The organism is Caulobacter sp. GW821-FHT09H08, assembly GCF_059415885.1.
Genome location: NZ_JBWKOC010000002.1, coordinates 280,552 through 334,228 on the forward strand (window position 1 = coordinate 280,552; position 53,677 = coordinate 334,228).

At 67.2% G+C, this 53,677-nt stretch carries 57 protein-coding genes and 1 tRNA gene (1 of these 58 cut by a window edge); 41 read left to right on the forward strand and 17 right to left on the reverse strand.

The genetic code is table 11. From position 1 onward, the window contains the following. Both AC07NN_RS06545 and AC07NN_RS06550 read left to right on the forward strand, forming a co-directional pair. A protein-coding gene (locus AC07NN_RS06545; protein ID WP_494638729.1) for a 4-(cytidine 5'-diphospho)-2-C-methyl-D-erythritol kinase crosses the window boundary here: on the forward strand, positions 1-742 show its 3' portion. Its footprint begins 131 nt before the window's first position; the window shows 742 of its 873 coding nt (coding positions 132-873); its start codon lies off the left edge, out of view; its stop codon occupies positions 740-742. A 22-nt stretch (positions 743-764) separates the two neighbouring features. Beyond that, a complete protein-coding gene (locus tag AC07NN_RS06550) occupies positions 765-1,400 on the forward strand; it encodes a peptidylprolyl isomerase (protein ID WP_494638734.1) in 636 nt (211 codons plus the stop codon). Here the strand turns inward: AC07NN_RS06550 and AC07NN_RS06555 are convergent. The 3 genes from AC07NN_RS06555 to AC07NN_RS06565 form a co-directional block, all read right to left on the reverse strand. Continuing rightward, positions 1,397-2,200, reverse strand: coding sequence for a lipid II flippase Amj family protein (locus AC07NN_RS06555; RefSeq protein WP_494638739.1), 804 nt, complete (start codon positions 2,198-2,200; stop codon positions 1,397-1,399). The two genes, AC07NN_RS06550 and AC07NN_RS06555, sit on opposite strands and share 4 nt — an antisense overlap. Before the next feature lie 136 nt (positions 2,201-2,336). After that, the gene (locus tag AC07NN_RS06560) at positions 2,337-3,878 is read right to left on the reverse strand and encodes an ammonium transporter (protein ID WP_494638744.1); all 1,542 of its coding nucleotides are present in this window, start codon (positions 3,876-3,878) and stop codon (positions 2,337-2,339) included. A gap of 25 nt (positions 3,879-3,903) precedes the next feature. Next, positions 3,904-4,242 (reverse strand): P-II family nitrogen regulator, encoded by a 339-nt coding sequence (locus tag AC07NN_RS06565; protein WP_492859493.1) that lies wholly within the window; start codon positions 4,240-4,242, stop codon positions 3,904-3,906. Between the two features lie 323 nt (positions 4,243-4,565). Here AC07NN_RS06565 and AC07NN_RS06570 point away from each other — a divergent pair, with 323 nt between their 5' ends. The 4 genes from AC07NN_RS06570 to glyS all read left to right on the forward strand — a co-directional run bounded on the left by AC07NN_RS06570 (position 4,566) and on the right by glyS (position 8,902). Next, complete coding sequence (locus AC07NN_RS06570) at positions 4,566-4,916, forward strand: DMT family protein (RefSeq protein WP_494638747.1); 351 nt, start codon at positions 4,566-4,568, stop codon at positions 4,914-4,916. 85 nt (positions 4,917-5,001) lie between these two features. Then, positions 5,002-5,916 (forward strand): fasciclin domain-containing protein, encoded by a 915-nt coding sequence (locus tag AC07NN_RS06575; RefSeq protein WP_494638749.1) that lies wholly within the window; start codon positions 5,002-5,004, stop codon positions 5,914-5,916. An 85-nt stretch (positions 5,917-6,001) separates the two neighbouring features. After that, positions 6,002-6,901, forward strand: coding sequence for a glycine--tRNA ligase subunit alpha (locus AC07NN_RS06580; protein WP_494638751.1), 900 nt, complete (start codon positions 6,002-6,004; stop codon positions 6,899-6,901). A gap of 6 nt (positions 6,902-6,907) precedes the next feature. Continuing rightward, positions 6,908-8,902: a glycine--tRNA ligase subunit beta gene (glyS, locus tag AC07NN_RS06585; protein ID WP_494638753.1), complete on the forward strand. Its 1,995-nt coding sequence runs from the start codon at positions 6,908-6,910 to the stop codon at positions 8,900-8,902. 70 nt (positions 8,903-8,972) lie between these two features. Here the strand turns inward: glyS and AC07NN_RS06590 are convergent, their stop codons facing one another. Together AC07NN_RS06590 and AC07NN_RS06595 are read right to left on the reverse strand one after the other, a co-directional pair. Beyond that, positions 8,973-9,950: a c-type cytochrome gene (locus AC07NN_RS06590; RefSeq protein ID WP_494638755.1), complete on the reverse strand. Its 978-nt coding sequence runs from the start codon at positions 9,948-9,950 to the stop codon at positions 8,973-8,975. Positions 9,951-10,031: 81 nt separating this feature from the next. Then, complete coding sequence (locus AC07NN_RS06595) at positions 10,032-10,886, reverse strand: metal-dependent hydrolase (protein ID WP_494638757.1); 855 nt, start codon at positions 10,884-10,886, stop codon at positions 10,032-10,034. Between the two features lie 55 nt (positions 10,887-10,941). Here AC07NN_RS06595 and AC07NN_RS06600 point away from each other — a divergent pair, with 55 nt between their 5' ends. Both AC07NN_RS06600 and AC07NN_RS06605 read left to right on the forward strand, forming a co-directional pair. Then, positions 10,942-11,562 carry a TetR/AcrR family transcriptional regulator gene (locus AC07NN_RS06600; RefSeq protein WP_494638759.1) on the forward strand — a complete coding sequence of 207 codons (621 nt, stop codon included), beginning with the start codon at positions 10,942-10,944 and terminating at the stop codon, positions 11,560-11,562. 72 nt (positions 11,563-11,634) lie between these two features. After that, positions 11,635-12,651, forward strand: coding sequence for a proline iminopeptidase-family hydrolase (locus AC07NN_RS06605; RefSeq protein WP_494638761.1), 1,017 nt, complete (start codon positions 11,635-11,637; stop codon positions 12,649-12,651). On the opposite strand, the gene AC07NN_RS06610 is transcribed toward AC07NN_RS06605, so the two are convergent. The 5 genes from AC07NN_RS06610 to AC07NN_RS06630 all read right to left on the reverse strand — a co-directional run bounded on the left by AC07NN_RS06610 (position 12,635) and on the right by AC07NN_RS06630 (position 16,680). Then, the gene (locus AC07NN_RS06610) at positions 12,635-13,033 is read right to left on the reverse strand and encodes an NUDIX hydrolase (RefSeq protein WP_494638763.1); all 399 of its coding nucleotides are present in this window, start codon (positions 13,031-13,033) and stop codon (positions 12,635-12,637) included. The two genes, AC07NN_RS06605 and AC07NN_RS06610, sit on opposite strands and share 17 nt — an antisense overlap. 117 nt (positions 13,034-13,150) lie before the next feature. Continuing rightward, the gene (locus AC07NN_RS06615) at positions 13,151-14,239 is read right to left on the reverse strand and encodes a serine hydrolase domain-containing protein (RefSeq protein ID WP_494638765.1); all 1,089 of its coding nucleotides are present in this window, start codon (positions 14,237-14,239) and stop codon (positions 13,151-13,153) included. Positions 14,240-14,269: 30 nt separating this feature from the next. Then, the gene (locus tag AC07NN_RS06620) at positions 14,270-15,133 is read right to left on the reverse strand and encodes a helix-turn-helix transcriptional regulator (protein WP_494638767.1); all 864 of its coding nucleotides are present in this window, start codon (positions 15,131-15,133) and stop codon (positions 14,270-14,272) included. A 1-nt stretch (position 15,134) separates the two neighbouring features. Then, positions 15,135-16,151: a porphobilinogen synthase gene (gene hemB / locus AC07NN_RS06625; RefSeq protein WP_494638769.1), complete on the reverse strand. Its 1,017-nt coding sequence runs from the start codon at positions 16,149-16,151 to the stop codon at positions 15,135-15,137. 73 nt (positions 16,152-16,224) lie between these two features. After that, entirely contained in the window at positions 16,225-16,680 is a 456-nt protein-coding gene (locus AC07NN_RS06630; RefSeq protein ID WP_494638771.1) for a DUF2147 domain-containing protein, read from the reverse strand. Positions 16,681-16,941: 261 nt separating this feature from the next. Here AC07NN_RS06630 and AC07NN_RS06635 point away from each other — a divergent pair, with 261 nt between their 5' ends. The 8 genes from AC07NN_RS06635 to hemA all read left to right on the forward strand — a co-directional run bounded on the left by AC07NN_RS06635 (position 16,942) and on the right by hemA (position 24,086). Continuing rightward, the gene (locus AC07NN_RS06635; protein WP_494638773.1) at positions 16,942-18,087 is read left to right on the forward strand and encodes an isobutyryl-CoA dehydrogenase; all 1,146 of its coding nucleotides are present in this window, start codon (positions 16,942-16,944) and stop codon (positions 18,085-18,087) included. Next, the gene (locus AC07NN_RS06640; RefSeq protein WP_494638775.1) at positions 18,084-18,446 is read left to right on the forward strand and encodes a DUF6968 family protein; all 363 of its coding nucleotides are present in this window, start codon (positions 18,084-18,086) and stop codon (positions 18,444-18,446) included. The genes AC07NN_RS06635 and AC07NN_RS06640 overlap by 4 nt, the downstream gene beginning before the upstream one ends. Then, positions 18,443-19,042 (forward strand): histidine phosphatase family protein, encoded by a 600-nt coding sequence (locus tag AC07NN_RS06645; protein ID WP_494638777.1) that lies wholly within the window; start codon positions 18,443-18,445, stop codon positions 19,040-19,042. The genes AC07NN_RS06640 and AC07NN_RS06645 overlap by 4 nt, the downstream gene beginning before the upstream one ends. A gap of 7 nt (positions 19,043-19,049) precedes the next feature. After that, entirely contained in the window at positions 19,050-20,102 is a 1,053-nt protein-coding gene (locus tag AC07NN_RS06650; RefSeq protein WP_494638779.1) for an enoyl-CoA hydratase/isomerase family protein, read from the forward strand. A 57-nt stretch (positions 20,103-20,159) separates the two neighbouring features. Next, entirely contained in the window at positions 20,160-20,960 is an 801-nt protein-coding gene (locus AC07NN_RS06655; protein WP_494638781.1) for a class I SAM-dependent methyltransferase, read from the forward strand. A gap of 18 nt (positions 20,961-20,978) precedes the next feature. Then, a complete protein-coding gene (locus AC07NN_RS06660) occupies positions 20,979-21,734 on the forward strand; it encodes a class I SAM-dependent methyltransferase (protein WP_494638783.1) in 756 nt (251 codons plus the stop codon). Positions 21,735-21,788: 54 nt separating this feature from the next. Further along, positions 21,789-22,682, forward strand: a complete 894-nt coding sequence (gene mmsB, locus AC07NN_RS06665; protein WP_494638785.1) for a 3-hydroxyisobutyrate dehydrogenase — start codon at positions 21,789-21,791, stop codon at positions 22,680-22,682. A gap of 177 nt (positions 22,683-22,859) precedes the next feature. After that, on the forward strand, positions 22,860-24,086 hold the full coding sequence (gene hemA, locus AC07NN_RS06670) for a 5-aminolevulinate synthase (RefSeq protein ID WP_494638787.1): 1,227 nt from the start codon (positions 22,860-22,862) through the stop codon (positions 24,084-24,086). A 117-nt stretch (positions 24,087-24,203) separates the two neighbouring features. Here the strand turns inward: hemA and AC07NN_RS06675 are convergent, their stop codons facing one another. Further along, positions 24,204-24,650, reverse strand: coding sequence for a Ros/MucR family transcriptional regulator (locus AC07NN_RS06675; RefSeq protein WP_494638789.1), 447 nt, complete (start codon positions 24,648-24,650; stop codon positions 24,204-24,206). Positions 24,651-24,814: 164 nt separating this feature from the next. Between AC07NN_RS06675 and glyA the strand changes: the two genes are divergently transcribed. From glyA to AC07NN_RS06710, 7 genes are all read left to right on the forward strand, one after another. Beyond that, entirely contained in the window at positions 24,815-26,101 is a 1,287-nt protein-coding gene (glyA, locus tag AC07NN_RS06680) for a serine hydroxymethyltransferase (RefSeq protein ID WP_494638791.1), read from the forward strand. Between the two features lie 32 nt (positions 26,102-26,133). Beyond that, complete coding sequence (gene nrdR / locus AC07NN_RS06685) at positions 26,134-26,607, forward strand: transcriptional regulator NrdR (RefSeq protein ID WP_492081372.1); 474 nt, start codon at positions 26,134-26,136, stop codon at positions 26,605-26,607. Between the two features lie 64 nt (positions 26,608-26,671). Further along, positions 26,672-27,136, forward strand: a complete 465-nt coding sequence (gene ribH, locus AC07NN_RS06690) for a 6,7-dimethyl-8-ribityllumazine synthase (protein ID WP_494638794.1) — start codon at positions 26,672-26,674, stop codon at positions 27,134-27,136. Continuing rightward, positions 27,133-27,582, forward strand: a complete 450-nt coding sequence (nusB, locus tag AC07NN_RS06695; RefSeq protein ID WP_494638796.1) for a transcription antitermination factor NusB — start codon at positions 27,133-27,135, stop codon at positions 27,580-27,582. The genes ribH and nusB overlap by 4 nt, the downstream gene beginning before the upstream one ends. Beyond that, positions 27,569-28,600 carry a thiamine-phosphate kinase gene (gene thiL / locus AC07NN_RS06700; RefSeq protein WP_494638798.1) on the forward strand — a complete coding sequence of 344 codons (1,032 nt, stop codon included), beginning with the start codon at positions 27,569-27,571 and terminating at the stop codon, positions 28,598-28,600. Before nusB ends, thiL begins: the two co-directional genes overlap by 14 nt. A gap of 57 nt (positions 28,601-28,657) precedes the next feature. Beyond that, positions 28,658-29,149, forward strand: a complete 492-nt coding sequence (locus tag AC07NN_RS06705) for a hypothetical protein (RefSeq protein WP_494638800.1) — start codon at positions 28,658-28,660, stop codon at positions 29,147-29,149. A 245-nt stretch (positions 29,150-29,394) separates the two neighbouring features. Next, a complete protein-coding gene (locus AC07NN_RS06710; protein ID WP_494638802.1) occupies positions 29,395-31,530 on the forward strand; it encodes a sodium-translocating pyrophosphatase in 2,136 nt (711 codons plus the stop codon). Positions 31,531-31,617: 87 nt separating this feature from the next. Here the strand turns inward: AC07NN_RS06710 and AC07NN_RS06715 are convergent, their stop codons facing one another. Continuing rightward, positions 31,618-32,160, reverse strand: coding sequence for a response regulator (locus AC07NN_RS06715; protein WP_494638804.1), 543 nt, complete (start codon positions 32,158-32,160; stop codon positions 31,618-31,620). Positions 32,161-32,427: 267 nt separating this feature from the next. Further along, the gene (locus AC07NN_RS06720) at positions 32,428-32,913 is read right to left on the reverse strand and encodes an outer membrane protein assembly factor BamE (RefSeq protein WP_494638806.1); all 486 of its coding nucleotides are present in this window, start codon (positions 32,911-32,913) and stop codon (positions 32,428-32,430) included. A 120-nt stretch (positions 32,914-33,033) separates the two neighbouring features. On the opposite strand from AC07NN_RS06720, the gene AC07NN_RS06725 reads away from it, so the two are divergent. From AC07NN_RS06725 to AC07NN_RS06755, 7 genes are all read left to right on the forward strand, one after another. Further along, entirely contained in the window at positions 33,034-33,564 is a 531-nt protein-coding gene (locus tag AC07NN_RS06725; RefSeq protein WP_494638808.1) for a ubiquinol-cytochrome C chaperone family protein, read from the forward strand. Next, entirely contained in the window at positions 33,549-34,091 is a 543-nt protein-coding gene (locus AC07NN_RS06730) for a YceD family protein (protein ID WP_494638810.1), read from the forward strand. The genes AC07NN_RS06725 and AC07NN_RS06730 overlap by 16 nt, the downstream gene beginning before the upstream one ends. Positions 34,092-34,186: 95 nt before the next feature. Beyond that, positions 34,187-35,269 carry a phosphate acyltransferase PlsX gene (gene plsX, locus AC07NN_RS06735; protein ID WP_494638812.1) on the forward strand — a complete coding sequence of 361 codons (1,083 nt, stop codon included), beginning with the start codon at positions 34,187-34,189 and terminating at the stop codon, positions 35,267-35,269. Further along, entirely contained in the window at positions 35,266-36,243 is a 978-nt protein-coding gene (locus AC07NN_RS06740; protein ID WP_494638814.1) for a beta-ketoacyl-ACP synthase III, read from the forward strand. Before plsX ends, AC07NN_RS06740 begins: the two co-directional genes overlap by 4 nt. Before the next feature lie 256 nt (positions 36,244-36,499). After that, positions 36,500-36,802 (forward strand): integration host factor subunit alpha, encoded by a 303-nt coding sequence (locus AC07NN_RS06745; protein WP_099578878.1) that lies wholly within the window; start codon positions 36,500-36,502, stop codon positions 36,800-36,802. A gap of 11 nt (positions 36,803-36,813) precedes the next feature. Beyond that, complete coding sequence (locus tag AC07NN_RS06750) at positions 36,814-37,239, forward strand: MerR family transcriptional regulator (RefSeq protein WP_494638816.1); 426 nt, start codon at positions 36,814-36,816, stop codon at positions 37,237-37,239. 77 nt (positions 37,240-37,316) lie between these two features. Further along, positions 37,317-37,393, forward strand: a tRNA-Pro gene (locus tag AC07NN_RS06755). 59 nt (positions 37,394-37,452) lie between these two features. Here AC07NN_RS06755 and AC07NN_RS06760 read toward each other — a convergent pair. Together AC07NN_RS06760 and AC07NN_RS06765 are read right to left on the reverse strand one after the other, a co-directional pair. Then, complete coding sequence (locus tag AC07NN_RS06760; RefSeq protein ID WP_494638819.1) at positions 37,453-37,689, reverse strand: DUF2842 domain-containing protein; 237 nt, start codon at positions 37,687-37,689, stop codon at positions 37,453-37,455. Further along, the gene (locus AC07NN_RS06765) at positions 37,686-37,937 is read right to left on the reverse strand and encodes a GlsB/YeaQ/YmgE family stress response membrane protein (protein WP_494638821.1); all 252 of its coding nucleotides are present in this window, start codon (positions 37,935-37,937) and stop codon (positions 37,686-37,688) included. Before AC07NN_RS06765 ends, AC07NN_RS06760 begins: the two co-directional genes overlap by 4 nt. A gap of 146 nt (positions 37,938-38,083) precedes the next feature. Here AC07NN_RS06765 and AC07NN_RS06770 point away from each other — a divergent pair, with 146 nt between their 5' ends. The 5 genes from AC07NN_RS06770 to argC all read left to right on the forward strand — a co-directional run bounded on the left by AC07NN_RS06770 (position 38,084) and on the right by argC (position 43,704). Further along, entirely contained in the window at positions 38,084-39,115 is a 1,032-nt protein-coding gene (locus AC07NN_RS06770; RefSeq protein WP_494638823.1) for a COX15/CtaA family protein, read from the forward strand. 99 nt (positions 39,116-39,214) lie between these two features. Further along, positions 39,215-40,747: an alkaline phosphatase gene (locus tag AC07NN_RS06775; protein ID WP_494638825.1), complete on the forward strand. Its 1,533-nt coding sequence runs from the start codon at positions 39,215-39,217 to the stop codon at positions 40,745-40,747. Positions 40,748-41,708: 961 nt separating this feature from the next. Next, a complete protein-coding gene (rplM, locus tag AC07NN_RS06780) occupies positions 41,709-42,182 on the forward strand; it encodes a 50S ribosomal protein L13 (RefSeq protein ID WP_494638827.1) in 474 nt (157 codons plus the stop codon). Positions 42,183-42,185: 3 nt separating this feature from the next. Next, a complete protein-coding gene (rpsI, locus tag AC07NN_RS06785) occupies positions 42,186-42,659 on the forward strand; it encodes a 30S ribosomal protein S9 (protein WP_494638829.1) in 474 nt (157 codons plus the stop codon). A 91-nt stretch (positions 42,660-42,750) separates the two neighbouring features. After that, positions 42,751-43,704, forward strand: a complete 954-nt coding sequence (gene argC, locus AC07NN_RS06790; RefSeq protein ID WP_494638831.1) for an N-acetyl-gamma-glutamyl-phosphate reductase — start codon at positions 42,751-42,753, stop codon at positions 43,702-43,704. A gap of 10 nt (positions 43,705-43,714) precedes the next feature. Here the strand turns inward: argC and AC07NN_RS06795 are convergent, their stop codons facing one another. Together AC07NN_RS06795 and AC07NN_RS06800 are read right to left on the reverse strand one after the other, a co-directional pair. Continuing rightward, complete coding sequence (locus tag AC07NN_RS06795; protein ID WP_494638833.1) at positions 43,715-44,347, reverse strand: DUF1287 domain-containing protein; 633 nt, start codon at positions 44,345-44,347, stop codon at positions 43,715-43,717. A 70-nt stretch (positions 44,348-44,417) separates the two neighbouring features. Next, entirely contained in the window at positions 44,418-46,424 is a 2,007-nt protein-coding gene (locus AC07NN_RS06800) for a class I poly(R)-hydroxyalkanoic acid synthase (protein ID WP_494638835.1), read from the reverse strand. 125 nt (positions 46,425-46,549) lie between these two features. Between AC07NN_RS06800 and AC07NN_RS06805 the strand changes: the two genes are divergently transcribed. The 6 genes from AC07NN_RS06805 (at position 46,550) to recJ (ending at position 53,578) form a co-directional block, all read left to right on the forward strand. Then, on the forward strand, positions 46,550-46,957 hold the full coding sequence (locus tag AC07NN_RS06805) for a hypothetical protein (protein WP_494638837.1): 408 nt from the start codon (positions 46,550-46,552) through the stop codon (positions 46,955-46,957). A gap of 109 nt (positions 46,958-47,066) precedes the next feature. Continuing rightward, positions 47,067-48,287, forward strand: a complete 1,221-nt coding sequence (locus AC07NN_RS06810; protein WP_494638839.1) for an LL-diaminopimelate aminotransferase — start codon at positions 47,067-47,069, stop codon at positions 48,285-48,287. Positions 48,288-48,322: 35 nt separating this feature from the next. Then, positions 48,323-49,612 (forward strand): homoserine dehydrogenase, encoded by a 1,290-nt coding sequence (locus AC07NN_RS06815; RefSeq protein ID WP_494638841.1) that lies wholly within the window; start codon positions 48,323-48,325, stop codon positions 49,610-49,612. Between the two features lie 75 nt (positions 49,613-49,687). Continuing rightward, positions 49,688-50,641, forward strand: coding sequence for a class II fructose-bisphosphatase (gene glpX, locus AC07NN_RS06820; RefSeq protein WP_494638844.1), 954 nt, complete (start codon positions 49,688-49,690; stop codon positions 50,639-50,641). Between the two features lie 61 nt (positions 50,642-50,702). Beyond that, a complete protein-coding gene (locus AC07NN_RS06825; protein ID WP_494638846.1) occupies positions 50,703-51,680 on the forward strand; it encodes a class 1 fructose-bisphosphatase in 978 nt (325 codons plus the stop codon). A gap of 77 nt (positions 51,681-51,757) precedes the next feature. Beyond that, positions 51,758-53,578: a single-stranded-DNA-specific exonuclease RecJ gene (gene recJ / locus AC07NN_RS06830; RefSeq protein WP_494640033.1), complete on the forward strand. Its 1,821-nt coding sequence runs from the start codon at positions 51,758-51,760 to the stop codon at positions 53,576-53,578. Positions 53,579-53,677: the final 99 nt, after the last annotated feature.

Genomic DNA, 53,677 nt, shown 5'->3' on the forward strand with positions numbered 1-53,677 from the left:
GGCCAGCGATGCGCCGGCCTTCGAGACCTCGGGTCCGTTCGGCGGCGCGATCCCGGCCGATGGCGACAACCTGGTGGTCCGCGCGGCGAGAGCCTTCCACGCCAGGCTGGGCGGACCGGTTCCGCCCTATCGCTTGATCCTGGAGAAGCGCCTGCCGATCGCGGCGGGCCTGGGCGGCGGTTCGAGCGATGCGGGCGCGGCGCTGAAGCTGCTGCGCGATGCGCTGGCGCCCGACCTGACCGACGACGCGCTCGAACCGCTGGCCGCCAGCCTTGGCGCGGACGGCGCGGCCTGCCTGCGGGCCACGGCGCTGATGGCCGAGGGGCGAGGGGAGGTGCTGTCGCCCGCGCCGATCTTGCCGGAACTCCACGCCGTGCTGGTCAATCCGGGCGCGCCGTCGCCGACCGGGGCGGTCTATCGCGCCTACGACGCCGCCGTGCATTCGGACGGCGCCGAGCGGCCGTTCATGCCGTCCGACTTCGAGAGCGCCGAGGAGGTCGCCGCCTGGCTGGCTGTCGCGACCCGCAACGATCTGGAGGCGCCGGCCGTCGCGCTGGAGCCCCTGATCGGCGAAGTGCTGGACGTCCTGCGCGACGAGCCCGAAAGTCTGCTGGCACGGATGTCCGGCTCGGGGGCGACCTGCTTCGCCCTCTGCGCCGGCGATATCGAGGCCGAGGGGCTGGTCGAGCGCCTGGAAGCGATGCGGCCCGATTGGTGGGTGCGGCGTTGCCGCCTCGCCTAGGAAGAAGAGCTAGGAGTTGGACATGAAGCGTCGTGACGTCCTGACCGGATTGGGCGGCCTGGCCGCGGCGCCGAGCCTGGCTTCCGCCCAGATCCTGAACCTGGGCCCGTCGCCAATCGTGCCCGGACCGGGCGATATCGTGATCGGGCTGGAGACCAGCCTGGGCCTCATCGTCATCGCCCTGAAGGCCAAGCAGGCGCCGCTGACCGTCGCCAATTTCCTGAAGTATCTCGACGACAAGCGCTATGACGGCGCTAGCTTCTGGCGGGCGGCCAAGGCGCCGAGTTCGGTCGACTACGGCCTGATCGAGGGCGGTCTGCAGGGCGATCCCCGCAAGCTGTTCCCGCCCGTCGCCCACGAGTCGACGACCCAGACGGGCCTACGCCACGTCGACGGCACGCTGTCCCTGGCCCGCATGGCGCCGGGCACGGGCGACTCCGACTTCTTCATCTGTGTGGGCGAGGCGCCGTATCTGGACGCCAATCCGGCCGCCGAGGGCGACAACCAGGGCTTCGCCGCCTTCGGCCAGGTGCTCAAGGGCATGGAGATCGTCCGCAAGATCCTGAACCTGCCCACGCCCGGCAAGTCGGTGAACCCGGTGATGGCGGGCCAGATCCTGGACCCGGTCGTTCCGATCGTCAGCGCGCGCCGCCTTTAGATCAGTCGCGCCAGCATCACGACGCCGCTGGCCGCCGGGACCAGCAGCAACTGGGCCAGCACCGTGCCGGCCACGCGGCTGGCGGCGAACCAGACGACCGCGCGGCGGAACGCCGCCTCGCTGACGCGGCCGTCCATCACGTCGTCGGTCATGATCGACAGCGCCGGATCGATCAGCACGAACAGCAGGATCGTCGCGACGCCGTTGATCACCGACGACAGGCTGACGGCGGTGACGCGGAACTGCGGGTCCAGATAGCCGGCGTAGAGCGAGGCGAACACGCCCACCGTCAGCAGCGCCTGGGCCAGGACGTTCAGAACGATCACCCGCACCGGCACGTCGATCTTCTGTTTCAGCCCCTGCAGGTGGTTGGGCGAGGGCAGGGCGACTGAGTCGCGCACATAGGACAGCCCGCCCTTGGCGAAGGCGTGCATCAGCAGCTTGGGCACCGAGCGGTGGACCTGGAAGTGCGCGACGGCTCGCGTGAACAGGCGCTGGGCGGTGGGGACGGCGAGGGCGCCGATCAGCGCCGCCAGGCTGGCGCTGGCCATCAGCCACTGGAAGTCCGCCAGCAGATGCTGGCCCGAGCCGGCCAGCAGGCTGTTCTCGATCCGCTTGGACAGGAACGGACCCTGGAAGGCGTTCGAGGCGCGCGACAACAGGACCAGCACGTTGAACAGGGCGAACGACAGGGCGATCCGCCGCGTGCGGACGCCGGCGATCCGCACGGCGTAGGCCAGGGCCCCGATCAGGTGGATCACGAAGGTCAGGACGCAGAGCAGGAAGAGTTGGGCGTCCACGATGATCTCCGGGCGGGCCGCGCGAGCTTGGTCGATCGCCAACGAGTCGCAAGGGCAAAGGGAGTCGCAAAGGAAAAGGGCGCGGAGGTTGCCCTCCGCGCCCTTCGCCTTTCGGGGGTGAACCCCTACCGCCAGCTTAGCTGTGGTAGGCGCGTTCGCCGTGTTCCGAGATATCCAGGCCTTCTTCCTCGGCTTCCGGCGAAGCCTTCAGGCCGATGACCAGCTTGATCAGGTAGAAGACGATCAGCGAGGCGACCAGCGACCAGACCACCGTGACGCAGACGCCCTTCAGCTGAGCCATGACCTGGGTGCCCAGGCTGTAGACGGCGTTGTCGCAGGTCGACAGGTCGCCGTCCTTGCCGCAGCTCATGTAGTCGACGATGCCGGCGCCGCCCCAAGCGGGGTTGACCAGCAGGCCGGTGCCGATGGCGCCGACGATGCCGCCCACGCCGTGGATGCCGAAGGCGTCCAGGCTGTCGTCATACTTGAAGGCGTTCTTCACGACCGAGCAGAAGAAGATGCAGATCGGCGAGACGACCAGGCCCAGGATCACCGAGCCCATCGGGCCGGCGAAACCGGCGGCCGGGGTGACGGCGACGAGACCGGCGACGACGCCCGAGGCCAGGCCCAGGGCCGACGGCTTCTTGCGGGTGATCCACTCGACGACGATCCACGACAGGCCGGCGGCGGCGGTGGCGACGAAGGTGTTGATCATGGCCAGCGAGGCGTAGCCGTTGGCTTCCAGGTTCGAACCGGCGTTGAAGCCGAACCAGCCCACCCACAGCAGGCCGGCGCCCACCAGGGTCAGGGTCAGCGAGTGCGGGGGCATCGGCTCCTTGCCGAAGCCTTGGCGCTTGCCGAGGACCAGGGCGCCGACGAGCGCGGCGATACCGGCGTTGATGTGGACGACGGTGCCGCCGGCGAAGTCCAGGGCGCCGAAGCCCCAGATCAGGCCCGACTTGATCGGCGCGGTCGGAGCCGTGGCGATCGCGTCAGGACCCGGCCACCACCAGACCATGTGGGCCATCGGATAGTACGACAGCAGCGGCCACAGGACGGCGAAGGCGACGATGGCGGCGAACTTCATGCGCTCGACCAGCGAACCGACCACCAGGGCGGCGGTGATGGCCGCGAAGGTCGACTGGAACGAGATGAAGGTGAACTCGGGGATCACCACGCCGGTCGAGAACGTCGCGACGTTGCTGGCCGGGGTGACGTCCTTCAGGAACAGGCGACCCATGCCGCCCACGAAGGTGTCCCAGCTGCCGCCGTCGGTGAAGGCGAAGCTGTAGCCCCACAGCACCCAGGCGACGAAGCCGATCAGGGCGACGGTCGAGACCTGCATCATGACCGACAGCATGTTCTTGGCGCGCACCAGGCCGCCGTAGAACAGGGCCAGGCCCGGCAGGATCATCAGCAGGACGAGCAGCGAGGAGGTGAGCATCCACGCGTTGTCGCCCTTGTCGTTCTTGTCGACGATGGCGGGCGCGGCGGCCTCGGCGGGAGCCGGCGTGGCGGCGACCGGAGCCGGCACGGCCTCGGCGGGCGCGGCGGTGGTTGCGGCGGCGGCGGCCGGCGCGGGCGCGGCCTCCTGAGCGAAGGCGGTCGCCCCCAGCGGAGCCCCCGCCAGGGTCGCGGCGAGCATGAGCCCGGCCAGCGGTTTGAAGGTAAGTTTCATCGTCGGTATCCCCTTTCCCGATGCGTTACAGAGCGGCCGAGCCGGTTTCACCGGTGCGGATGCGGACGGCTTCTTCGACGTTGAGGACGAAGACCTTGCCGTCGCCGATCTTCCCGGTCGCCGCGGCGGCCTTGATGGCTTCCACGGCCTTGGCGGCGGACGCGTCATCGACGACCGCTTCGAGCTTCACCTTGGGCACGAAGTTCACTTGGTATTCGGCGCCCCGGTAGATTTCGGTCTGGCCCTTCTGGCGGCCGTAGCCCTTCACTTCCGAAACCGTCAGGCCTTCAACGCCGGCGGCGACGAGCGCTTCGCGCACCTCGTCCAGCTTGAAGGGTTTGACGACCGCTATGATCAGTTTCATCCGCCTTGCTCCGACCCGCCGCGTTGCGGGCTTGTTTGCTTGGTTGTCGGAAGCGAACCCGCCCCCGTTGATCACCGCCGACGCCGCCCTCACGCGCTGCATCGTTTTCCCCGGCGTGGCCACGCTATCGGCGACGGTTCGGTGACGGGCCTCGCGGACAAGGTTTCGGAAAGGAAATAGGCAAGGCGCCCAAAAACTGGGCGGTGAGCGCCTAGGATGCGTCAGAAAATGGCGTTTCTGCCCGACGGGAGGGCGGTGGCGGTCACCCGGCCTCTTGTCCTAGGTTGCGGGAATCCCCACCGCCCAGCTTCGGAGCTCCGGACATGCCGCCCCTCGTCATGAAGATCGCGCCCTGGGTGTTGCTGGTGATGTCCAACGTCTTCATGACCTACGCCTGGTATGGGCACCTGAAGGGCAAGCCGATGGCGCTGCCGGTGGCGATCCTGTCCAGCTGGCTGATTGCTCTTCCCGAATACATGCTGGCCGTGCCCGCCAACCGGATCGGGTACAATGTGTATTCGACAGCTCAGTTGAAGGTCGGGCAGGAGGTCATCACCTTGCTGGTCTTCGTCCTGTTCTCGTATTTCTATCTAGGCGAAGCGATCAAATTATCGACGCTTGCCGGTTTCGCCCTGATCGTCGCGGGCGTGGCCGTCGTGTTCTTCTTCAGGTGAAGCTTTTCCATGATCACGACGCCGTGATCGCGGAACCGAGAGCCTCGTCCGGGCGTACTCCGCTCGAACCGAGAGGAACTCAACCATGTCTTCCAAGCGTCTTCTGACCGCCGCCGCGGCTATCGCCCTGCTGGCCGGCGCCGCCCATGTCCAAGCCGCAAGCGCGGCGCCTGTCGCGCAGGCGCCCGTCGCCCCCGCCCAAGTGGCGCCCAATGGCGATCTGATCGAGACCGCCAAGGCCTCGGGTCAGTTCAACACCTTCCTGAAGGCGGTCTCGGCGGTGAACCTGACCAGCGTCCTGAAGAGCAATCAGAACCTGACCCTGTTCGCCCCGACCGACGCGGCCTTCGCGGCCCTGCCGGCCGGCGAACTGGACAAGCTGATGCTGCCCGAGAACGGGCCGCTGCTGCAGAAGGTGCTGACCTATCACCTGATCAACGCCAAGGTGGACTCCACCAAGATCAAGGGCGCCAAGGGCGAGGTGAAGAGCGTCGAGGGCTCGGCCCTGCTGCTGGACGGCAGCGGCGCGACCCCGATGGTCGACAACGCCAACATCACCCAGACCGACGTGATCGCGACCAACGGCGTGCTGCACGTGGTGGACAAGGTTCTGCTGCCCAAGGACGTCCCGGGCCTGCAGGCGGCGGCCACCGGCTCGACCATGGACGTAGCGGCCAATGAGCAGGTCGCTCCGGCGGCGCCCGCCGACCAGACGGCCCCGGCCACGACCGATGCGCTGAACATGCCGGCTGCGGCTCCGGCTTCGACGACCGACATGGCCGCTGATCCCGCCGCCGCACCCTCGGCGCCGGCCGCCGGCGTCAACACCTCGGGCGTCGTGGCGGTGTCGTCGCAATCGCCGGACGCCCAGGCCACTCTGAAGGCCGGCGACACCAACGTCGTCTCCAACCCGCCCGTCGCCGACACCCGCGCGAACCGCGTCAAGTACGGCGGCCCGCAATCGAACGCCGGCAAGCGCACCGTGCCCAAGGGCAACTAAAGCCCTTACCGTTCCGGACTTCGCTTGAAGCAGCAGTCGGCGGGCCCTATGGTCCGCCGACTTTTTTCTAGGCCTGCTTCGATTGATGTCGCGCGAAAAACCCAAGTCCTTCCAAAGCCTGATCCTGACGCTCCATGACTATTGGAGCCGGCAGGGCTGTATCATCCTGCAGCCGCATGACGTGGAGGTGGGGGCAGGGACCCTGCACCCGGCCACAGTGCTGCGCGCGCTGGGTCCCAAGCCCTGGAACGCGGCCTATGTGCAGCCCTCGCGTCGTCCGGGGGACGGCCGCTATGGCGAGAACCCCAACCGCCTGCAGCACTACTACCAGTACCAGGTGATCCTGAAGCCGAACCCCGAGAACATGCAGGATCTGTATCTGGGTTCGCTGGAAGCGATCGGCCTGGACCTGCGCACCCACGACATCCGCTTCGTCGAGGACGACTGGGAAAACCCGACCGTCGGCGCCTGGGGCCTGGGCTGGGAAGTCTGGTGCGACGGCATGGAAGTGTCGCAGTACACCTACTTCCAGCAGGTGGGCGGCCTGGACGTCTCGCCGGTGGCCGGCGAGCTGACCTACGGCCTGGAACGCCTGGCCATGTACGTGTTCGGCGTCGACAACGTTTACGACCTGCCGTTCAACGACCCTGACTCGCCGCTGGGCGCGACGACCTATGGCGATGTGTTCCTGGAGAACGAGCGCCAGCAGTCGGAAGCCAACTTCCACGGCTTCGACGTCGCCGTGCTGAAGCAGCAGTTCGAGCAGATGGAAGAGCAGGTCCCGCTGATGCTGGCTCGCTCGTACCAGGACAAGGCCCTGGTGCTGCCCGCTTACGACATGGTCCTCAAGGCCAGCCACCTCTTCAACCTGATGAACGCCCGAGGCGCGATCGCCGTCGCCGAGCGCGCCAGCTACATCGGCCGCATCCGCGACCTTTGTAAGATGTGCGCCAGCGCCTGGGTCGATCAGCAGGAAGCCGCGTAAGTTAAGATGCCCCAACTTCTCCTCGAACTGTTCTCGGAAGAGATCCCCGCCCGCATGCAGGCCCAGGCCGCCAAGGACTTGGAGCGCATGGCGCGCGAGCACTTGGCCGCCGCCGGCTTCCTGCCCGAGGCCCTGAAGACCTTCGCCGGCCCGCGCCGCCTGACCCTGGTGGTCGAGGGCCTGCCGCTGGCCCAGGCCGACCGCAAGGAAGAGCTGAAGGGCCCGCGCGTCGGCGCCCCGCCGCAAGCCATGGAAGGCTTCCTGCGCAAGGCCGGCCTGACGCAGGACCAACTGGTCGAGCGCGACGGCGTCTACATGGCCTTCATCGAGAAGAAGGGCTGCCCGACGCCGGAGATCGTCGCCGAGATGGTCGAGGCCATTGTCCGCGGCTTCCCGTGGCCCAAGTCGATGATCTGGGGGACCAAGAAGCTGCGCTGGGTGCGTCCGCTGAAGCGGATCCTCTGCGTGCTGGACCGCGAGGTCGTGCCGTTCTCGATCGAGGGCATCCCGAGCGGCGACGTCACCGAAGGTCACCGCTTCATGGGCGACGCCCAGCCGTTCGTGGCCAAGGACTTCGACGAGTACGCGGCGGGCCTGGAAGCCCACTACGTCGTGCTCGACGTCGAGGAGCGCAAGGAACGCATCCTCGAAGGCTGCAAGACCCTGTGCTTCGCGCGTCATCTCGAATTGGTCGAAGACCAGGGCCTGCTGGAAGAAGTCGCCGGCCTGGCCGAATGGCCGACCCCGGTGCTGGGCGACATGGACCCGGTGTTCCTCAGCCTGCCGCCCGAGGTGATCCGCACCTCGATGCGCACGCACCAGAAGTACTTCGCCGTCCGCAAGGCCGGTGAGACGGGCCTGGCCCCGCACTTCATCACCATCGCCAACATCCAGGCGGCCGACGGCGGCGCGGTGATCGCGGCCGGCAACGCCAAGGTGCTGTCCTCGCGCCTGTCCGACGCCCGCTTCTTCTGGGACGAGGACGTCAAGGTCGGCTTCGAGCCGTGGCTGGAGAAGCTGAACGGCGTCACCTTCCATGCCAAGCTGGGCACCATGGCCCAGCGCGTCGAGCGCATCGTCGCTCTGGCCGGCGAGATCGCCCCGCTGGTCGGCGCCGATGTCGCCAAGACCAAGGAAGCCGCGCGTCTGGCCAAGGCCGATCTGGCCTCGCAGATGGTCGGCGAGTTCCCTGAGCTGCAGGGCGTGATGGGCGGCTACTATGCCCGCCAGTTCGGCCTGGACGCCGAGGTCGCGGCCGCGATCGAAGGCCACTACAAGCCGCAAGGCCCCTCGGACGCCGTGCCGACCGCGCCGGTCAGCATCGCCGTAGCGTTGGCCGACAAGCTCGACACGCTGGTCGGCTTCTTCGCGATCGACGAGAAGCCGACGGGTTCCAAGGACCCCTATGCGCTGCGTCGCGCGGCGCTGGGCGTGATCCGGATCATCCTTGAGAATAACCTGCGCCTGTCGCTGGCCAAGTTCGGCAAGGACGACCTGATCGCCTTCTTCGCCGACCGCCTGAAGGTCACCCTCCGCGATCAAGGCAAGCGTCACGATCTCGTCGACGCCGTCTTCGCCCTGGGTGATGACGACTTGGCGCGCATTGTCGCCCGCGTCGAAGCGCTGGACGGGTTCCTGAAAACCGACGACGGCAAGAACCTGCTGGCTGGCTACAAGCGCGCCTCCAACATCCTCAAGGCCGAGGAGAAGAAGGGCGCTCTGCCGACCGGCGCGCCGGAAGCGCCGACCGCCGACAGCGACGCAGAGGTGGGGCTCTATAACGCCTTGCGCCTGCTGGCCAAGCCGCTGAAGGACGCCCTGGACGCTGAGAACTTCACCGGCGCCATGACCCAGCTGGCCGAGCTGCGCGGCCCGGTCGACGCCTATCTCGACGGCGTCTTCGTCAATGAGCCCGAGCACCGCGACAACCGCCTCAAGACCTTGGCCGCCGTCCGCGACGCCATGGGGCAGGTGGCGGACTTCGGTTTGATCGCCGGCTAGCTGGCGCGCCCTGCTGGATTCGAACTAATCCTCGCCCTCCCAGGCTCGGCTTGGGAGGGCGAAGTGTTTTTCAAGGCTTCAGTGACGCCAGATAGACCGCGATATCGCGGATCTGCCCGTCATCCAGTCCTTGGGCCGGAGCCTGCATCTGGGTCACGGCTGGGCCGCTGCGGGCGCCGGTCTTGATGTCCAGCAACTGCCTAGCGAGGTAGGCGGCCGAGCGGCCGGCCAGGGGCGGGGCGACCGCCGAGCCCTTTAGGCCGACGCCGTGGCAGCTGGAGCAGGCCTGGCCGCCGGGACCGCCGGAGCGGACCAGGGTCTCGCCGGCCGCCCTCGATCCGGTCGGAGCGTAGATGATCACGCCCGAGTTCGGGTCTGCGATATTCATCCGAGCCTCGTCCTCGGCCACTTCTACCACCCGGCCGTTTAGCGGTTGGGCGGGTTGACCAGGAACGATGTCGGTCCAGCCGTAGTGGCTGGGTTTCACGGCCGGAGCCTTGTCGCCCTCGATGACGCGGTAGCGCGGCCTATAGGGCAGGGCGGCGTAGTAGGCGGCGGCGCTGGTCAGGTCCTCGTCGGTGATCTTTTTGGCCACCGCGATCATCTCCTTGGTCGCGGGACGATCAGTCTCCCACGACGTGCGACGGCCTTCGCGGAATTCATGGACCTGCTGGATGATGTAGGTCGCGGGCAGGCCCGCGAGGTTGGGCGTGCCCAGATAGCCGCCACCGCCGATCTGGTGGCACTCCGCGCAGGCCAGGGCGCCGTCGTGACTCTTGGCGACGACGGGCGGAGCAGGCGGATGGTCCTGCGGAAACCAGTCCGGCGGGCCAACGGCGCCCTTGTTCAGGGCCTCGCCGCTGTAGACGACGTCGCTGCCCGCGACGCGGACTTCACCGGTGGGATAGGACGGTAGCGGCGCCTCCGGCGCCTTGGGATAGGCCCAGGCCAACTGCGCGCCGGGCGGCGGCTTGGGCTGGCCGCACGCCATGAGGACGGCCAATCCGCCGCCGAGCATCATCAGGGACGAAAGCGCGCGCAGCCGCATGGTCGAAGCCCCCCGGCCACACCGGGCTGGCGTGTCGACAAGCCGACGCTATGCGGCTTTTGGCGTCGCGCCAAGCGAGGTTCAGGCCACCGCCGCGTCGAACTCCGCCTTCCAACCGGCGAACTCGGCGCGGTCGTCCTGGTCCCACGGGTGGAAGCCGGGACGGTACCAGGCGAAATAGGTCTTCCAGCCCCGGCGGAACAGGCCCGGCTTGCCCCACACGAACGCATTGACCGCCTTCAGCGCCGCCTTCGGCGAGTAACCGTCGGCCTCCAGCAGGCGGGCGGCGTAGCGGCAGATGTTGCGGGTGAACATGATGGTCACGAAGAACATCGCCCGGCAGCGCATGAAGTAGCGACGGCGCGCCGACCAGTCCTTGGTCGCGACCATGAAGACGTCGTAGGCGACCGCCTTGTGCTCGGTCTCCTCCATGGCGTGCCAGCGCCACAGCTTCTCGACCTCGGGATGGGCTTTGTCGAACAGGTCCTGATGGCGCACGTGCATCTCGGCCATCATCGCCGTGAAGTGCTCCAGGGCGATGGTCGACAGCAGCATGGCCATCTTGCCGCGCTCGCGGGCCATCTTCACGCGACCCTTCACCGTCTCCTCGATCTCGGCGACCGGATAGCGCGCGCGGTCGATCAGGCTGTTCAGCTGATGGTGCTCTCGCGAGTGAATGGCTTCCTGGGCGATGAAGTTCTTGGCGTCGTCCAGCAGCTTGCCGGTCAGCAGGTGACGGTAATTGCGCACCGCGTCCATGAACAGGCGCTCGCCGTCCGGGAAAGTCAGGGACAGGGCGTTGAACACCGCCGTGCCGACCGGGTCGCCGCCCAGCCAATGACCCTTCTGCGCCTCGGCCAGATCGAAGCGGATGTCGCGCGGGGTGACGTCCAGGTCGGCGGGCGTGGTCTTGCTCGGAGCTTGGGCGACGGTCATGGGCGTTGTGTCCTGGGCCGATATGGGGCTTGGTCAGCCTGTCTTATGATTAGAATTGGTTATACTGACAAAAATGTCAATAGAGGCCGCAGCTCCGAAAACCCGTGTCCGTCGCACGCCCGAGGCGGCGCGCGAGAACATCCTGGCCGCCGCCGAGGCGATCCTGGTCGAGCAGGGGCCGCAGGCGATCAAGCTGGCCGATGTCGCCAAGGCCTCTGGCGTGGTCCATGCCAATGTCATCCACCACTTCGGCTCGATCGGCGGGGTCGAGACGGCGCTGATGGAGCGGATGATCCGCCGGCTGGCCGACCAGGTCATCGCTGGCTTCGAAGTCGAGGGCGCCGATCCGGGCTCGGGCGCGCTGGCGGTGTTCGACGCCTTCGAGACCAAGGGCGCGGCGCGCCTGGCGGCGTGGCTGGAAATGACAGGCGAGGGCAAGCGCCTGACCCTGGTGCGCCAGGTGGTCGACGAGGTCATCGCCACCCGCGTCAATCGCGATGCGGGCGTGACGGCCGAGACGATCGAGGACCTGATCCTGCTGAACGTGATCCTGGCCGTCGGGGTCGGCCTGTTCGGTCCGACGCTGAGCGAGCTGCTGGGCAAGCCGGCCGGTCACGCCCGCGCCCTGGCCCTGGCCCTGGTCCAGAGCCGGATCGACGCGGCCTCGGCCGGCTGAGCCCAATCCCACGAGGGCTTGTCAAAGCCACCGCACCGGCAGACCGTCCCGCCACATCCTTGGGAGGGGATCATGAGGGCTCTGCTCGCTTGCGTCGCGGCCGCCTTGGCCATGCTCGTCACGCCGGCCTTGGCGCGCCAGGTTCCGCCGGCCAGCTACTATGACAACACCGGCCACCCCGACGCCTGGGCGGGCGGCGTGAAGATGGTCGACATCGACACGCCCAAGGGCAAGTTCCGGGTCTGGACCAAGCGCGTCGGCAACACTCCGAAGCTGAAGCTCCTGCTGCTGCACGGCGGTCCGGGCGCGACGCACGAATATTTCGAGGCGTTCGACAGCTTCCTGCCGCGCGAGGGCGTCGAGTACATCTATTACGACCAGTTGGGCTCGGGAAACAGCGACAAGCCCACCGACACCGACCTGTGGACCACCGAGCGGTTCGTCGAGGAGGTGGAGCAGGTCCGCAAAAGCCTCGGTGCGAGCAAGGACAACTTCTGCCTGCTGGGCCACAGCTGGGGCGGCATCCTGGCGATCGAGTACGCGCTGAAATACCAGGCCAACCTCAAGTGCCTGGTCATCTCGAACATGATGGCCTCGATCCCGGCCTACAATGTCTATGCCGAGAAGGTGCTGATGCCGGCCATGGACCAGAAGCTGCTGGCCGAGGTGAAGGCCCTGGAGGCGGCCGGCAAGACCAGCGATCCCCGCTACATGGAGATCCTGATGCCCATGCACTACGAGAAGCACCTGCTGCGGCGTCCGCAGGCCGAATGGCCCGAGCCCGTGGTCCGCGCCTTCGCCCACCTGAACGGCGAGCTTTACACCCTGATGCAGGGGCCCAGCGAGCTGGGCGCCAGCGGCCGGCTGGAGAAGTGGGACCGGTTCGAGGACCTGTCGAAGATCACCGTCCCAACCCTGGTGGTCGGCGCGACCTACGACACGATGGATCCCGCCTATATGGCGGCCATGGCCAAGAAGCTGCCCAAGGGCCAGTACGCCCTGATGCCCAACGGCACGCACATGGCCCTGTACGACGACCAGGCCAACTACTTCACGGCGCTGATCAAGTTCCTCAAGCCGTTCGACTGAGCAGAGCCGGCAGGACGGCCTCCGTCAGCAGGGGCGCCAGGCGCAGGTCGCCCGGCGCCGCGGGATCGATCCAGGCCAGTTCCTCGATCTCGGCCTGGGCGGCGATCTCGCCCTCGACGGCGGCCAGGTAGGTCGCCGACTGCACCGTGAACCCGGCCTCGTTGGCGGCGGGGGCCGAGAAGCGGCCCAGCAACTCGGCGCTGACCAACCGGCAGCCCAGCTCCTCCTCAAGCTCGCGGGCGAGGGTGGCCAGGTCGTCCTCGCCGCCGTCGCGCTTGCCGCCGGGCTTCATGAAGGTGGTGGTGCCCCGCTTGCGGACCAGCAGCAAGCGGCCGTCTGCGTCGCGGATCACGGCGGTGACGATGTCGAGGACACGGCTCATGACCGGAGCCTAGCCGAGTCGCTCAAGGCATTCTCAGGCGAACGAACTTCCCCGCCCATCCCCGCTTTCGCGGGGATGGGCGGGTTGGGGGAGTTCAAAGCTGAATGTCGATCCGACCTAGCGCTCCACCGCCGCCAGAATGTGCTCGGCCAGCAACTTCTCGGAGATGGCGTGCGGCTGGCGGACACCGAAGTTGGTCGTGGTAATCACCGCCACCAGGTCGAGATCCGGCACGATGGCGACTTTCTGGCCTCCCGAGCCGTTCATCACCCAGGCCTTGTGGCCGGTGAAAGTCTGCAGCCAGATCAGGTAGCCATAGTCGGTGTCCTCGCGCGCATTCGCGTGGGGGGCGACGGCGGCCTTCACGAAATCGGCAGGCAGGACCTGCTTGCCCTCCCACTGGCCGCCATTGGCGTAAAGCTGGCCCAGCTTCAGCAGGTCGCGGCTGCGCAAGCCCAGGCCGCCGCCGCCCATGGCCAGGCCCTTGGGCGACATCTGCCACTTGGGCCCCTTGATGCCGAGCGGCTTGAACAGGGCCTCGTCGGCGAAGGCGGGCAGCGGTTTCCTGACCGCGTTCTGGACCACCTGGCCGAGGACGACGACCCCGGCCGTGCAGTAGCTGAAGCTGCGGCCGTAGGGCGAGGCCTCGGGCTTTGGGACCCACTCGGGGAAGCCACGCACCGGCAGGTCCAGGTAGAAGCCGACCCAGTCCTCGATCAGGTACATTCGCTCCTCGTTGCCGCGCGAGTACTGGTTCTCGTCGTCGCACTCGGCGATGGAGCTCATGGTCAGCAGGTCCTCGACCGTGACCTTGTCCTTGCGCGGGTCGGGATTGGCGACCGGCGGGCGATCCTTGAGATAGGCCTTGATGGGCGCCTGAACGCCGGGCAGGGCGCCACGGGCGATCGCGGCCCCGGCCAGCATTCCGGTGACGGTCTTGGTGGCCGAGCGGGTGTTGCGGCGAGCCTCTGGCCCGCCGTCCGGCTTGCCCTCGTCATAATAGACCTCGAACACCAGCTTGCCGTGGCGGGCGATCAGCACGCTGGTAATCTGCTGGAACTGGCCGGCCTTGATGGCCGCCGACATGGCGTCGAGCTTGGCGACCGAGAGGCCCTCGGCCTGGGGCGCCGCGACGGGCAGGTCGGACGCGGCGGCGGGGGAGACTGGAAGCGCCAGCAGGGCGGCGGCGAACGCGAGGGCTTTCAAGGACGGGAACTCCACTGTGGCGCCCGTGCTCTAGGCCGCGTCGGGGCTCTCGTCTTGGACGCTTGCAACCTCGGGCCGGCGGCCGCAGAGCCGCGCGAATTCGCCGGGCGTGACGCCATAGGCGCGGATGAACTGCCGGTTCAGGTGGCTCTGGTCGCAGAAGCCGGCGGCCAGGGCGATCTCGCCGATCGGATCACGACCGCGCATCAGGAGATCGGCGGCGCGCTCCAGCCGGCGGGTGCGCAACCGATCGCCCGGCGCCGCGCCCAGCCAGCGGCGATAGCCGCGCGCCAGGTGGACGGGGTGCACCCCCGCCACGCGGGCGAGGTCGGCGACGCCGATGGGCTGGTCGAAGCAGTCGGCGAGATAGGTCTCGGCGAGCGCCAGCCAGGAAGGCGGCCGCTCGCCATCGCGCGCCGGGTTCAGGGTCTGGGCCGCCAGCTCCAGGCTGAGCGCCTCCAGCGACAGCGGTTCGGCGTCGCGGGCCAGCAGCGATCGGGTCAGGCGCAGCGCGGCCCGGCGGGCGTCGGCGCCCGAGAGGCGCAGGGCGTCAATGGCGGCCCCGCGCCCCGCGTCGGCCAGGCCTCGCCAATCGCCGGCCTCGAAGCTGACCGCGAGGAAATAGCCCCCGACCTCGACGAAGCGGTCGCGGTGGACGACGCCCGGCGGGTTGAAGACCAGCACCGGACCTTCGGTCTCCGGTCCCGCGGCGGTGGTGATGTAGCGGCCGTGGGTGGCCAGCACGAAGTGGGCGTCGTCGTGGCTGTGCTCATCGACGTGCTCGGCGCGCTTGGTCGCCTCCAGGTGCGCCAGCCGTACGCCGGGAAGCCGACGCTCGACGGTCGGCGCGCCGTAGAACCGGCCTTGGCGGAAGGCGGTCCTCGGTGCGGACATGTCAGCCCAGCTTCTCGGCGGCCCAGGGCGCGAAGTAGGTGATGATCCCCGCCGCGCCGGCCCGCTTGAAGGCCGTCAGGCTTTCGAGGATGGCGCGGTCCTGGTCGATCCAGCCGTTCTGGGCGGCGGCCATGATCATCGCGTACTCGCCCGACACCTGGAAGGCGTAGGTCGGCATGCGGAACTCGTCGACCAGGCGGCGCAGGATGTCGAGATAGGGCATGCCCGGCTTGACCATGACCATGTCGGCGCCCTCGGCGATGTCGAGCGCGACCTCGCGGATGGCTTCCTCGGTGTTGGCCGGGTCCATCTGGTAGGTCTTCTTGTCGCCCGGTCCCTTGCTATTGGGCCCGCCGGCCAACTTGGCCGAGCCGATGGCGTCGCGATAAGGGCCGTAGAACGCCGAGGCGTACTTGGCGGCGTAGGACATGATCATCACGTCCTGGAAGTTCGCGCCTTCCAGCGCCGCGCGAAGCTTGCCGATGCGGCCGTCCATCATGTCGGACGGCGCCAGGATGTCGGCGCCGGCTTCCGCCTGCATCAGGCCCTGTTCGATCAGGCGTTCGATGGTCGGGTCGTTGAGGATCTTGCCGCCTTCGATCACGCCGTCGTGGCCGTGGTCGGTGAAGGGGTCCAGGGCCACGTCGCACATGATGCCGACCTCGGGGGCGGCGTCCTTCATCGCCTTCACGGCGCGCGGGATCACGCCGTCCGGATCGGCGGCGATCGAGCCGGTCGCGTCTTTGCGCGAGCCGTCGATGTGCGGGAAGATGGCGATGGCCGGGATGCCGAGGTCACGGGCGCGGACGGCGGCCTTGGCGGCTTCCTTGACCGACAGGCGCTCGACACCCGGCATGGAAGCCACCGGGATCGTCCCTTCGCCCTCGTGCACCACCATCGACCAGATCAGGTCGGACGGCCGGACCTCGGTCTCGCGGACGAGGCGACGGGTCCAGTCGGCCTGGCGCACGCGGCGCAGGCGGGTGGCGGGATAGGGGGCGAGCGGCGGCGTGGTCATGCGTCCGGTTTCGCGCGGGCGGCCGCGCGAGGCAAGACTTCAACGCCCTTTGGCATGCCCTTAAGGTCGAAGTTTAGGGAGCGGCCCGCGAGGCCAGGACCGACGGACCTTCGAGGCGGGTCCACATCTGCGACTTGCACAGCAGGTTGCCGATCACGCAGCCCTTGGCGCGCATGGTCTTGGAGTCGACGATGTCGGCCGAGCCCACCAGGGTGATCTTCAGGGTCGGGACCCAGACGCGGCCCTTCAGGGTGCCGTTGTCCTGGGCTTCGAAGTCACGCAGCAGCTGCTTGCCGACCAGGGTGTCCGTGCCCGACTTGCGCGCATCGGCCTCGGCCTTGGCGCTGGCCCACACGACGACGCCGCAGGTGCTGGGGCCGCAGTCCTTGATTTCCAGGTGGACGGAGTTCTTCGGATTGCGCCAGACGCCATAGGAGCGCGAGATGTCGCCAGCATATGCCGGAGCGGACACCGCAGCCATTCCAAGGGCCACCGTGAGCGCGGCCAGAGCAAGTTTCACGAAACGCATAATCTTCTGAGCAGTCGTTAGGTTAGAGGACGCCATCCCCGAGTTCGCGATTTGGAGCGAAAGACCATGGTTATCAAGAGGGTGTGACCCTTTTGCCGATTCACACCGTGTAACGGAGGATTTCAGGCCACACTCCGGAAGACGTGATCGAATGCTCCCGAGCCCAGGCGCGATAGGCGTTCCGCGTGATTGACACGGGCCTTCTGGCGCGGCACGTCAGCGGCAAGAAGGCGAGGGCGGTTCTGCCCCGAACGGGAGGAAGTGCGCATGGATTTCGCGCTGAACGAAGATCAAGTCGCAATCCAGGATGCTGCTCGCGCTTTCGCTGAAGGACAGCTTGCCCCTCATTCGGCCGAGTGGGACGAGAAGAAACACTTCCCCGTCGATGTTCTGCGCCAGGCGGCCGAGCTCGGCTTTGCCGGCATCTATGTGAACGAGGACGTCGGCGGCAGCGGCCTGTCGCGCCTCGACGCCTCGATCATCTTCGAAGCGCTCAGCTACGGCGACGTTCCGACGGCGGCGTATCTGACGATCCACAACATGGCCTCGTGGATGATCGACCGCTTCGGCTCCGATGAGCTGCGCCAGCGCTACCTGCCGCGCCTGACGACCATGGAGCTGATCGCTAGCTACTGCCTGACCGAGCCGGGCTCGGGCTCGGACGCGGCCAACATGCGCACGACGGCGCGGCTGGACGGCGACCACTACGTCCTGAACGGCGGCAAGGCCTTCATCTCGGGCGGCGGGGTGTCGGACGTCTATGTCGTCATGGCCCGCACCGGCGCCGACGGGGCCAAGGGCGTCTCGGCCTTCGTGGTCGAGAAGTGGACGGCGGGCCTCAGCTTCGGCGCCAACGAGCGCAAGATGGGCTGGAACGCCCAGCCGACCGCCCAGGTGAACTTCGACGAGTGCCGGGTGCCAGTCGAGAACCGTATCGGCCAGGAAGGCGAGGGCTTCCGCTTCGCCATGATGGGCCTGGACGGCGGTCGCCTGAACATCGCCTCGTGCTCGCTGGGCGGCGCCCAATTCGCCCTCGACACGGCCAAGGCTTACATGGAAACCCGCAACCAGTTCGGGCGCCCGCTGAAGGACTTCCAGGCGCTGCAGTTCAAGCTGGCCGACATGGCCACCGAGCTGGAAGCCGCCCGCCTGATGGTGCGCCGCGCCGCCCATGCGCTGGACAACAAGCATCCCGAGGCGACCAAGCTGTGCGCCATGGCCAAGCGCTTCGCCACCGACGCCGGCTTCCAGGTGGCCAATGACGCCTTGCAGCTGCACGGCGGCTACGGCTACCTCCAGGACTATCCGCTGGAACGCATCGTGCGCGACCTGCGGGTGCACCAGATCCTGGAAGGGACCAACGAGATCATGCGCGTCATCATCGCCCGCGAGATGTTCCGCCAGTGAACGACGCGGTACGGGTTCCGCTGGCCGATGGCGTCGCTTGCGAGCGAAACTATTGGATCGTCGGTGACGGCAAGCCCGAACCGCTTCTGATCCGGTGGCTGCAGCCTCGGTTGGTGGATGGATACTGGCAGTGTCCGATAGAGACCGTCTGGTCGGATGGCCGTGTGCAACGGCGATGGGCTGGGGGCGAGGATTCGGCTCAGGCCCTGTTCCTCGCGCTGTCCATGGTTGGCTCCGAGCTTCTCGTCTCCGAAAGGTCTGTCTATTGGTTCGAGCCCGATGACGATTTGGGTTTGCCGGTGATGCCGGCGGTGGCGGATCTCGCCGCCGAGCGGAAAGCGCGTTTCGAGGCCAAATGATCTATCTCTGTCGCCACGGTGAGACCTTCCACAATCGCGAAGGGCGTCTGCAGGGGCGCCTGGAGTCGGACCTGACGCCGTTGGGGCGTCAGCAGGCGGCGGCCATGGGCGACTTGCTGTTCGATCTGGTCCGCCGCGATCCGCCGGCCGATTGGCGCATCGTCGCCAGTCCGCTGCGCCGGGCTCGGGACACGGCCGAGACGATCGGCGCGCGCCTGGGCCTGCCGGTGGCGTTCGACGAGCGCCTGGTCGAGATCGACGTCGGTGAATGGTCGAACCGCCTGCGCGAAGAGGTGCGCGGCGAGAACCCCCACCTGATCGGCGACGACGCCTGGGGCTTCTACGCGCCTGGTGGTGAGACCTATGAGGCCATGACGGCCCGGCTCGCCGACTGGCTGGCCGAGCAGGCCGCCGAGCCCGAGCGCCGGCTGATCGTAGTCAGCCACGGCGTCGCCGGCCGCCTGCTGCGCGGCGCCTATGCGGGGCTCTCCAAGGACGACACCCTGCGCCAGGACATCCCGCAAGACGCCGTTTTCCGCCTGATGGCCGGCCAGATCGATCGCTTCGACTGCGCGCCCGTCGAAGAGGCCGCCTAGGATCCCCATGACCGACGAACCCGAAGTCCTGATCAGCGTCGAGAAGAATGTCGGCCGGATCACGCTGAACCGGCCCAAGGCCCTGCACGCCCTGACCCAGGGCATGTGCGAGATCATGATCGGCGCGCTGCTGGACTGGCAGGAGGACCCCGAGATCTATATGGTCATGATCGACCACTCGGGCGAGCGTGGCTTCTGCGCGGGCGGCGACATCCGCATGCTGGCCGAGAGCGGCGCCAAGGACGGCGTCGAGGCGCGGGCCTTCTTCCACACCGAGTACCAGCTGAACCACCTGCTGTTCACCTACGACACCCCGGTGGTGGCGGTGATGGATGGCATTGTCATGGGCGGTGGCGTGGGCATTTCGATGCCGGCGCACGTGCGCATCGCCACCGAGCGGACGACCTTCGCCATGCCCGAGACCGGCATCGGCTTGTTCCCGGACGTCGGCGGCGGCTGGTACCTGCCGCGCCTGCCGGGCAAGGCGGGCCTGTGGCTGGCCCTGACCGGCGCGCGGATCAAGGGCGCGGACTGCATGCGGCTGGGCATCGCCACCCACTTCGTCGAGTTCGGCGCGATCGCCGGCCTGAAGAAGGCGATCATCGCCGATCCCCGCCGCATCGAAGAAATCCTGCGCAAGTACCGCGCCGACGCCGGCAAGGCCGCGCTGGTCGGCTTCGAGCAGGACCTGAACCGCCTCTTCGTCGGCGAAACCGTCGAGGAGATCGTCGAGTTCCTGACCCTGGACTCCAGCGACTGGGGCAAGGCTCAGCTGGCGGTGATGCAGACCAAGTCGCCCCAGACGATGAAGGTCGCCTTCGAGCAGCTAAAGCGCGGCGAGGCCATGACCGACTTCGCCGAGAACATGGCCATGGAGTACCGCATCGGCTCGCGGGTGGTGCGCAAGCACGACTTCATCGAGGGCGTCCGGGCGGTGATCGTCGACAAGGACAACGCCCCGAAGTGGAACCCGGCGACCCTGGAAGGGGTCACCGACGCCATGCTGGAAGAGATTTTCGCGCCTCTACCGCCCGGCGAGGAATGGACACCGCTGACGTAGCCTGTGGGGTGCGCTAACGTCGCCGCAACAAGAACACGTCGGTTCGGAAGGAATGCCATGCGTAAGCCGCTTCTAAGTCTCGTCGCCGTGCTGGGCCTCGCGGCCTGCGCCACCGAGCCGATGGGGCCGCCGCCGCCTCCGCCTTCCGGTCCCGTCGCCGTCGCGATCCCGTCGAACATCGCCGCCGCCCTGACCGACCCGTCGCGTCCGGCCGCCGACATGGTTCGCGACAAGGACCGCCTTCCGGGCGAGATCCTGACCTTCGCCGGCGTGCGTCCGGGCGCCAAGGTCGCCGACCTGATCCCGGGCGGTGGCTACTTCACGCGCATCTTCTCGAAGTCGGTCGGTCCCAAGGGCATGGTCTACGCCTATGTCCCCGACGAACTGACCAAGCTGGCCAAGCGCGAACCGGCGGTGAACGCCATCGCCCGTGACCCGGCTTTCTCGAACGTGAGGGTGATCCTGAACACGCTCCCGAACTTCTCCGCGCCCGAGAAACTGGACCTGGTGTTCACAGCCCAGAACTACCACGACATGCACGACAAGTTCATGGGCCCGGCGGACCTGGCGGTCGTGAACAAGCAGGTCTTCAAGGCCCTGAAGCCGGGCGGCGTCTTCCTGGTCATCGACCACTCGGCCGAGGCGGGTTCTGGCCTGCGCAACACCGAGGACCTGCACCGCATCGACTCGGCGGTGGTGAAGGCCGAGGTCACGGCGGCGGGCTTCATCTTCGAGGGCGAGAGCAAGGTGCTGCGTGACCCCGCCGACAACCGGAAGACCAACGTCTTCGACCCGGCGATCCGGGGCAAGACCGACCAGTTCGTCTTCAAGTTCCGCAAACCGGCCAACGCCCGTTAAGCCGATGGCGCGCCCAGCATGATGCGTCGCCTCCTTCTCGCCTCCGTGACGGGGGCGACGCTCGTGCTCTTCGCCGGCGCCTTCGCCGCGCCCGATCCCTACGCCATGGCCCTGGCCGATCCGGCGCGTCCGGCGGCGGACGTGGCGCGGGACGTTGACCGGAAGCCGGCCGCGCTTCTCGCCTGGGCGGGCGTGCGGTCCGGCGACAAGGTCGGCGAGTACATGCCGGGGGGCGGCTACTTCACCCGCGTCCTGGCCAAGGTCGTCGGCCCCACGGGCCGGGTCTACGCCTATGTGCCGACCGAGATCGTCAAGCTGGCCCCGCGCTACCTGACGGACGCACGCGCCCTGGCGGCCGAGCCAGCCTTTTCCAATGTGGTGGTGGGCACGGGGACGAACGGCGAGTTCGGCGCGGCCGAGCCGCTGGACGTGGTCTGGACCACCCAGAACTATCACGACCTGCATGGCAAGTTCGCGCCGGCGGGTTCGGCGGCGGCGTTCAACGCCGCGGTGATGAAATCCCTGAAGCCGGGCGGCCTCTATGTCGTGGTGGACCACGCCGCGCCGGCCGGCTCGGGCCTGACGGGCTCGGCGGGGCAGCATCGCATCGACCGTGCGGCGGTGATCGAGGAGCTGACCGCCGCCGGCTTCAAGCTGGTGGGTGAGAGCGACCTCCTGGCCAGGCCGGATGATCCCCGGACAGCCTCCATCTTCGACCCGGCGATCCGGGGGCGAACGGCCCAGTTCGCGCTGAAATTCCGAAAGCCGAACTAGGCTCCAAGAACAAGAGCCGAGAACAAGAACAAAGACATATCGCGGGAGTGAGACATGCGTATCGCCTTCATCGGCCTGGGCAACATGGGCGGCGGCATGGCCGCCAACCAGGCCAAGGCCCAGCATCACGTCCGCGCTTTCGACCTGTCGGCGGCGGCGGTCGAGCGGGCCGTGGCGGCGGGCTGTCATGCGGCGGCGTCGGTGGCCGAGGCCGTGGCGGACGCCGAGGTGGTGATCACCATGCTGCCAGCCGGCCCGCATGTGCGCTCGGTCTATGGCGAGCAGATCCTGACGAACGCGTCGAAGTCGGCCCTGCTGATCGATTGCTCGACCATCGACGTCGAAAGCGCCCGCGCCGTGGCCAGGCAGGCGGCCGAGGCCGGCTTCCGCTTCGCCGACGCGCCGGTGTCGGGCGGCATCATGGCCGCCGAGGCCGGGAGCCTGGCCTTCATGGTCGGTTGCGACACGCCTGACTTCGCCGCCGTCGAGGCCGCGCTGGAGCCGATGTCCCGGGTGACGATCCACGCGGGCGACCACGGAGCAGGGCAGGCGGCCAAGATCTGCAACAACATGCTGCTGGGCGTCTCGATGCTGGGGACCTGCGAGGCCTTCGCCCTGGCCGAGAAGCTGGGCCTGGCCGCCGACCGATTCTTCGAGATCGCCAGCAAGTCGTCGGGCCAGTGCTGGTCGATCACGAGCTACTGCCCGGTTCCCGGCGTGGGCCCCCAGACGCCGGCCGATCGCCACTACGAGGGCGGTTTCGCCACGGCCATGATGCTGAAGGACCTCAAGCTGGCCCAGGAAGCGGCCGCCAAGGCCGGCGCGTCGACGCCCATGGGCGCGCAGGCCGAGGCGATGTACGCCCTGCTCGATGGGAATGGCTTCGGGGGGAAGGACTTCTCCGCGATGATCCAGTTACTGCGCGGAAGGCTGGCCGAGCTGGCCTGAATCGTCCAAGACCGCGCGTCCGTGCGGGGTGTCCATTGACGAAATCAATGCGTCCAAACGCGTAATTCAATTTGCTAGGTAAACGCCCTTAGATGGACAGTAAGGGCGCTTGGTGCGAAAAGCCGAGCCTGGAATTAGGGGACCGTCGGCCCGATCGGCCGCTGGTTTAGAGATGCCATGGACTACAAATCCGCGTTCCGTAGCGCCGTCGACCAGATCCGCGAAGAGGGCCGTTACCGGGTCTTCGCCGACCTGAAGCGTCAGCGCGGCCAGTTCCCGCGCGCCACCTGGACGCGCCAGGACGGCTCGGAACGCGAAGTCGTGGTCTGGTGCAGCAACGACTATCTCGGCCAGGGCCAGAACCCGGTCGTGCTGGACGCCATGAAGACCGCCGTCGACGCCCACGGCTCGGGCTCGGGTGGCACCCGCAACATTTCGGGCACCAATCACGATCACGTCCTGCTGGAACAGGAACTGGCTGACCTGCACGGCAAGGAAGCCGGCCTGCTGTTCACCTCGGGCTATGTCTCGAACGAGGCGACCCTGTCGGTCGTGCAGAAGATCCTGCCCGGCCTAATCATCTTCTCGGACGAGCTGAACCACGCCTCGATGATCGCCGGCATCCGCAACGGCGGTGGCCAGCGCAAGGTCTTCAAGCACAACGACCTGGCGCACCTTGAGGAACTGCTGGCGGCGGCTCCGGCCGATGCGCCCAAGCTGGTGGCGTTCGAGAGCGTCTATTCGATGGATGGCGACATCGCCGACATCGGCGCCACGGCGGCCCTCGCCAAGAAGTACGGCGCCATGACCTATCTGGACGAGGTCCACGCGGTCGGCATGTACGGCCCGCGTGGCGGCGGCGTCGCCGAGCGCGATGGCCTGATGGACCAGATCGACATCATCGAGGGCACGCTGGGCAAGGCGTTCGGTGTCATGGGCGGCTACATCACCGGCGACGCCGACGTGATCGACGCCATCCGCCTGATGGCCTCGGGCTTCATCTTCACGACCTCGCTGCCGCCAGCCCTGACGGCGGGCGCGCTGGCCAGCGTCCGCTGGCTGAAGCAGCATCCGGAAGTGCGCGAGATCCACCAGGAGCGCGCCGCGACCCTGAAGGCGATGTTCAAGGCGGCCGGCCTGCCGGTCATGGACAACGACAGCCATATCGTCCCGGTGCTGGTCGGCGATCCGATCCATACCAAGCTGATCAGCGACATGCTGCTGGCCGATCACGGCGTCTATGTGCAGCCGATCAACTACCCGACCGTGCCGCGCGGCACCGAGCGCCTGCGCTTCACCCCCACGCCGTTCCACACCGACGACATGATGCGCAAGCTGGTCACGGCGATGGAAAAGCTGTGGGCCCACTGCAACGTCGCCCGCATGGGCGGCCACGCGGCCTAAAGGAACGATCAGACCTTCAACTTCGACCGAACCACACATCGTCGAAACGAGAAACGCCGCCGGAGTCCGGCGGCGTTCGCATGTCCCGAGAATTCTTGCCGGGAAAAGGGGACGCGGTCAGCTGCCGCGTCGCACGCCCTTGCCCAGGCCGATCTTCTTGGCGAAGTCCGAGCGACGGGCCGCATAGGCCGGGGCCACCATCGGATAGTCCGGCGGCAGGCCCCATTTGCGGCGGTACTCCTCGGGGCTCATGTCGTAGTGCGAGCGCAGGTAGCGCTTCAGCATCTTCAGCTTCTTCCCGTCCTCAAGGCAGACGATGAAGTCGTGCTGCACCGAGCGGCCGACCGGCACGGCCGGCTTGGCCTTTTCGAGCGGGCGCGGGGCCTCGCCACCGTTATTGAGCGCGTTGAGCGCGTCGTGAACCGTGCGGATCAGTTCCGGAATGGCGGACTGGGACACCGTGTTCTGGCCGACATAGGCCGCGACGATCTCGGCGCTGAGTCCAAGGATGTCGACCTCGTTCGCGCCGGTCGCTTCCGCACCGCCGCCGCCCTGAAACGCCATGAGTTACCCCATTCCCGTTGCTGCCAATGTTACGCCGCGGGGGTTGAACGCCGCCCTGCGGGACTGCAACGCACAGCTGTGGATGTGGTTCCGAGATTGATCGCCGCGCCTATCTCGCTAAAGAGGGCGCCTCTGCTGACTCCCCGTAACGCCTGGAGAGCGTCATGACCCAATCCAACACGAGCGCCTTTTTCGGCGCGGACCTCGCGACCGCGGACGCAGACATCTTCGACCGCATCGGTCGTGAGCTGGACCGTCAGCAGAACCAGATCGAGCTGATCGCCTCGGAGAACATCGTCTCCAAGGCCGTCCTGCAGGCCCAGGGCTCGATCCTGACCAACAAGTACGCCGAGGGTTATCCCGGCAAGCGCTATTACGGCGGCTGCGAATATGTCGACGAGATCGAGACGATCGCGATCGAGCGCGCCAAGCAGCTGTTCGGCGCCGGTTTCGCCAACGTCCAGCCGCACTCGGGCTCGCAGGCCAACCAGTCGGTGTTCATGGCGCTGCTGCAGCCGGGCGACACCTTCCTGGGCATGGACCTGGCCGCCGGCGGTCACCTGACCCACGGCTCGCCCGCCAACCAGTCGGGCAAGTGGTTCAAGCCGATCTCGTACACGGTGCGCCAGCAGGACCAGCTGATCGACTACGACAACGTCGCCGAGGTCGCCCAGCGCGAGAAGCCCAAGCTGATCATCGCCGGCGGCAGCGCCTATAGCCGCGAGATCGACTTCGCCAAGTTCCGCGAGATCGCCGACTCGATCGGCGCCTATCTGATGGTCGACATGGCCCACTTCGCGGGCCTGGTGGCCGGCGGTGTGTTCCCGAGCCCCATCCCGCACGCCCACGTCGTCACCACCACGACCCACAAGACCCTGCGCGGCCCGCGGGGCGGCATGGTGCTGACCAACGACGAAGCGATCATCAAGAAGGTCAATTCGGCGGTCTTCCCGGGCCTGCAAGGCGGTCCGCTGGAGCACGTCATCGCCGCCAAGGCCGTGGCCTTCGGCGAGGCGCTGCAGCCGTCCTTCAAGGAGTACGCCCAGCAGATCATCGCCAACGCCAAGGCGCTGTCGGAAGCCCTGCTGAAGTCGGGCGTCAACATCGTCTCGGGCGGCACCGACAGCCACCTGATGCTGGTTGACCTGCGTCCCAAGGGCGTAACCGGCCGCGACGCCGAGCACAGCCTCGAGCGCGCCCACATGACGTGCAACAAGAACGGCGTGCCGTTCGACACCGCGCCGTTCACGATCACCTCGGGCATTCGCCTGGGCACGCCGGCCGGCACCACGCGCGGCTTCAAGGAAGCCGAGTTCACCCGCGTGGGCGAGCTGATCGGCGAGGTCGTCAACGGCCTGGCCGCCAACGGCCCGGAAGGCAACGCCGAGGTCGAGGGCAAGGTGCGCGAGGAAGTGCTGGCCTTGACGGCTCGCTTCCCGATCTACAACTAATTGCTTCGATAGCGCCGGGGAGGGGCTAGATCATGCGCTGCCCATTCTGCGGCCACGCCGAAAGCCAGGTTAAGGATAGCCGCCCGTCGGAAGACGGCGCGGCTATTCGTCGCCGCCGCATGTGCCCGGAATGCGGTGGCCGGTTCACCACGTTCGAACGGGTCCAGCTACGCGAGCTGATCATCCTGAAGCGCTCGGGCCGGCGGTCGCCGTTCGATCGCGACAAGCTGGTCCGCTCGATCGCCCTGGCGACTCAGAAGCGGCCCGTCGAGGCCGAGCGGGTCGAACGCATGATCAACGGCATCGTCCGGCAGCTGGAAAGCATGGGCGAGACCGAGCTTCCGTCGTCGACGGTGGGCGAAATGGTCATGAAGGCGTTGAAATCGCTCGATGACGTGGCCTATGTCCGCTACGCCTCGGTCTATCGGGACTTCAAGGAGACGAGCGACTTCGCGAAGTTCCTCGGCGAAGAAGGCCTGAGCGACGGCGGCGAAGACGAGCTATAGTTCGTTAATCCCTGATGTGTGCTTTTGGTCGCGCGGCGAGCGTGGCCGTGGAGATTCGAGCTAAATGGTAGAAGACAACATCCGCCTGCTGATCGTGGAGAGCCGAAGCCATTCGGGTATCTCCGACGAGCTGCTGCGCGGAGCCGCCCAGGCGATCGAGGCCCAGGGCGCCGAGTACGACGTGATCACGGTCTCCAGCACGCTGCAGATTCCGACGGCCATCGCCATGGCCGAGGAAGCCGGTCACCGCCCCGTGGGCGTGCGCTATGACGGCTTCATCGCGCTGGGCTGCATCATCCGCGGCGAGACCTACCATTTCGAGCTGGCTGCCAACGAGACCGCGCGCGGCCTGCAGGACCTGGGCGTCGGCAAGCGCCTGCCGATCGGCTTCGGCGTGCTGGCCGTCGACGAGGAAAGCCAGGCCTTGAGCCGGGCCCGGGTCAGCGAAGGCGACCGGGGCGGCGCGGCCGCCAAGGCGTGCCTGGAAACCATCGCTCTGAAGCGTCAACTGCTAGGACAAGCCCGATGAGCGGCGCCCGCATCCAACCGCGCTCGGTGGCGCGTCTCGCGGCCGTGCAGGCCCTGTATCAGATGGAAGTCTCGGGCGCGGGCGTCGATTCGGTGATCCGCGAGTTCAGCGAGCACCGCTTCGACCGCGACGTCGAAGGCGAGCGACTGGCCGCCGCCGACGAGAAGTTCTTCGCCGAACTGGCCAAGGGCGTGGTGTCGAACCAGGCCAAGGTCGATCAGGGCATCGTCAAGCGCCTGGCCTCGGGCTGGCGTCTCGAGCGTCTCGACGCCACGGCCCGGGCCGTGCTGCGCGCCGGGGCCTTCGAGCTGATGTACCGACCGGATGTTCCGACCGAGGTCGTCATCAATGAATATGTCGAAATCGCGAAATCCTTTTTCGAGGGACCCGAGTCAGGCTTCATCAATGGCGCCCTCGACGCGATAGCCCGTGATGCACGAGACTGACGAAGACGATTGGTTCGCTGAAGACGACGCCCCGCCCACGGCGGTGGCGCCCGCGACCGAATTCGATCATATCGCGCGCCTTCTGCGGCCGCTGACGCGGGGCGATCCCGCCGCCTTGGACCTCCTGGACGATGCGGCGGTGCTGCCGTCGCGTCCCGGCCATGACCTGGTGATCACCAAGGACGCCATGGTCGCCGGCGTCCACTTCCTGCCGGACGAGGCGCTTGACGTCATCGCCCGCAAGCTGCTGCGGACCAATCTCTCGGACCTGGCCGCCAAGGGCGCCGAGCCCTACGGCTATTTCCTGGCCGTCGGCTGGCCCTCGGGCTCCGACGTCGCCTCCCGCGAGGCCTTCGCCCGGGGGCTGGCCGAGGACGGCGCGCTCTACGACATCTCGCTGCTGGGCGGCGACACCGTGACCACCTCGGGTCCGCTGGTGATTTCGGCGACCCTGCTGGGCTGGGTTCCGGAAGGCGGGGCGATCCTGCGCCGCAACGCCAGGCCGGGCGACCGTCTGATGGTCTCCGGCACGATCGGCGACGGTTGGCTGGGCTTGCTGGCCCACTGGGGCGAGATCCAGGACGCTGACGGGGCGCTGCTGCGTCGCTATCGCCAGCCCGATCCCCGCGTGACCCTGCGCGACGCCATGCGCCAGCACGCCCGGGCCGCCGCCGATGTCTCCGACGGCCTGCTGGCCGACAGCAGCCACATCGCCAAGGCCAGCGGCTGCCAGGTCCGGGTCGACCTGGAACGCCTGCCGCTCTCGCCTGGCGCTCAGGCCTGGCTGGATCAGCAACCCGAGCAGGTCGAGGGCCGTATCTCGCTGGCTTCGGGCGGCGACGACTACGAGATCATCTGCGCCGTCGATCCGAACGAGGCCTGGGCTTTCCGGGTCGCGGCCGCGGCCGCTGGCGTGAAGGTCAGCGAGATCGGCGAGTTCGTGGAAGGCGAGGGGGTCTCGGCCTACTTCAAGGGCCGCGACGTCACGCCCTCGCGCCTGGGCTGGCTGCACGGCTAAGCGCGGCCCCTGGGCGGTTAGGTTAATCTCAAGGCCTGTCGGTTATGGGAAAGTCCCATGACCGCTCTTCGCACGCCTTCGCGCCGCCTGCTTCTTGCCGCCGTCTTCGCCACGGCCGCCGCGCCCGCCTTCGCCAGCGACAAGAAAGAGAAGAAGGAAGGCGAGGGCCAGGCGCTCGATCCCACCTACAAGCTGGGCTCGATGACCATCCCGATCATCGCCAACGGCCGGATCGTCAACTACGTCTTCGTCGCCATGAACCTGAAGCTCACCTCCGGAACCGAGGTCGAGTCGTTCAAGGACAAGGAGCCGGCGCTGCGCGACGCCATCGTGAAGGCGGCCTACAAGACGCCCTTCACGCGCGCCGACACCTGGAAGGAAGTCGATGGCCCGCGCCTGACCAGTTTCGTCCTGGGCCAGTGCGCCGTGCTGCTGGGCAAGGGCAAGGTCGCCTCGGTCGAGATCGTCAAGCAGATCCCCCGGCAGCAGTTGATGCCGCCCAAGGCAGGCGCCGCCAAGCCGGCCAGTCCAGGCGGCTTGAACCCCTGATTCCGGCCCGAAGGCCAAGCTTTGGGCCTTCAAACGCTTGTACCGACGCGGGTTGCGCGCCTTCCAGCCATCTGACAGTCTCATTTGGATGACGCCGTTCGGCGGTCATTCAGGGAGCATCGAGGGGGCACGAGGCCAAAGGCCCGCCCGTCGATCCGGGCGGCGGTGTGGCGTTCGTCACTTTTCCAGCTGCCAGGACCGGCGTCCCCCTCGTTATTTGGAAGCGCGAAGGGGCGAAGAACCTAATGAGTCTTTGGCTTAATCTGGCCATCGGGGCCGGGCTGTTGGCGGTGCTTTACGGCGCCGTACAATCGGCCAGTCTGATGCGGGCCTCGGCCGGCAATGCACGTATGCAGGAGATCGCCGCGGCGATCCAGGAAGGGGCCCAGGCCTATCTGAACCGCCAGTACACGACGATCGGTATCGTCGGCGTGGTGGTGATCGCCGTTCTGGCGTTCTTCTTCAAATCCTGGGAGCAGCCGGTCGGCTTCGCCCTGGGCGCCATTCTGTCGGGCGCCGCCGGTTTCGCCGGCATGCTGATCTCGGTCCGCGCCAACGTCCGCACGGCCCAGGCCTCGTCCGAGAGCCTGGCCAAGGGCCTGTCGATGGCCTTCACCTCCGGCGCCGTCACCGGCATGCTGGTGGCCGGCTTCGCCCTGATCGGCGTGGCGGGCTACTACGCCCTGCTGCTGTCGACCGGCCATGCCGGCACCGACCGCGTGGTGGTGGACTCGCTGGTGGCGCTGGGCTTCGGCGCTTCGCTGATCTCGATCTTCGCCCGTCTGGGCGGCGGCATCTTCACCAAGGGGGCCGACGTGGGCGGCGACCTGGTGGGCAAGGTGGAAGCCGGCATCCCGGAAGATGACCCCCGCAACGCCGCGACCATCGCCGACAACGTCGGCGACAATGTCGGCGACTGCGCCGGCATGGCCGCCGACCTGTTCGAGACCTATGCGGTGACCACGGTCGCCACCATGGTCCTGGCGGCGATCTTCTTCCGTGGCACCGAAGCGGTGTCTTCGATGATGCTGCTGCCGCTGGCCATCTGCGCGGTCTGCATCGTCACCTCGATCGTCGGCTCGTTCGCCGTGCGCCTGGGCAAGAAGCAGAACATCATGGGGGCCCTCTATCAGGGCCTGATCGTCACCGGCGTGCTATCGATCCCGGCCGTCTGGTACGTGATCCACCAACTGGTGCCGACCGCCGTCACGGTGGGAACCCGCACCTTCGACGCCGACAGCCTGTTCTACTGCGGCATCGCCGGTCTGGTCGTCACGGCCCTGATCGTGGTGATCACCGAGTACTACACCGGCACCAACTTCCGTCCGGTGAAGTCGGTGGCGCAAGCCTCGGTCTCGGGTCACGGCACCAACGTGATTCAGGGTCTGGCCATGTCGCTGGAGTCCACGGCCCTGCCGGCCCTGACCATCATTGTCGGCATCGTCGTCACCTATAACCTGGCGGGCCTCTTCGGCATCGCCATCGCCACCACGACCATGCTGTCTCTGGCCGGCTTCATCGTCGCCCTGGACGCCTTTGGTCCGGTCACCGACAACGCCGGCGGCATCGCCGAGATGGCGGGCCTGCCGCCGGAAGTCCGCGTCACCACCGACGCCCTGGACGCCGTGGGCAACACCACCAAGGCCGTCACCAAGGGCTACGCCATCGGTTCGGCTGGTCTGGGCGCCCTGGTGCTGTTCGCCGCCTATACCGAAGACCTGAAGTTCTTCTCGGCCAATGCGACGCCGGGCAGCTTCTTCGACGGCATGGGCGCGGTGACCTTCGACCTGTCGAACCCGTACGTCGTGGTCGGCCTGCTGTTCGGCGGCCTGCTGCCGTTCCTGTTCGGCGGCCTGTCGATGACCGCCGTCGGTCGCGCGGCCGAGTCGGTCGTGGCCGAGGTCCGTCGTCAGTTCCGTGAGAACCCGGGCATCATGACCGGCGAGGTCAAGCCCGAGTATGGCAAGGCCGTCGACATCCTGACCAAGGCCGCCATCCGCGAGATGATCGTGCCCAGCCTGCTGCCGGTCGTTTCGCCGGTGGTGCTGTTCTTCGTGATCCAGGCCATCGCCGGCAAGGTCGACGCCTTTGCTGCCCTAGGGGCGATGCTGATGGGCGTGATCGTCACCGGCCTGTTCGTCGCCATCTCGATGACGAGCGGCGGCGGCGCCTGGGACAACGCCAAGAAGGTCATCGAGGAAGGCTTCACCGACAAGAACGGCGTCCTGCACACCAAGGGCGGCGACACCCACAAGGCCGCCGTCACGGGCGACACCGTCGGCGACCCCTACAAGGACACCTCGGGTCCGGCCGTGAACCCGATGATCAAGATCACCAACATCGTGGCCCTGCTGCTGCTGGCGGTCCTGGCCCACGGCTGATCCTCCAGACCAGCCTGAAACTGGAACGCCCCGGAGTTTCCTCCGGGGCGTTTTGTTTTCCAGGGCCTTCCTGGGGCGGCGTAGGCGTCAGTAGACGTCTTCGTGGTCCATCTCAGCCAAGGCGTCCTGGATCTCGGCCGGACCCACGCCGCGCCGTTCTTCGCCGGCGAACTCGTGGTCGATCCGGCGTCGGCGGCAGGGGCCGAAATATTCCGTGGCCCGCACGAAGGGGCGCGGGTTGTTCACGATCTCATTGATCCGGTGCATGACCCCACGCGCGGTCAGCGGCTTGGCCAGGAACTCGGTCACCCCGGCCATGCGCGCCTCGTTCAATGTGCGCTGGGTGGCGTGACCCGTCATCATGATGATCGGCACGAAGGGGTTCGGGCTGGCGCTCGACGTGCGAATCCAGCGGATGAACGCCAAGCCATCGACCGGATGCATCATCAGGTCGGTGAAGATGATGTCGATGTCCTGCGCCTGAAACAGCTTCAAGGCCTCGAGGCCATCGCTGGCCTCGCGAATCTTGCGCACGCCCGCAGCTTTCAGCATCGCCCCGACGACCTTGCGCATATTTGCGTTGTCGTCGACGAGCAGTACCGCCACGTCTCTAAAATCCATGCCCTCCACAGTGCGCCTCCCACCGCCGCCGTGAATTCGTCTCGCCAATGCTATGGCGATTGAGTCAGCAAGTGACCCGTTTCGGGTTTAGGAAGTGTTGAAGATGCGGTCCGCTGGCTGAAGGAAGAAGGTCAATTTCGAATTCACAGTAAACTTGACCGGTTTACTTACTGGCGCGGGTGGTGCTCTCGCGTCGCGTGTGTTTGACGCACGAAAAAGCCGCCCACCTTGCGGCGGACGGCTTTTCGAATTTAGTCGTCTTGTCGACGAAGCAGATTAGCGGCGATCGCCCGGACGCTGGCCCGGAGCCTCGTCGTCCTGCGGGAGCATGCCGCCACGGCCGACGTTGCCCAGCAGCTGCTCGAGGATGGTCATCTCGCGACCGCGGGTCGGGGTCTCACGGCCGTTGTAGGCGATGACCTTGCCGTCCTTCAGCGTGTAGGTGTTCACCGAGGCGACCTTTTCGTCGGCCGCGTTGAACTTGATGGCCACGACATCGCGCTTGATCACGCGCGGCATGTAGAAGGCCACCCGGTCGGTCGTCTGCGAGATGTAGTACCAGGTGTTCTGGTCGAAGGTCGAAACCGCCGAGGGCGAGCCCAGCTTTTCCATCAGCGTCGACTTGCTGTCCTCGCCGATCTTCATGTCGGCGGGCTTGGCCTCGATGGCCTGGAAGCCCGAATAGCTCGTCAGCGGCGTACAGGCCGAAGTAGACAGCGCCAGGGCCAGAACAGCAGCGGCGAAAACGGCGGGGCGAGACATCAAGGCTCCGAACCGGAAAAATGCAGACTTTGACCTATCGCCCGCGGGGGCTTAGTTCAATGCCCGCGTGAAAGCGGACCCCGCGCATAGCGGGATGTCGCGGCGAAATCGAGGCGTTTCATGTTTTTGGACAGGTGGCTCAAGCCCAGGCCGGCCAAGGCGGCGGGGGCCAAGCTGTATGCATCGGCCGTGGCGCAGGCCCGGACGGCGGTCTTCTACCGCGATTTCGGCGTCCGCGACTCGATGGAAGGGCGCTTCGAGCTCTTCAGCCTGCATGTCATCTTCCTGGTCGAGCGCCTGAAGGGGCAGGGCGAGGCCGCGGCCGAGACGTCGCAAGCGGTGTTCGACTCGTATGTGAAGGGCCTGGACGACGCTTTCCGCGAGATCGGGGTGTCCGATACCTCGGTCGGCAAGAAGATGAAGAAGCTGGCCGGCGCCTTCTACGGCCGCCTCAAGGCCTATGACGACGCCGTGGCGACCCTGCCGGACTCGGCGGCGACGAGCGAATTCCTGGCCCGCAACGCGCTCGAGGAGCGCGGCGAGGGCGACGTGGCGGCCCTGACCGCCTATGTGATCAAGACGCGCGAGACGCTGGCGGGGCAGTCGCTGGACGCCTTGCTGCAAGGAGATGTGACGTGGCCGAACCCGTGACCGCCCCGTGGCCCTGTGAAATCCCGCTGGCCCAGGTCGACCGTGGCTCCGTCAAGCTGCGCCTGGAGCCGTCGGCCGAACAGCGCAAGGCGATCGCCAAGCAACTGGATCTCGTCAGCCTGGAAGACCTCAGCGCCGAGGTGTTCCTGAGCTCGTGGCTGGACGGGGCGCAGATCTCGGGCGTGTTGCGCGCCCGCGTGGTCCAGACCTGCAGCGCGACGGCCGACGATTTCGAGACGCCGATCGACGCGCGCTTCGACCTGCGTGTGTTGCCGGCCAACAGCAAGAACGCGCCGCAGGACGAGGAAAGCGGTGACCTTGGCGTCGATCCGGACGCCGATGATCCGCCGGACGTGCTGGAAGGCGAGAAGATCGACGTCTCGGGCTATGTCATCGAGCATCTGGCGCTGGAGCTGGATCCGTTCCCCCGCAAGCCGGGCGCGGTGTTCGTCCAGCCGCCCGAACCGGTCGAACTTTCCCCGTTCGCGGCGCTCAAGGGCCTAAAATCCAAGGACGAAGAGGGCTAGGGCCTTCGACTCGACCGCTTGCGTGATATTCACGCGGATGTATCGTCCGCCGCCTTGAGGGCGGCGGAGCCGCCTGCCGGAGCTCACAGCGCCACGTGTCCCAATCCGTAGTCATCTCCGTCGACGCCATGGGCGGCGACCACGGCCCCTCCATCGTCGTGCCGGGCATCGCCCAGGCGACCAAGGGTCTACCCGGAGTGCGGTTCCTGCTGCATGGCGACGGCGCGGCGATCGAGGCGGAGCTGGCCAAATACCCGGCGGCCAAGGCCGTCAGCGACGTCCGCCACTGCGACAAGGCCATCGGCATGGACGAGAAGCCCGCCCAGGCCATGCGCCGGGGCAAGGGCTCGTCGATGTGGAACGCCGTCGAGGCGCTGCGCAACAACGAGGCCCAGGCGTGCGTCTCGGCCGGCAACACCGGCGCCCTGATGGCGATCTCCAAGCTGATCCTGCGCATGGGCGCGGACCTGGAGCGCCCGGCCATCGTCGCCAACTGGCCCAACATGAAGGGCGTGACCACGGTCCTGGACGTCGGCGCCAATGTCGAAAGCGACGCCGAGCAGCTGGTCGAGTTCGCGATCATGGGCGCGGCCTACCACCACGCTGTCCATGGTTCGAAGCGTCCGACCGTGGGCCTGCTGAACGTCGGCTCCGAAGACCAGAAAGGCCACGAGGAAGTGCGTGAAGCCCACGCCATCCTGCGCGAGACCAAGCTCGACTTCGACTATCACGGCTTCGTCGAGGGCAACGACATCGCCTACGGCACGGTCGATGTGGTCGTCACCGATGGCTTCACCGGCAATGTGGCCCTGAAGACGGCCGAGGGCCTGGCGCGGTTCTTCACCAACGAGATCAAGTCGACCCTGACCTCGGGCCCGCTGGCCATGCTGGGCGCGGTGATCGCGTCGGGCGCGCTCTCCAAGATGCGCAAGCGCTTGGACCCTAGCCGGGTGAACGGGGCCCCGCTGCTGGGCCTGAACGGCATCGTGGTCAAAAGCCACGGCGGCGCGGACGCCAACGGCTTCGACTCGGCCATCCGGGTCGCCACCAACCTCGCGCGCAGCGACTTCCGCGCCGAGATCGACAGAAATCTGAAGCGCCTGACCGCTGTCGCGGCCAAGGATGCGCCTGCCGAGGGTCAAGGTCCCGGCGTGGATGCCCAGGGAGCGGCCGAGTGAGCGTGGTTCGAAGTGTTGTGACGGGCGTCGGCGCGTACCTGCCGCCCCGCATCGTGACCAATGACGAGCTGGCCAAGTTCGTCGACACCAGCGACGAGTGGATCGTCGAGCGTACGGGTATCAAGCAACGCCACCAGGCGGCCGACGACCAGCCGGTCTCGGAACTGGCGGCCGAAGCCGCCAAGGACGCCCTGGCCGCCGCCGGCAAGACGGCCGCCGACGTCGACCTGATCATCGTGGCCACCACCACGGCCGACCTGACCTTCCCGGCCGTCGCCACCATGGTCCAGCGCAAGATCGGCGCGCCGGTGGGCATCGCCTTCGACGTCCAGGCCGTCTGCTCGGGCTTCGTCTACGCCATGAGCGTCGCCGACGGCTTCGTGGCGCGCGGCCACGCCAAGTGCGCCCTGGTCATCGGCGCCGAGACCATGACCCGCCTGATGGACTGGAGCGATCGCGGCACCTGCGTGCTGTTCGGCGACGGCGCCGGCGCTGTCGTGCTGGAGCCCAAGGCGGGCGAGGGGACCATCGCCGACGAGGGCATGCTGGGCTTCGCCCTACGCGCCGACGGGACCAAGCAGGACCTGCTCTATGTCGACGGCGGCCCGTCGACCACCGGCACGGTGGGCAAGCTGCGGATGCTGGGCAACCAGGTCTTCAAGCACGCCGTGGTCAACATCTCCGAAGCCATCCACGCGGCCGCCGCCAATGCAGGCGTCCAGGTGGCGGACGTCGACTGGTTCATCCCGCACCAAGCCAACCAGCGCATCCTCGCGGGCGTGGCCCATCGCTGTGGCATCGACGAGGAGAAGGTGATCTCGACGGTCGCCATCCACGCCAACACCTCGGCGGCCTCGATTCCGCTGGCCTTCGCGCATGGCGTCAAGGACGGCCGGATCAAGAAGGGCGACCTCTTGCTACTGGAAGCCATGGGCGGTGGCCTGACCTGGGGCGCCTGCGTTCTGCGGCTCTAATCTGGACGCGCGATGGCCGCCGAAACCGGCATCCACTTTCGGCCATCGCGCTTTCAAGGCGCAGCTTGCGCGATCCTGCCGATTGGCATGAACTCCTGACGTTGAGCCTTTGACTTCATGCGATAATCGCGGCATGAGGTCGTCGGTGAAATTCGGCGCGGCCAGTTGAGGGCGGTCGCACAAAACCGAAGTTTGCCGCGAGTGCTCCATCAGAGGTGGTCCATCGGACCGCCACGATACGCGTGAAGGGGGTTGCATGAAGGGCGCTACTTTGACCCGAGCCGACCTGTGCGAGGCGGTTCATGAAGAGGTCGGACTGACCCGTCAGGACTGCGCCGGACTGGTCGAGCGCACGCTGGATCTCGTGGCCGAGGCGCTCGAAGAGGGCGAAACGGTCAAGTTGTCCGGCTTTGGCGTCTTCCAGGTCCGCGCCAAGCGGGCCCGCATGGGCCGTAATCCCAAGACCGGCGAGCCGGCGGAGATCGAACCCCGTCGGGTGATCGGCTTCCGCGCTTCCCAGGTCATGAAGGCGCGAATCGACCGCGCCTTGGGCGACTAGGGATTCATGCGGTGGCGAAGGGGCCGAACGCCTTCCGCACGATATCCGAGGCCGCTGAAGAGCTGGGCGTGCCGCAGCACGTCCTGCGCTTCTGGGAAACCAAGTTCTCCTTCATCCGCCCGATGAAACGGGCCGGCGGGCGGCGCTTCTATCGCCCGCAGGACGTGGCCGTGCTGAACGGCGTCCGTACGCTGCTGCACAGCGAAGGCCTGACCATCAAGGGCGTGCAGAAGCTGCACCGCGACCAGGGCCTGGCCCAGGTGATCGCCGCGGGCATCGGCTCGAACGGTTCGGCGAGCCTTGATCCTGACTTCGACTACGAGGCGCCCGCCGTGCAGGCCAAGCGTCTGGAGGGCCGTGCGCGCGACCGGCTGGCCTTCGCGCTGGACGATCTGACGGCCATCAAATCGCGTCTGGACGGTCTTCTGACGCGCTGAAGCGGGCTCGATAATTTCGTCCGAAATCGCTGTTGCCCAACCTCGGAGCGGCGCCTATAAGGGCGCTCCTTCCGCGTCGGAGCGTGGCGCAGCCTGGTAGCGCACTTGACTGGGGGTCAAGGGGTCGCAGGTTCGAATCCTGTCGCTCCGACCATTTCCTTCGGGAAGTAGCGGAAGAAGAGAGGCCGCCCTTCGGGGCGGCCTTTTTCATTTCTAGCGTTGGCCGACGTCCAGCGGCTTGTCGGCCTTGCCCATCCACGAGATCAGCGGAATCACCGGCAGGACCCAGCCCATGCCTAGCGCCACGAAATAGACGAGGTGCACGAAACGATTGTCCGGCAGTCGGTCGTAGAGGCTGGTGAAGATCCAGATCCAGGCGAACAGGATCACCATGACGCCGATCGAGCCGATCAGCTTGCGCAGGCGGGCCGGGATGAGAGGAGCGCTCACGCGGGTCTCCGGATAAGGCCGAGCACGGCCAGGAACAGGACGGCCCCGACGCTGGAGACGATCAGCTCGCCGACGAAGCCGACGAGATGCAGGTCGATGCGCGAAGCGATGAACGCTCCGATGAACGAGCCGATCACGCCGATCAAGAGCTTGATGAACAGCGAGTGCCGGCGCGCCAGCACCAGATCGGCGATCCAGCCGGCCAGGATGCCGATCACCGCCGCCGCGAACACGCCCATGCCACTCATCGTCTTCTCCGCCCCCGCGTAAGGCTTGTTCTGGCACGAAGCCGATACGCAGTCATGCTGAGCCAGAGAAACATTGATGCGTGTGATTGGCGGGCGTAGGGAAGTCTCGCCGCATTTCGGCCCATAAGTGACGCTTTTCCGATCCTATGACGTCTTTCCTGCGTTCCGACCGTTCGCGCGCCGTCGCGATCTGGCTCTTCATCGTCGCCGCCATGGTGTTCGCCATGGTCGTCGTGGGCGGCGCGACCCGCCTGACCGACTCGGGCCTCTCGATCACCCAGTGGAAGCCGATCATGGGCGCGTTGCCGCCCATGTCCGAGCAGGCCTGGCGCGAGAGCTTCGAGCTCTACAAGAAGATCCCCCAGTTCCAGCTGGTGAACCCCGACATGACCCTGGAGGGGTACAAGGGCATCTTCTGGTGGGAGTGGGCACACCGCCTGCTGGGCCGCACGGTCGGGGTGGTGTTCGCCATTCCGTTCGCCGTGTTCCTGATCCGCCGCGCCATTCCGCGCCGCCTGATCTGGCGCTGCGCGGTCATGCTGGGCCTGGGCGGCCTGCAGGGGCTGGTCGGCTGGTGGATGGTCTCCAGCGGGCTCTCGGAGCGCGTCTCGGTCGCGCCTGAGCGCCTGATGATGCACCTGGGCCTGGCGCTGGCGCTGTTCGTGGTCCTGATCTGGACGGCCCTGGACGCCTGGAGCGGTTCGCCGCGTGTCGAGGAACGCTCGGCCTGGCGTGGTTGGGCCTTGGCGTTCCTGGGCGCGGTGTTCTTCCAGAGCCTGCTGGGCGCGCTGGTGGCTGGCAACGACGCCGGCCTCGTCTACAACGACTGGCCGCTGATGAACGGCGGCCTGTTCCCGGCGGAGTACGCCGGCAAGGGGCTCTGGGGCACCCTGGCGCACAGCCAGGGCGCCGTGCAGCTGCATCACCGCCTGGTGGCCTACCTGCTGTTCGTCGCGGGCATCGCCCTGGCCGTCGTGGCGCGCCGTGACCGTCCGCTCGCGGAGGGCAGCAAGCTCGCGGCCCTGGCCGTCGCCGCCGTGGTGGTGCTGCAGGCGGGCCTGGGGATCTGGACCCTGATGGCCAGCGTGCCGATCGTGCTCGGTGTCCTGCACCAGGCCGGAGCGGCATTGCTGCTAGGCGCGGCGACGGTCTTCGCCTGGCGAGTACGCCGCCCCTGATTTTCCCAAAGATCTGATTTTCCGAGGCCTGAAACAGAGCCCCGGAACAACTGTCACAAGCCGAGCGCAAATCGGGCCGATTCCTCATGGAGCTTGGCCTTGATCCGCTCGCTTGTTCTCGCCCTCGTCGCGTCCGCCGCCGTTCCCGCGCTCGCCCTGGCCCAAAGTCCGGCCTCGGCCAGCACGTCCGACCCCTACTACAAGGCCGGCGAGGCGGCCCTGGCGCGGCAGCTGGCCGTGGTCCCCAACACGGGCAAGGCCAAGAACGTCATCCTGTTCCTGGGTGACGGCATGGGGATTTCGACGGTCACGGCCGGCCGCATCTATGACGGCCAGTTGAAGGGCGTCGACGGCGAGTCGAACGCGCTGGCTTTCGAGAAGCTGTCCTATTCGGCGCTTTCCAAGACCTACAGCCACGACACTCAGGTCACCGACAGCGCCGCCGGCATCACGGCGATCATGACCGGCGTGAAGACCCGCAACAAGATCATCGGCCTGACCGGCGCGGCGATCGGCGAGAAGTGCGAGACCGAGAAGGGGAATAGCGTCGAGACCCTGGCCGAACTGGCCAAGGCGCGCGGCAGGTCCGCCGGCGTCGTCACCACCACCCGCGTCACCCACGCCACCCCGGCCGGCGCCTACGCCCACACCGCCTATCGCGACTGGGAAGGCGACAGCGACATGCCGGTCGAGGCCCGCGAGGCCGGCTGCAAGGACATCGCCCGCCAGCTGATCGAAGCACCGGACGCGCTGCGCCTGGACGTCGTCATGGGCGGCGGTCGTTCGCGCTTCCTGCCCGAGGAGAAGGACGGCAAGCGTACGGACGGTCGCGACCTGACCGCCGAGTGGCTGAAGGCCGAGGGCGCGGGCGCGGCCTATATCACCACGGCCGATCAGCTGAAGGCCCTGCCGGCGGACACCCGCCACGTCATGGGCCTCTTCGCCGCCGAGCACCTGCCTTACGAGCTCGAGCGGCCGGTGCTGGGGCAGGGCGTCCCGACCCTGGCCGAGATGGCGACCTCGGCCATCGACGTGCTGTCCAAGAACCCCGACGGCTACTTCCTGCTGGTCGAGGGCGGCAAGATCGACATGGGCAGCCACCTGGGCAACGCCAAGCGCACGCTCAGCGAGACCGTCGAGTTCTCCAAGGCCATCGCCGCCGTGCTGGCCAGGATCGACCTGAAGGACACCCTGGTCGTCGTCACCGCCGACCACAGCCATGGCCTGGTGCTGTCGGGCTATGCCGCCCGCAACGCGCCGATCCTGGGCCTGGCGGGCAACGAGGGCGATCCGGCCATCGCCGCCGACGGCAAGCCCTATACGACCCTGATGTTCGCGACGGGTCCAGGTGGCCCGCAGGGCAACGACACGCGCAACGACCCCCTGAAGGAAGACCTGGACGACATCGACTACCACCAGCAGGCGGCCGTCGGCCTGGGTAGCGCGGCCCACGCCGGCGAGGACGTCGGTGTCTTCGCCGACGGCCCGCAGGCCTTCCTGCTGCGCGGCGTGGTCGAGGAGAGCTACATCTTCCAGGTCATGCGCCACGCCTTCGGGTTTGATGCGAAGGCGGATACGCCGGTCGCCGCCGCGCCGGTGGAAGCCGTCAAGAAGAAACGCCGGCTGTTCTAGGTAAGCCCCCCACCTAAAACCCTCTCCCGTAGGGAGAGGGAGGGACCCGCGCCGCAGGCGCGGGAGGGTGAGGGGATGGGCGAAGCCGGGTTTTGAGTCCGCGCAAGCGCCTGACTTTTCGTGACTTCAAACGGTGAGCGGTGTTGTCCCTCACCCTCCCATGCTGCGCATGGGCCCCGCCCTCTCCCCAGGGGAGAGGGTGGCGTTATGGGGATCGGGCGTCGCCTATTCTCGGAGTTCGCGATCTCGAACCCAACGAAATCAATGGCTTCTCACTTTTACACGCCCCTGAATCATCCGCGCCCAGAACCACTGCACAATCATAGCCATCCCTGTCGCGGGGGAGGGCGTTTGGATCCGGCCCAAAACGGCGGCGGGGGTAGGTTGAGCGGGGCCGCTGGCGGCTCCCGGAGGCTCGAAGGTCGTCGCATCCTCGATGAGGATCGGCTGGCGATCGGGCAGCGCCGGGACGAAGCCGACAGCGGAGCGACAGGGCGGTGATCGTACAAGCCGCCTATCGTGGACCGTCGGGCTGGAGACGGATGTAGCCGATCCAGTTGGTCCGCGCCCGTCCGGGGGCAAGTGGGGTCCCGAGCTGAAAGACGCTCACGCCCCCCATCCTCACGGGCAAGAACAGCCTGGCGGAGCGGTCTGCGAGCCGAAACACAACAAACCAATACGGTCTCCGGGTTCGCCCGGCCGCTCCGTCACCTCCCCATCACCTTCAGCGGCAAGCCGCGTGAAGCGGCGGACGTGCGTCCAGTCCAGCATAGGCGCGGTTCAAGAAATGAGATAAGGTATCATAATACCGTAATACTTATCTCGTTGTATTCTATAAACTTTGTAAGTTTTTCGAACTGCCGTTGTTGACAGCTCGCGAACCCTCCCGTACATGCCGCCGCTCACACGGACGGAACCGGCTTTCTCGGGTTCGGACGCCCAGAAATTACGGATCAATCCCATGCAAAAGACCACGGCTTCCCTGAAGCCCGCCGAGGTCGAGAAGAAGTGGATCGTGGTCGACGCCCAGGACGCCGTTGTCGGCCGTCTGGCTTCGTTCATCGCCATGCGTCTTCGCGGCAAGCATCGTGCTGACTACACCCCGAACGTCGACTGCGGCGACTTCGTCGTCGTGATCAACGCCGACAAGGTGAAGTTCACCGGCAAGAAGCTGGACGACAAGGTTTACTACCGTCACACCGGTCACCCGGGCGGCGTCAAGGAAACCACCCCGCGCAAGGTGCTGGGCGGCAAGTTCCCGGAACGCGTTCTGGAGAAGGCCGTCGAGCGTATGCTGCCGAAGGAGAGCCCGCTGGCTCGCAAGCAGCTGACCCACCTGCTCATCTACAACAACGGCGAGCACCCGCACCAAGCGCAAAGCCCGGAAGTCGTCGACTTCGCGGCGCGCAACGCCAAGAACACCCGGAGCCTCTAAGCCATGACCGACGCACAAGGCTTTGAAGCGCTGGCTAGCCTGTCCAGCAACCCGGAAACGGCCGCTCCGGCCGAGCCCAAGATCGACGCCCAAGGCCGCGCCTACGCGACCGGCAAGCGCAAGAACGCGATCGCTCGCGTCTGGATCAAGCCGGGCAAGGGCCAGATCACGATCAACGGCCGCGACCAGCAAGTTTACTTCGCTCGTCCGGTGCTGCGCATGATGATCGCCCAGCCGCTGGAAGTGACCGACCGTCTGGGTCAATTCGACGTCGTCGTGACGGTCGAAGGCTCGGGTCTGTCGGGTCAAGCCGGCGCCATCCGCCACGGCCTGTCCAAGGCCCTGACGTACTACGAACCCGGCCTGCGCCCGGTCCTGAAGCCGCACGGCTTCCTGACCCGCGACAGCCGCGTCGTCGAGCGTAAGAAGTACGGTAAGGCCAAGGCCCGCCGCAGCTTCCAGTTCTCGAAGCGCTAATCGCGACGATTACGTTTTTGGGAAAGGGCGCTTCGGTCAGGCCGAAGCGCCCTTTTTCTTGTCTTGTCTCTTGTCAGGATTGGAGTCCGCCATGGCGAACGCTCCCAAGGTCTTTATCGACGGCGAAGCAGGCACCACCGGCCTGCAGATCCGCGAGCGCCTCGTTGCCCGCACCGACCTGCAACTGATCTCGATCGATCCCGACAAGCGCAAGGACGCGGACGCCCGCGCCGAGATGCTGAACAGCGCCGACGCCGTGGTCCTCTGCCTGCCCGACGAGGCGGCCAAGGAGGCCGTGTCGCTGGTGGCCAATCCCGACACCGTGATCATCGACGCCTCGACCGCCTATCGCACGGCCGAGGACTGGGCCTATGGCTTCGCCGAGCTCGACAAGGACCAGCGGGGCAGGATCGCCGCCTCCAAGCGTATCTCCAATCCGGGCTGCTATCCGACCGGCGCCATCGCCATGACGCGGCCGCTGGTCACGGCGGGCATCCTGCCGGCCGAGTTGCCGGTCTCGTACAACGCCGTCTCGGGCTATAGCGGCGGCGGCAAGGCCATGATCGCCGAGTTCGAGGACGAGAGCGCCCCGAACCACACCAAGGTCCCGTTCCGGATCTATGGCCTGTCCCAGAACCACAAGCACGTGGCGGAGATGCAGAAGCACGGCGGCCTGCTGAACCGGCCGTTCTTCGCGCCGGCCGTCGGCCGCTATCTGCAGGGCATGCTCGTGGAGCTGCCGCTGCACTTCTCGACCCTGAACGGCGCGCCGTCGCTGGTCGATATCCACGCGGCCCTGGCTGACCACTACAAGGGCGAACAGTTCGTCGAGGTCGCCTCGCTGGCCGAGGCCAAAAGCCTGACGACCCTGGATCCGGAAGGCCTGAACGGCACCAACCGCCTGAAGCTCTTCGTGTTCGGCTCGGACACCAGCGGCCAGGCCCGCCTGGTGGCCCTGCTCGACAACCTGGGCAAGGGCGCTTCGGGGGCGGCCGTTCAGAACATGAACATCGCCCTGGGCCTCAAGGAAGACGCGGGCCTCTAGACCCGCGCGCTCACACCCGCCAGCGGTAGTGGCCGGCGGGCTTGTGCAGCTTGAACATCCACAGGGGCTCCTCGCGGACGCCCTGGCCGATGTTGTGCGCCACCCGAGCTCGCTGAGGCCCGTCGACAACGACGCCCAGGTGAGGACGTCCGCCAACGAGTCGCCAGGTCAGGATGTCGCCCGCCTGAGGCTCCTCGAACGCGTCGCCGCCCAGGGGATGCGCCGCCGGCAACGGCAGGGCGGCGCGCTGACGGTTCAGGAAGGCCTCGAGGTTCAGCACGCGCCGGTGGTCGATATTGGCGTCCGGCTTGGTCAGACCCCATTCCTTGCGCGACGGATAGGCGGCGAAGGCCTGCAACATGTCCTCGTGGACCCGCTGCTGTAGATCGATGTCCCAGGCGTCACGAGCGGCGCGGATGAGGACGTCCGAGCAGACGCCGCTGGTGCGTAGGACATCCCCGTTCGGATAACCGATCGCGCGGTAGCCGGGATCGTAATCGACCGTGACGCCGATCTGCTCACGGGCCGCGACGGCCAGCTTGCGGCCCGCGTCCGGAATCAGCGCATGGCTCGGCCCTCCGCGCGCCAAGAGAGGCGTTGCGGCCAACATCCCCAAGGCTGTCCGGCGGCTGAGCGTGAGCATGGCGGGGAAGCTTCGCCACGATCACGGCGGCTTTTGGGCGAACGCGGTTCACTTGGCCGAAAAGGACGCCCTAGGTCTGCGACTTCACCAGCACGAAGCTGCCGGGCGCGTCGCCCAGGGGCTTCAGCGGACCCTTGATCGGGTTGCGCGCCGGAATCAGCTCGCCCGAACGACCCCTGAGCCATTCGGCCCAGTGCGGCCACCATGAGCCCGGATGCTCCTCAGCGCCAGCGATCCACTGGCCGACGTCGCCGGGCAGCTTATCGTTGGTCCAGTGCTGGTACTTCTTGGCGTCCGGGTGGTTGATCACCCCGGCGATGTGGCCCGAGCCGGCCATGGTGAAGGTCACCGGACCGCCGAACGCCTTCGCGCCGCGATAGACGCTGCGATAGGGCGCGATGTGGTCGTCCTTGGACGACTGGACGTAGATCGGAGTCTTCACCTTGGAGAGGTCCAGGTGCTCGCCGCCCAGGCTGAGCTGCCCCGTGGTCAGGGCGTTGTCCTTGTAGAAATTGCGCAGATAGAACAGGTGCAGCGACTTGGGCATCCGCGTCTGGTCCGAGTTCCAGAACAGCAGGTCGAACGGGCGCGGCTCCTTGCCCATCAGGTAGTTGCTGACGAAGAACGACCAGATCAGGTCGTTACCGCGCAGGGCGTTGAAGGTGTCGGCCATCGACTGGCTGGGCAGGAAGCCGCCGGCGGCGTCCATCTGCTGCTCGATAGACTGCAGCCATTCCTCGTTGGTGAACAGCAAGAGGTCGCCGGCCTCGGCGAAATCCTGCTGAGCCGCGAAGAAGGTGGCCGAATTGATCCGCTTGTCGCCGCGCGCGGCCATGTGGGCCAGGGCGACCGACAGCAGGGTGCCGCCGATGCAGTAGCCGACCGTGTTGACCTTATCGACGCCGCACTGGGTCATGACCTGCTGGGTGGCGTCGTAGATCCCTTCGAGCATGTAGTCCTCGAAGGTCTTGGCGGCGAGCTTCTCGTCCGGATTGACCCACGAGGCGACGAAGACCGTGAAGCCCTGGCTGGATAGCCAGCGGATCATCGAATTCTCGGGCCGCAGGTCCATGATGTAGAACTTGTTGATCCACGGCGGGAAGATCAGCAGCGGGATCTCGCTGACCTTGTCGGTGCTGGGATCGAACTGCAGCAGCTGCAGGATGTCGTTCTGATAGACGACCTTGCCGGGGGCGGTGGCGACGTTCTCGCCGACCTTGAACTTGGCCAGGTCCGTCTGGCTGATCGCCAGTTGACCGCCGCCGCGCTCGAGATCGGCGGCGAAGTTGGCCATGCCGCGCACCAGGCTCTCGCCCTGGGTCTGGACCACCTCGCGCAGGGCGGCCGGGTTCGACATCAGGAAATTCGACGGCGAGAAGGCGTCGGTCAGCATCTTGGTGAAGAACTCGACCCGGCGCTTAGTCGCGGGCTCGACGCCGTCGACCTCGGCGATCAGGCCGTTCAGCCAGTTCGATGACAGCAGGTACGACTGCTTCATCAGGTCGAACATCGGGTTCGACGCCCAGTCCGGGTCGTTGAAGCGCTTGTCGCCGGCGGCGGGGGCGACGACCGGGGCGACCTCTTCGCCGGCGGCGCGACGAGCGGCCGATTGCCAGAGCTCCATGTACTGGCTGAAGAGATCAGCCTGGGCGCGCATCAGCCGGTCGGGCTGGGCGGCCAGACGGCTCATCACCTCGTTCAGCGCAGGGGCGACGTGGAACGGATCGGGCGAGAGCGCGGCGGGACGGTCGGCCTGGCGCAGCGCCGCCTCGGCGATCGCGCCCTGGGCGGTGACGGCCGCGCGGGCCAGGTTCGCCGACAGGGTCTCGACCATCTTCAGCTGATCAGGCGAGAGCACCTTCTCGAACGGCGGGAAGGGCGGGGCGCTCGGTCCGGGGCGCGGACCCGCGTCGCCGGCCGGCTTGGTCGCCGATTCGGTCTTCGGCGGCGGCTCGACCGCTTCCGGCTTGGCCTTGGTCTTTGTGGTTTTTGGGGAAGCCTTGGGCTTGGTTTCAGTCGTCTCCGCCTTGGAAGCAGCTTTTTTCCGAGGCTTGGGGGCGGCCTTCGCCGTAGCCATGAGGTTTCTCCGCTTGTCCAAAGGCAGTTAGCGAAAAGCCGTTCGGAACGCCTTTCGCTCGCCGCGATCATCGCATAAGACCAGAACCAATGAACGGCGAAACCCGCAAAATCGTACGTGTTGCCATGATCGTCGGCCTGAGCGCCGGCGCGGCGGCGTGCGTGGCCAGCCCGTTCAAGACCGCTCAGGTCGATCCGAGCTCGTCGGTCGCCGCAGAAGTGGCCGCCGCGGCCAAGGAAAAGGGCGAGCGCCGCAAGTTCTCGGAAATCCCGGCGATCCCGACCGACGTGCCGACCGCCGACCAGGTTCGCTCGGCCGTCGTGCAGCAGCAGCGCGCCGGCGACGCCCTGGCCAAGGCCGTCGCGCCGAGCACCTGGGAGCTCAAGGATACCGAGGCCTACGTCGGCAAGGCCCAGCGCGACGTGAAGGCGCCGGCGCTCGCCGCGCCGACCGACGCCGATCGCGCGAACACCGAAGCCTTCGCCGCCGCGGCACGCGGCCGAGCTAGCGCGCCTCCGTCCCAGCCCAAGTAGGGCGACGGAGGCATAATCTTCCTTGAACCGGCTTGGCTTGACCCCGCGCGGGGTCTATCCATGCCCGACTTTTCGCTCCCAGAGCGCCGAAGCGGCGCACAGAGCCCTCATGAGCACCGATTTCCACCGTATCCGCCGTCTCCCGCCTTACGTCTTCGAAGAGGTCAACAAGATCAAGGCGCGCCTCCGCGCCGAGGGGACCGACATCATCGACTTCGGGATGGGCAATCCCGACATGCCGACGCCGCAGCACATCGTCGACAAGCTGATCGAGACGGCCCGCGACCCGAAGGCCGGCCGTTACTCGGCCTCGAAAGGTATTCCCGGCCTGCGCAAGGCCATGGCCAACTACTACGGCCGCCGTTTCGGCGTGAAGCTGAACCCCGACACCGAAGTGATCGCGACCCTGGGCTCCAAGGAAGGCTTCGCCAACCTGGCCCAGGCCCTGACCGGTCCCGGCGACGTCATCATCTGCCCGAACCCGGCCTATCCGATCCACGCCTTCGGCTTCATCATGGCCGGCGGCATCATCCGCCATGTGCCGGCCCTGTCGCCGGAAGAGTACCTGTCCAACATCAGCCGCGCGGTGAAGCACTCGGTGCCGCCGCCCTCGGTGCTGATCCTGTCCTATCCGTCGAATCCGACCGCCCAATGGGTGGACCTGGACTTCTACAAGGACGCGGTGGCGCTGGCGAAGAAGCACGACCTGCTGGTCATCAGCGACGTGGCCTACGGCGAGATCTATTTCGACAACAACCCGCCGCCGTCGATCCTGCAGGTCGATGGCGCCAAGGACATCGCCGTCGAGGTCAACTCGCTGTCGAAGACCTATGCCATGGCTGGCTGGCGCGTGGGCATGGTCGTCGGCAACAGCCGCATCTGCGCGGCCCTGGCCCGCGTGAAGTCGTATCTAGACTACGGCGCCTATACGCCGGTGCAGGTCGCCGCCGCCGCAGCGCTGAACGGCCCGCAGGACTGCGTCGACGAGATCCGCGGCATCTACAAGAGCCGCCGCGACACCCTGATCAAGTCGATGAAGGGCGCGGGCTGGGACATCCCCAATCCGCCGGCCTCGATGTTCGCCTGGGCCAAGATCCCCGAGCAGTATCGTGAAGCCGGCTCGATGCTGTTCTCGCGCCTGCTGATCGAAGAGGCCGGCGTCGCCGTCGCCCCGGGCATCGGCTTCGGCGAGTACGGCGAGGGCTATGTGCGGATCGGTCTGGTCGAGAACGAGCACCGCATCCGCCAGGCCGCGCGCAACGTGAAGAAATTTATCGCCAACGCCGACTCCATCCTGGCCAAGGCCCACAACAAGATGGAACAGGCCTAAAAGGCCCCGTCGGACGGCGTAACGAGGATTCGAAGATGACGAACAAGACCTGGCGCGTCGGCGTCGCGGGCCTGGGCACCGTTGGCGGCGGCCTCCTGCAGTTCCTGGCCGATCGCCCGAACTTCGCGCCGGCCGGCGACGCCGCCGTGGTCACGGCCGTGTCGGCGCGCTCCAAGTCGCGTCCGCGCACGGTCGATATCTCGAACCTGGCTTGGTTCGATGATCCGGTGGCCCTGGCGGCCTCGCCGGACATCGACATCTTCGTCGAGCTGGTCGGCGGCTCGGACGGTCCGGCCAAGGCCGCCGTCGAGACGGCCCTGAAGGCCGGCAAGCCGGTGGTCACGGCCAACAAGGCCCTGATCGCCGAGCACGGTTCGGAACTGGCCGCCCTGGCCGAGGCCAACAACGTCCCGCTGCTGTTCGAAGCGGCCGTCATGGGCGGCGTGCCGGCCGTGAAGATGATGCGCGAAGCCCTCGTGGGCGACGACATCGTCTCGGTGGCCGGCATCCTCAACGGCACCTGCAACTTCATCCTTTCGGAGATGGAGAAGACGGGCCGCTCGTTCGCCGACGTGCTGCGCGAGGCCCAAGGCCTGGGCTATGCCGAGGCCGATCCGACCATGGACGTCGGCGGCTTCGACGCCGGTCACAAGGTCAGCATCCTGGCCGCCCTGGCCTTCGGCTGCGCCCCGAACTTCGCGGCTGCTGAAATCGAAGGCATCAGCGAGGTCGACCTGCTCGACATCAAGCTGGCCAAGGACCTGGGCTATCGCATCAAGCTCATCGCCGGCGCCGCCAAGTCCGACGACGGCGTGGCCGTGAAGGTTCATCCGTCGCTGGTCCCGCTGGACCATCCGCTGGCCCAGGCCGGCGGGGCGCTGAACGCGCTCTTCATCGAGGGCAAGCGCATCGGCCGGATCTTCGTGCAAGGTCCGGGCGCCGGCGCCGGCCCGACCGCCGCCGCCGTGGCCGCCGACATCGCCGACGTCATGACCAAGGCCGTGCGCCCGGTGTTCCAGGCTCCGGCGGGCGAACTGACCTCATTCACCGCCATTGATCCGGCCCGCGCCGTGGGCAAGGCCTATTTGCGCGTGATGGTGAAGGACGAGCCCGGTGTGATCGCCGCCATCTCGGAAACCCTGGCCGAATGCGGCGTCTCGATCGACAGCTTCCTGCAGAAGCCCGTGGATGGAGCGGGCGGCGTGCCGATCGTGCTCGTTACGCATGCGACGCCGGAATCCAAGCTGCTGGATGCGATTACCCGCATCGAAAAGCTTGAGACCGTGCTAGAGCGTCCCCGCCTTCTGCGCGTCGCGCGCATCTAAACGACCCAGAAAACTGGGCGTTGAAGGCGACATTGGGAACAAGGCCGTCTTCTTGCGGGCGGCTGGGAGAAACGGATGAGTTCGAACACCCTGGACCGCTCACTGGTCCTGGACGCCGTTCGCGTGACCGAAGCCGCCGCCATCGCCTCGTGGACGATGCTGGGCCGCGGTGACGAAATGGCCGCCGATCAGGCCGCCGTCGACGCGATGCGCAACGCCCTGAATGAGCTGGAGATCGATGGCGAGATCGTCATCGGCGAAGGCGAGCGCGACGAGGCGCCAATGCTCTACATCGGCGAGAAGGTCGGCACGGGCAAGGGCCCCAAGATCGACATCGCCCTCGACCCGCTGGAAGGCACGACCCTGGCGGCCAAGTCCCAGCCCAACGCTCTGACGGTGATGGCCTGGGCCCCGAAGGGCACGCTGCTGAACGCGCCCGACACCTATATGGACAAGATCGCCTGCGGTCCGGGCCTGCCGGCCGGGGTGATCGACCTCGACAAGTCACCCGCCGACAACATCAAGGCCATCGCCGCCGCCAAGGGCGTCGCGCCGACCGAGATCACGGTCTGCGTGCTGGATCGTCCGCGTCACGCCGAGATCATCGCCAATGTCCGCGCCGCCGGCGCGCGCATCCATCTGATCACGGATGGTGACGTCGCCGGGGTGATCAACACCACCGATCCCTCGACGGGCATCGACCTCTATCTCGGCTCGGGCGGCGCGCCGGAAGGCGTCCTGGCCTGCGCCGCGCTGAAGTGTGTTGGCGGTCAGTTCCAGGGCCGCCTGCTGTTCCGAAACAACGACGAGCGCAACCGCGCCACCAAGTGGGGCATCACCGAACTCGACAAGAAGTACGACCTGCACGAGATCGTCCGTGATGAGGCGATCTTCGCCGCCACGGGCGTGACGCGCGGCGGCCTGGTGGATGGCGTCACCTATCGCGACGGCTGCGTCCACACCCATACCCTGGTGATGAACTCCTCGACGGGCACGGTCCGCGAGGTTCGCATGAAGCGGAAGGTCTAGACCTTCCTGTCACGGCCGCCCTGTAGAGGCGGCCGTTCTGCTTTCTGGTTTGAGGTTACAGATGACCACCTTTGTCGACTTGGCCGCATGGCTCGCGGCGGAGCCGGCGGACGCCGCTCTCAAGGACGTCGTCCAGACGATTGCGGACACCTGCGCGGGCATCAGCCGAGTCGTCGCCTCCGGCGCCTTGTCGGGCAGCCTGGGCGCGGCCGGCAGCACCAACGTGCAGGACGAGGAGCAGAAGAAGCTCGACGTCATCACCAACGACATGCTCAGCGACGCCCTGAAAGCCTGTGGACCGGTCGCTGGCCTAGCGTCGGAAGAGCTTGAAGAGATCGAACCGACCGGGCGTGTCGGCGGTTACCTCGTGACCTTCGACCCGCTGGACGGCTCCAGCAACATCGACGTCAACGTCTCGGTCGGGACGATCTTCTCGGTGCTGCCCGCGCCCGCCGGCCATGCGCCGACCGAAGCCGACTTCCTGCAGCCGGGCCGCAACCAGGTCGCCGCCGGTTACGCCGTCTATGGCCCGCAGACCATGCTGGTCCTGACCCTGTCGCAAGGCGTGCGCGCCTTCACGCTCAGCGCGGACGGCCAATGGCTGCTGACGCACGAGACGCTGAGTATCCCGGGCGATACCGCCGAGTTCGCGATCAACATGTCGAACCAGCGCCACTGGGCGCCGCCCATGCGCCGGTACATCGACGGTTGCCTGCAGGGCAAGGACGGCCCGCGCGCCAAGAACTTCAACATGCGCTGGATCGCCTCGATGGTGGCCGACGTCCACCGCATCCTGATCCGTGGCGGCGTCTTCATGTACCCCTGGGACGCCCGCGAGCCCGGCAAGCCCGGCAAGCTGCGCCTGATGTACGAGGCCAATCCGATGGGCTTGGTCGTCGAACGGGCCGGCGGCAAGGTCACCGACGGTGTCAACGACGTCCTCGACATCCAGCCGACCAAGCTGCACCAGCGCGTGCCGGTGGTGCTGGGCTCGGCCAACGAGGTCGAGGTGGTGCGGAGCGAAATGGCGGCGGGCTAAGCAGGGGCTCGCCACGTCCGGAACTGTCGCTCCGGCGCCGCATGGTCCGAATCCACGTGACCAGCTACTCTCCCCCGATGCCTGCCGACGGTGTCTCCAACATTCCTTCCGACGCCTTCCTGGGCGTCGAGCGCTCGCTGAGCGGCCGCGCGTGGCGCGAGCGGCCCGCCGACATGGCGGTCGTGCGCGAGATCCAGCAGCGCTACGGTCTGACCGAGCCCCTGGCGCGAGCCCTGGCCTCGCGGGGCGTTTGTCAGGACAGCGCCGAGCACTATCTGCGCCCGACGCTGAAGGCGTTGTTCCCCGACCCGTCGACCTTCACCGACATGGACCGGGCCGCCGAGATCCTGATCGACGCGCTGGTCGCCGGTCGGCCGACCATGGTGTTCGCCGACTACGACGTCGACGGCGCGACCAGCGCCGCGCAGCTGGTCCGCTGGTTCCGCTACATGGGCGTCGAACTACCCATCTACATTCCCGACCGCCTGACCGAGGGCTACGGCCCCAGCCCGGCAGCCTTCAAGACCATCCGCGATGGCGGGGCCGAGCTGGTCGTGACCCTGGACTGCGGCGCGGCGGCCTATGACGCCATCGCCAGCGCCGGCGAGATCGGGCTGGAGGTCGTGGTTATCGACCACCACCTGATGCGCGAGGACCCGCCGGCCGCCGCCGCCGTGGTCAATCCCAACCGTCCGGGCTGCCAGAGCGGGCAGGGGGTCCTGGCCGCCGCGGGCGTCACCTTCGTGCTGCTGGCCGCCCTGAACCGCGAGGCCCGCAAGCGCGGCCTCTTCACCGAGGAGCGCCCGCAGCCTGATCCGCGCCAATGGCTCGACCTCGTCGCCCTGGGCGAGGTCTGCGACGTCACTCAACTGGTCGGTTTCAATCGCGCCCTGACAGCCCTGGGCCTGCGGACCATGGGCGCGTGGGCCAATCCGGGCTTGAAGGCGCTGTTCGAGGTGGGCAAGGGCTCGGGCGATCCGTCCGTGTTCCATGCCGGCTTCATCCTGGGTCCGCGCATCAACGCCGGCGGCCGGATCGGTCGCTCTGACCTCGGCGCCAAGCTGCTGTCTACGGACGATCCGCTTGAGGCCGCCGCCTTGGCCGAGGAGCTCGACAGTCTCAACACCGAGCGCAAGGCCGTCGAGGCCGCCGTGGTCGAGGAAGCCGCCGCCGTGCTGGAGCGCGGCAGCAACTTCAATCCTGATGCGCCGGTCATCGTGGTGGCCGGCGATGACTGGCATCCGGGCGTCATCGGCATCGTGGCGGGGCGCCTGCGCGAACGCTATCGCAAGCCGGTGGTGGTGATCGGCGTCGACCGCGCCGCCAATGTCGGCAAGGGCTCGGGCCGCTCGCAGCCGGGCGTGAACCTGGGCAAGGCGATCCAGGCCGCCTACGAGGCGGGCCTGCTGATGGCCGGCGGCGGCCACGCCATGGCGGCGGGCCTGTCGATCCGCCCCGAGATGATTCCCGAATTCCGCGCCTTCCTGGAAGAGCGCCTGGCCGGCGAGATGGAGGCGGTGGGAATCGAGTCGGTCGATATCGACGCCCTGGTCCAGCCGCGTGCGGCGACTCGCGCGTTGCTCGACGACTTCCAGCGCCTGGCGCCATTCGGTCCCGGCAATCCCGAGCCGATGTTCGCCCTCACCCAGGTCCGGGCCGAGCGCGTCTCCGCCCTGAAGGGGGGGCATGTGCGCATGGACCTCGTGGGGCCGACGGGCGACCGTATCAAGGCGATCAGCTGGCGCAGCGCCGAGACGCCGTTGGGCCAGCGCCTGCTGGCCGGAGGCGGCGCGCTGGATGTCGTGGGCAAGCTGAAGCCCGACGACTACATGGGCCGCAACGGCGTTCAGCTGGAGATCGAGGACGCCCACGATCCCAGAGCGCGTTGCGCTGACTAGGCCCGTTGTCGCAGGGGATGTGGACGGACCGAAAAAATGACTTTCGGCGGCTTGCGCACCCCAAAGGTCGCGGCTATACACCCGCTTCCTCGCGGGGCC

Excerpts from the sequence above, each read along its gene's own strand:
- hemB (WP_494638769.1), bottom strand. The coding sequence starts at position 16,151 with ATGACCACGCCGCCGCTCGCCCCCTATCCCGCCACCCGCCTGCGCCGC.
- thiL (WP_494638798.1), top strand. The coding sequence starts at position 27,569 with ATGCACGAGACTGACGAAGACGATTGGTTCGCTGAAGACGACGCCCCG.
- AC07NN_RS06825 (WP_494638846.1), top strand. The coding sequence starts at position 50,703 with ATGACCACCTTTGTCGACTTGGCCGCATGGCTCGCGGCGGAGCCGGCG.
- AC07NN_RS06725 (WP_494638808.1), top strand. The coding sequence starts at position 33,034 with ATGTTTTTGGACAGGTGGCTCAAGCCCAGGCCGGCCAAGGCGGCGGGG.
- AC07NN_RS06610 (WP_494638763.1), bottom strand. The coding sequence starts at position 13,033 with ATGAGCCGTGTCCTCGACATCGTCACCGCCGTGATCCGCGACGCAGAC.
- glyA (WP_494638791.1), top strand. The coding sequence starts at position 24,815 with ATGACCCAATCCAACACGAGCGCCTTTTTCGGCGCGGACCTCGCGACC.
- AC07NN_RS06565 (WP_492859493.1), bottom strand. The coding sequence starts at position 4,242 with ATGAAACTGATCATAGCGGTCGTCAAACCCTTCAAGCTGGACGAGGTG.
- AC07NN_RS06655 (WP_494638781.1), top strand. The coding sequence starts at position 20,160 with ATGCGTAAGCCGCTTCTAAGTCTCGTCGCCGTGCTGGGCCTCGCGGCC.
- glyS (WP_494638753.1), top strand. The coding sequence starts at position 6,908 with ATGCCCCAACTTCTCCTCGAACTGTTCTCGGAAGAGATCCCCGCCCGC.
- mmsB (WP_494638785.1), top strand. The coding sequence starts at position 21,789 with ATGCGTATCGCCTTCATCGGCCTGGGCAACATGGGCGGCGGCATGGCC.
- AC07NN_RS06550 (WP_494638734.1), top strand. The coding sequence starts at position 765 with ATGAAGCGTCGTGACGTCCTGACCGGATTGGGCGGCCTGGCCGCGGCG.
- AC07NN_RS06575 (WP_494638749.1), top strand. The coding sequence starts at position 5,002 with ATGTCTTCCAAGCGTCTTCTGACCGCCGCCGCGGCTATCGCCCTGCTG.
- AC07NN_RS06605 (WP_494638761.1), top strand. The coding sequence starts at position 11,635 with ATGAGGGCTCTGCTCGCTTGCGTCGCGGCCGCCTTGGCCATGCTCGTC.
- AC07NN_RS06770 (WP_494638823.1), top strand. The coding sequence starts at position 38,084 with ATGACGTCTTTCCTGCGTTCCGACCGTTCGCGCGCCGTCGCGATCTGG.
- AC07NN_RS06620 (WP_494638767.1), bottom strand. The coding sequence starts at position 15,133 with ATGTCCGCACCGAGGACCGCCTTCCGCCAAGGCCGGTTCTACGGCGCG.
- AC07NN_RS06580 (WP_494638751.1), top strand. The coding sequence starts at position 6,002 with ATGTCGCGCGAAAAACCCAAGTCCTTCCAAAGCCTGATCCTGACGCTC.
- AC07NN_RS06800 (WP_494638835.1), bottom strand. The coding sequence starts at position 46,424 with ATGGCTACGGCGAAGGCCGCCCCCAAGCCTCGGAAAAAAGCTGCTTCC.
- AC07NN_RS06570 (WP_494638747.1), top strand. The coding sequence starts at position 4,566 with ATGCCGCCCCTCGTCATGAAGATCGCGCCCTGGGTGTTGCTGGTGATG.
- nusB (WP_494638796.1), top strand. The coding sequence starts at position 27,133 with ATGAGCGGCGCCCGCATCCAACCGCGCTCGGTGGCGCGTCTCGCGGCC.
- argC (WP_494638831.1), top strand. The coding sequence starts at position 42,751 with ATGGCGAACGCTCCCAAGGTCTTTATCGACGGCGAAGCAGGCACCACC.
- AC07NN_RS06645 (WP_494638777.1), top strand. The coding sequence starts at position 18,443 with ATGATCTATCTCTGTCGCCACGGTGAGACCTTCCACAATCGCGAAGGG.
- AC07NN_RS06650 (WP_494638779.1), top strand. The coding sequence starts at position 19,050 with ATGACCGACGAACCCGAAGTCCTGATCAGCGTCGAGAAGAATGTCGGC.
- rplM (WP_494638827.1), top strand. The coding sequence starts at position 41,709 with ATGCAAAAGACCACGGCTTCCCTGAAGCCCGCCGAGGTCGAGAAGAAG.
- AC07NN_RS06720 (WP_494638806.1), bottom strand. The coding sequence starts at position 32,913 with ATGTCTCGCCCCGCCGTTTTCGCCGCTGCTGTTCTGGCCCTGGCGCTG.
- AC07NN_RS06805 (WP_494638837.1), top strand. The coding sequence starts at position 46,550 with ATGATCGTCGGCCTGAGCGCCGGCGCGGCGGCGTGCGTGGCCAGCCCG.
- AC07NN_RS06590 (WP_494638755.1), bottom strand. The coding sequence starts at position 9,950 with ATGCGGCTGCGCGCGCTTTCGTCCCTGATGATGCTCGGCGGCGGATTG.
- hemA (WP_494638787.1), top strand. The coding sequence starts at position 22,860 with ATGGACTACAAATCCGCGTTCCGTAGCGCCGTCGACCAGATCCGCGAA.
- glpX (WP_494638844.1), top strand. The coding sequence starts at position 49,688 with ATGAGTTCGAACACCCTGGACCGCTCACTGGTCCTGGACGCCGTTCGC.
- AC07NN_RS06810 (WP_494638839.1), top strand. The coding sequence starts at position 47,067 with ATGAGCACCGATTTCCACCGTATCCGCCGTCTCCCGCCTTACGTCTTC.
- AC07NN_RS06705 (WP_494638800.1), top strand. The coding sequence starts at position 28,658 with ATGACCGCTCTTCGCACGCCTTCGCGCCGCCTGCTTCTTGCCGCCGTC.
- AC07NN_RS06630 (WP_494638771.1), bottom strand. The coding sequence starts at position 16,680 with ATGCGTTTCGTGAAACTTGCTCTGGCCGCGCTCACGGTGGCCCTTGGA.
- AC07NN_RS06710 (WP_494638802.1), top strand. The coding sequence starts at position 29,395 with ATGAGTCTTTGGCTTAATCTGGCCATCGGGGCCGGGCTGTTGGCGGTG.
- AC07NN_RS06795 (WP_494638833.1), bottom strand. The coding sequence starts at position 44,347 with ATGCTCACGCTCAGCCGCCGGACAGCCTTGGGGATGTTGGCCGCAACG.
- AC07NN_RS06765 (WP_494638821.1), bottom strand. The coding sequence starts at position 37,937 with ATGAGTGGCATGGGCGTGTTCGCGGCGGCGGTGATCGGCATCCTGGCC.
- rpsI (WP_494638829.1), top strand. The coding sequence starts at position 42,186 with ATGACCGACGCACAAGGCTTTGAAGCGCTGGCTAGCCTGTCCAGCAAC.
- AC07NN_RS06745 (WP_099578878.1), top strand. The coding sequence starts at position 36,500 with ATGAAGGGCGCTACTTTGACCCGAGCCGACCTGTGCGAGGCGGTTCAT.
- AC07NN_RS06595 (WP_494638757.1), bottom strand. The coding sequence starts at position 10,886 with ATGACCGTCGCCCAAGCTCCGAGCAAGACCACGCCCGCCGACCTGGAC.
- ribH (WP_494638794.1), top strand. The coding sequence starts at position 26,672 with ATGGTAGAAGACAACATCCGCCTGCTGATCGTGGAGAGCCGAAGCCAT.
- AC07NN_RS06675 (WP_494638789.1), bottom strand. The coding sequence starts at position 24,650 with ATGGCGTTTCAGGGCGGCGGCGGTGCGGAAGCGACCGGCGCGAACGAG.
- AC07NN_RS06815 (WP_494638841.1), top strand. The coding sequence starts at position 48,323 with ATGACGAACAAGACCTGGCGCGTCGGCGTCGCGGGCCTGGGCACCGTT.
- AC07NN_RS06660 (WP_494638783.1), top strand. The coding sequence starts at position 20,979 with ATGATGCGTCGCCTCCTTCTCGCCTCCGTGACGGGGGCGACGCTCGTG.
- AC07NN_RS06560 (WP_494638744.1), bottom strand. The coding sequence starts at position 3,878 with ATGAAACTTACCTTCAAACCGCTGGCCGGGCTCATGCTCGCCGCGACC.
- nrdR (WP_492081372.1), top strand. The coding sequence starts at position 26,134 with ATGCGCTGCCCATTCTGCGGCCACGCCGAAAGCCAGGTTAAGGATAGC.
- recJ (WP_494640033.1), top strand. The coding sequence starts at position 51,758 with ATGCCTGCCGACGGTGTCTCCAACATTCCTTCCGACGCCTTCCTGGGC.